General features: G+C 62.3%; 39 protein-coding genes and 1 pseudogene (1 of these 40 only partly in view). 7 read left to right on the plus strand and 33 right to left on the minus strand.

Annotation, left to right across the window (positions count from 1 at the left end):
- From der to trmJ, 19 genes are all read right to left on the minus strand, one after another.
- Positions 1 to 1,170: the 5' portion of a ribosome biogenesis GTPase Der gene (der, locus tag BN1119_RS04235; protein ID WP_041994399.1), read on the minus strand. 327 nt of this gene lie to the left of the window's left edge; the window shows 1,170 of its 1,497 coding nt (coding positions 1-1,170); it begins with the start codon at positions 1,168 to 1,170; its stop codon lies beyond the left edge, outside the window.
- Between the two features lie 74 nt (positions 1,171 to 1,244).
- Complete coding sequence (gene bamB, locus BN1119_RS04240) at positions 1,245 to 2,444, minus strand: outer membrane protein assembly factor BamB (RefSeq protein ID WP_041994402.1); 1,200 nt, start codon at positions 2,442 to 2,444, stop codon at positions 1,245 to 1,247.
- Positions 2,437 to 3,087 (minus strand): YfgM family protein, encoded by a 651-nt coding sequence (locus BN1119_RS04245; RefSeq protein ID WP_041994405.1) that lies wholly within the window; start codon positions 3,085 to 3,087, stop codon positions 2,437 to 2,439. The genes bamB and BN1119_RS04245 overlap by 8 nt, the downstream gene beginning before the upstream one ends.
- A 3-nt stretch (positions 3,088 to 3,090) precedes the next feature.
- A complete protein-coding gene (gene hisS, locus BN1119_RS04250; RefSeq protein ID WP_041994408.1) occupies positions 3,091 to 4,368 on the minus strand; it encodes a histidine--tRNA ligase in 1,278 nt (425 codons plus the stop codon).
- A gap of 153 nt (positions 4,369 to 4,521) precedes the next feature.
- Positions 4,522 to 5,637: a flavodoxin-dependent (E)-4-hydroxy-3-methylbut-2-enyl-diphosphate synthase gene (gene ispG, locus BN1119_RS04255; RefSeq protein ID WP_041994411.1), complete on the minus strand. Its 1,116-nt coding sequence runs from the start codon at positions 5,635 to 5,637 to the stop codon at positions 4,522 to 4,524.
- A 9-nt stretch (positions 5,638 to 5,646) separates the two neighbouring features.
- Positions 5,647 to 6,558 (minus strand): RodZ domain-containing protein, encoded by a 912-nt coding sequence (locus tag BN1119_RS04260; RefSeq protein WP_041994414.1) that lies wholly within the window; start codon positions 6,556 to 6,558, stop codon positions 5,647 to 5,649.
- Complete coding sequence (gene pilW, locus BN1119_RS04265; RefSeq protein ID WP_041994417.1) at positions 6,548 to 7,324, minus strand: type IV pilus biogenesis/stability protein PilW; 777 nt, start codon at positions 7,322 to 7,324, stop codon at positions 6,548 to 6,550. Before pilW ends, BN1119_RS04260 begins: the two co-directional genes overlap by 11 nt.
- A 27-nt stretch (positions 7,325 to 7,351) precedes the next feature.
- Positions 7,352 to 8,455 (minus strand): dual-specificity RNA methyltransferase RlmN, encoded by a 1,104-nt coding sequence (locus tag BN1119_RS04270; protein WP_041994420.1) that lies wholly within the window; start codon positions 8,453 to 8,455, stop codon positions 7,352 to 7,354.
- A 171-nt stretch (positions 8,456 to 8,626) separates the two neighbouring features.
- Entirely contained in the window at positions 8,627 to 9,055 is a 429-nt protein-coding gene (gene ndk / locus BN1119_RS04275) for a nucleoside-diphosphate kinase (RefSeq protein WP_041994423.1), read from the minus strand.
- Positions 9,056 to 9,379: 324 nt separating this feature from the next.
- Entirely contained in the window at positions 9,380 to 10,663 is a 1,284-nt protein-coding gene (pepB, locus tag BN1119_RS04280) for an aminopeptidase PepB (protein ID WP_041994426.1), read from the minus strand.
- A gap of 91 nt (positions 10,664 to 10,754) precedes the next feature.
- Positions 10,755 to 12,044 (minus strand): aminopeptidase PepB, encoded by a 1,290-nt coding sequence (gene pepB / locus BN1119_RS04285; RefSeq protein ID WP_041994429.1) that lies wholly within the window; start codon positions 12,042 to 12,044, stop codon positions 10,755 to 10,757.
- 144 nt (positions 12,045 to 12,188) lie between these two features.
- Entirely contained in the window at positions 12,189 to 12,527 is a 339-nt protein-coding gene (gene fdx / locus BN1119_RS04290) for an ISC system 2Fe-2S type ferredoxin (protein ID WP_005907038.1), read from the minus strand.
- Position 12,528: 1 nt separating this feature from the next.
- On the minus strand, positions 12,529 to 14,376 hold the full coding sequence (hscA, locus tag BN1119_RS04295; RefSeq protein ID WP_041994436.1) for a Fe-S protein assembly chaperone HscA: 1,848 nt from the start codon (positions 14,374 to 14,376) through the stop codon (positions 12,529 to 12,531).
- A gap of 27 nt (positions 14,377 to 14,403) precedes the next feature.
- The gene (gene hscB, locus BN1119_RS04300) at positions 14,404 to 14,922 is read right to left on the minus strand and encodes a co-chaperone HscB (protein ID WP_041994440.1); all 519 of its coding nucleotides are present in this window, start codon (positions 14,920 to 14,922) and stop codon (positions 14,404 to 14,406) included.
- Positions 14,923 to 14,931: 9 nt separating this feature from the next.
- A complete protein-coding gene (gene iscA / locus BN1119_RS04305) occupies positions 14,932 to 15,255 on the minus strand; it encodes an iron-sulfur cluster assembly protein IscA (protein ID WP_041994443.1) in 324 nt (107 codons plus the stop codon).
- Positions 15,256 to 15,270: 15 nt separating this feature from the next.
- Positions 15,271 to 15,657: a Fe-S cluster assembly scaffold IscU gene (iscU, locus tag BN1119_RS04310; protein WP_005907033.1), complete on the minus strand. Its 387-nt coding sequence runs from the start codon at positions 15,655 to 15,657 to the stop codon at positions 15,271 to 15,273.
- A gap of 44 nt (positions 15,658 to 15,701) precedes the next feature.
- Complete coding sequence (locus BN1119_RS04315; protein WP_041994450.1) at positions 15,702 to 16,916, minus strand: IscS subfamily cysteine desulfurase; 1,215 nt, start codon at positions 16,914 to 16,916, stop codon at positions 15,702 to 15,704.
- A 52-nt stretch (positions 16,917 to 16,968) separates the two neighbouring features.
- Positions 16,969 to 17,472 (minus strand): Fe-S cluster assembly transcriptional regulator IscR, encoded by a 504-nt coding sequence (iscR, locus tag BN1119_RS04320; RefSeq protein WP_041994452.1) that lies wholly within the window; start codon positions 17,470 to 17,472, stop codon positions 16,969 to 16,971.
- 89 nt (positions 17,473 to 17,561) lie between these two features.
- The gene (trmJ, locus tag BN1119_RS04325) at positions 17,562 to 18,290 is read right to left on the minus strand and encodes a tRNA (cytosine(32)/uridine(32)-2'-O)-methyltransferase TrmJ (RefSeq protein ID WP_041994455.1); all 729 of its coding nucleotides are present in this window, start codon (positions 18,288 to 18,290) and stop codon (positions 17,562 to 17,564) included.
- Between the two features lie 154 nt (positions 18,291 to 18,444).
- On the opposite strand from trmJ, the gene BN1119_RS04330 reads away from it, so the two are divergent.
- Positions 18,445 to 18,852: a hypothetical protein gene (locus BN1119_RS04330; protein ID WP_041994459.1), complete on the plus strand. Its 408-nt coding sequence runs from the start codon at positions 18,445 to 18,447 to the stop codon at positions 18,850 to 18,852.
- On the opposite strand, the gene ubiT is transcribed toward BN1119_RS04330, so the two are convergent.
- A complete protein-coding gene (ubiT, locus tag BN1119_RS04335; protein ID WP_041994462.1) occupies positions 18,811 to 19,335 on the minus strand; it encodes a ubiquinone anaerobic biosynthesis accessory factor UbiT in 525 nt (174 codons plus the stop codon). The genes BN1119_RS04330 and ubiT overlap by 42 nt on opposite strands.
- A gap of 185 nt (positions 19,336 to 19,520) precedes the next feature.
- On the opposite strand from ubiT, the gene ubiU reads away from it, so the two are divergent.
- Entirely contained in the window at positions 19,521 to 20,516 is a 996-nt protein-coding gene (ubiU, locus tag BN1119_RS04340) for a ubiquinone anaerobic biosynthesis protein UbiU (RefSeq protein WP_041994465.1), read from the plus strand.
- Between the two features lie 11 nt (positions 20,517 to 20,527).
- Entirely contained in the window at positions 20,528 to 21,400 is an 873-nt protein-coding gene (locus tag BN1119_RS04345; protein ID WP_041994468.1) for a U32 family peptidase, read from the plus strand.
- A 69-nt stretch (positions 21,401 to 21,469) separates the two neighbouring features.
- Here BN1119_RS04345 and nlpI read toward each other — a convergent pair whose 3' ends face one another.
- The 7 genes from nlpI to queA form a co-directional block, all read right to left on the minus strand.
- A complete protein-coding gene (gene nlpI, locus BN1119_RS04350) occupies positions 21,470 to 22,417 on the minus strand; it encodes a lipoprotein NlpI (protein WP_280136465.1) in 948 nt (315 codons plus the stop codon).
- An 89-nt stretch (positions 22,418 to 22,506) separates the two neighbouring features.
- Positions 22,507 to 22,875: a rhodanese-like domain-containing protein gene (locus BN1119_RS04355; RefSeq protein WP_041994470.1), complete on the minus strand. Its 369-nt coding sequence runs from the start codon at positions 22,873 to 22,875 to the stop codon at positions 22,507 to 22,509.
- Between the two features lie 161 nt (positions 22,876 to 23,036).
- Positions 23,037 to 23,981, minus strand: coding sequence for a protein translocase subunit SecF (gene secF / locus BN1119_RS04360; RefSeq protein WP_041994473.1), 945 nt, complete (start codon positions 23,979 to 23,981; stop codon positions 23,037 to 23,039).
- A 10-nt stretch (positions 23,982 to 23,991) separates the two neighbouring features.
- Positions 23,992 to 25,845 (minus strand): protein translocase subunit SecD, encoded by a 1,854-nt coding sequence (secD, locus tag BN1119_RS04365; protein ID WP_041994476.1) that lies wholly within the window; start codon positions 25,843 to 25,845, stop codon positions 23,992 to 23,994.
- 18 nt (positions 25,846 to 25,863) lie between these two features.
- Positions 25,864 to 26,196, minus strand: a complete 333-nt coding sequence (yajC, locus tag BN1119_RS04370) for a preprotein translocase subunit YajC (protein ID WP_041994478.1) — start codon at positions 26,194 to 26,196, stop codon at positions 25,864 to 25,866.
- Between the two features lie 57 nt (positions 26,197 to 26,253).
- Positions 26,254 to 27,387, minus strand: a complete 1,134-nt coding sequence (tgt, locus tag BN1119_RS04375; RefSeq protein ID WP_041994480.1) for a tRNA guanosine(34) transglycosylase Tgt — start codon at positions 27,385 to 27,387, stop codon at positions 26,254 to 26,256.
- A 119-nt stretch (positions 27,388 to 27,506) separates the two neighbouring features.
- Complete coding sequence (queA, locus tag BN1119_RS04380) at positions 27,507 to 28,574, minus strand: tRNA preQ1(34) S-adenosylmethionine ribosyltransferase-isomerase QueA (protein ID WP_041994481.1); 1,068 nt, start codon at positions 28,572 to 28,574, stop codon at positions 27,507 to 27,509.
- Positions 28,575 to 28,803: 229 nt separating this feature from the next.
- Here queA and BN1119_RS04385 point away from each other — a divergent pair, with 229 nt between their 5' ends.
- The 3 genes from BN1119_RS04385 (at position 28,804) to ahpF (ending at position 32,158) form a co-directional block, all read left to right on the plus strand.
- Positions 28,804 to 29,280 (plus strand): CBS domain-containing protein, encoded by a 477-nt coding sequence (locus BN1119_RS04385; RefSeq protein ID WP_041994483.1) that lies wholly within the window; start codon positions 28,804 to 28,806, stop codon positions 29,278 to 29,280.
- A 617-nt stretch (positions 29,281 to 29,897) separates the two neighbouring features.
- Positions 29,898 to 30,464, plus strand: coding sequence for an alkyl hydroperoxide reductase subunit C (gene ahpC, locus BN1119_RS04390; RefSeq protein WP_041994485.1), 567 nt, complete (start codon positions 29,898 to 29,900; stop codon positions 30,462 to 30,464).
- Positions 30,465 to 30,574: 110 nt separating this feature from the next.
- A complete protein-coding gene (gene ahpF / locus BN1119_RS04395; RefSeq protein WP_041994487.1) occupies positions 30,575 to 32,158 on the plus strand; it encodes an alkyl hydroperoxide reductase subunit F in 1,584 nt (527 codons plus the stop codon).
- Between the two features lie 219 nt (positions 32,159 to 32,377).
- Here the strand turns inward: ahpF and BN1119_RS04400 are convergent, their stop codons facing one another.
- The 5 genes from BN1119_RS04400 to ydiJ all read right to left on the minus strand — a co-directional run bounded on the left by BN1119_RS04400 (position 32,378) and on the right by ydiJ (position 40,027).
- Positions 32,378 to 33,640, minus strand: a complete 1,263-nt coding sequence (locus BN1119_RS04400) for an MFS transporter (protein WP_041994490.1) — start codon at positions 33,638 to 33,640, stop codon at positions 32,378 to 32,380.
- A 174-nt stretch (positions 33,641 to 33,814) separates the two neighbouring features.
- Positions 33,815 to 35,695: a DEAD/DEAH box helicase gene (locus tag BN1119_RS04405; RefSeq protein WP_041994492.1), complete on the minus strand. Its 1,881-nt coding sequence runs from the start codon at positions 35,693 to 35,695 to the stop codon at positions 33,815 to 33,817.
- A gap of 192 nt (positions 35,696 to 35,887) precedes the next feature.
- Positions 35,888 to 36,337, minus strand: coding sequence for a hotdog fold thioesterase (locus BN1119_RS04410; RefSeq protein ID WP_041994494.1), 450 nt, complete (start codon positions 36,335 to 36,337; stop codon positions 35,888 to 35,890).
- A gap of 130 nt (positions 36,338 to 36,467) precedes the next feature.
- The gene (locus BN1119_RS04415; RefSeq protein ID WP_041994496.1) at positions 36,468 to 36,956 is read right to left on the minus strand and encodes a hypothetical protein; all 489 of its coding nucleotides are present in this window, start codon (positions 36,954 to 36,956) and stop codon (positions 36,468 to 36,470) included.
- Positions 36,956 to 40,027 (minus strand): D-2-hydroxyglutarate dehydrogenase YdiJ, encoded by a 3,072-nt coding sequence (gene ydiJ / locus BN1119_RS04420; RefSeq protein WP_041994498.1) that lies wholly within the window; start codon positions 40,025 to 40,027, stop codon positions 36,956 to 36,958. Before ydiJ ends, BN1119_RS04415 begins: the two co-directional genes overlap by 1 nt.
- Positions 40,028 to 40,196: 169 nt before the next feature.
- Here ydiJ and BN1119_RS04425 point away from each other — a divergent pair.
- Positions 40,197 to 40,616: pseudogene (locus BN1119_RS04425) on the plus strand (cation transporter); the annotation flags it as partial.
- Between the two features lie 35 nt (positions 40,617 to 40,651).
- On the opposite strand, the gene BN1119_RS19770 reads toward BN1119_RS04425, so the two are convergent.
- The coding region (locus BN1119_RS19770; RefSeq protein ID WP_157438616.1) for an IS3 family transposase at positions 40,652 to 41,319 on the minus strand (668 nt) is incomplete at its 5' end.

Genomic DNA, 41,319 nt, shown 5'->3' on the forward strand with positions numbered 1-41,319 from the left:
GCTGGTGCGACGGGTCGCGGACTGGTACGCCTCCTGGATGGATTCGAACAGGTGGCCGACACCGCTGCCGTGCAGGGCGGAGATGAAATGGACCCGGGCGAAATCGATGAAGCCCAGACGACGGTCCAGCTCGTTCTTGACGTCTTCCTTCACCTTCTGATCCAGACCGTCCCACTTGTTCACCACCAGTACCACGGAGCGGCCAGTGTTGAGCACGAAGCCGAGGATGCTGAGATCCTGATCCGTGATGGTCTCGCGGGCGTCGATCACCAGCAGGCAGACGTTGGCATCTTCAATCGCCTTGAGGGTCTTGATGACGGAGAACTTCTCCACCGTCTCGTGCACCTTGCCGCGACGACGCACGCCGGCGGTGTCTATGATGACGTACTTCTGCTCGTCACGCTCCATGGGGATGTAGATGGAGTCCCGGGTGGTGCCCGGCATGTCGTAGACGATGACCCTATCTTCCCCCAGCATGCGGTTGGTCAGGGTGGACTTGCCGACGTTGGGGCGACCAACGATGGCAAACTTGATGGGCAGGTCGGCGAACGGGGTCTCCTTGGTGTCTTCCCGGGTGTCGAGATCACCGGAGGCCACCATGCGCAGCAGGGCCTCTTCGTCGAAGTCCTCCTCTTCCTCCACCTCTTCTTCGGCTTCGGAGGCAGCCTCGACCAGCTCCTCCAGATGGGGGGCCAGGGCCAGCTCCAGCAGGCTCAGTACGCCACGACCGTGGGCGGCGGCGATCTGGTAGACCTCCCCCAGCGCCAGGGAGTAGAACTCGGACACGGCGGAGTCACCGTCGATGCCGTCGGTCTTGTTGGCGACCAGGAACACCTTCTTCTGGGACTTGCGCAGGTGTTCGGCGATGGCCTGATCCGCGGCGGTCAAACCCGCGCGCGCATCCACCATGAAGAGCACCACATCGGCCTCATCGATGGCTTGCAGGGACTGCTCGGCCATCTTCAGCTCGATCCCCTCCTCGGTGCCATCGATACCGCCGGTATCGACCACGATAAATTCCAGCTCGCCCAGCTTCGCCTGGCCGTACTTGCGGTCCCGGGTCAGGCCGGGGAAGTCTGCCACCAGGGCATCCCGGGTACGGGTCAGGCGGTTGAACAGGGTGGATTTCCCCACGTTGGGGCGGCCCACCAGGGCTACTACAGGAGTCATAAAAGCCTCATTCTCAAGACGACAAAGGCTCCGGGTCCGAAGACCAGGAGCCGGATAATCATAATGTCGGACGATCAGGGACGCTTCAGGGCGTACAACTTGCCGTCACGGCTCTGCACATACAGGGTATCACCGTCCACCAGGGGGGCGGCGTAGAGACCACTGCTGTCGAGCTGTTGCATCGCCTGTATGGTGCCGTCGCTACGATCCAGCCAATACAGGTAACCTTCCACATCGCCGACCACCACATAGTCACCGAAGATGACGGGGGCCGTGACGCTGCGATTTTCGAGCAGGGTGTTGGACCACAGCTCCAGACCGTTGCGACGGTCGATGGCAAACAGGTGGCTGCGGCTGTCGGTCAGCACGATGGCATTGCCGGTCACCGCCATGTCGCGATAGCCGGAATACTTGCGCTTCCACACCTCGTCACCCGTCATCAGCTTGCGGGCCATCAGCTGGCCATTGTAAGCGATGGCGTAGAGTTCATCGCCGGCGATGAGGGGAGCGGCATCCACGTCCACCATGCGATCCAGCTCGGTGGCGCCGCGCGGGTCGGCCACCTTGGACTGGCGCACCGGCTGGCCGTTGCTCAGCAGGGCGATGCCCACCTTGCCATCGGCGCGGCCGTACAGCACGGCGCCATTGGTGATCACCGGCGCCCCCGTGCTGCGCAGGGTCAGCGGCGGCTGCTCCTCCGCCAGGGTCCATTGCAGCTTGCCCTCGTCGGTATCGAGCGCCACCAGGCGGCCCGAGGTGGTCAGCACCACGACGCGGCCATCCTCGACGGCGGGACTCGCCACCACTTCACCGGGCACATTGGTCTGCCACAGCACCTCGCCATTCTCCTCGGAGAGGGCGTAGACCTGACCGTTCTCGGAACCGAGGAACAGCTTGCCGTAACGGGAGACCAGGCCGCCGGAGAGGCGGGCGCTGCGCTTGTCGGCGTTGACCGGCAGGTCCGCCAGATCCACGCTCCACAGCTCCTTGCCACTGCTGCGCTCGAAGGCGGTGACATCCCCGTCGCGGGCGGCGGCATAGATGACATCATCCTCGACCGCGGGACGCAGCTGGGAGTAGAAGTTGCCTATGCCATCCCCGACCGAGCTCCGCCACAGGGTATCGGCCTGGAAGCTGGACTCCACCTTGGGCAGGGGCGCCATGGGGTTGAGATCCTCATCCTTGCTGAACAGAGAGCAGCCCTGCAGCACCACGGCGATAGCGGTGGCGAGCGCGACGCGCCTGAGGCCGCGCTGCAAAGTCAGATCACGCATCAGGAGCTCCTGCAGTGGCGGCGGCCGGCAGCGCCAGGTCGTCCATCTTCAGCTTGAGTTCCGGGCTTGCCTGCAGGCCGCCGGCATCGGCCGCCGCCTGATAGGCATCCCGCGCCTCTTCCGGCTTGCCCTGTTTGAGCAGCAGGTCGCCACGCACTTCCGCCACCTGGGCCTTGAAGGCGTCGTTGCTGATCTTGCCAAGCTGGGCCAGGGCCTCGTCAAACTTGCCCTTATCCCCCAGGATCCGGGCCAGACGCAGGGCGGCGATGGGCTGCACGCTCTCGTCCCCCTCGGCCACGACCTGACCCAGCTGGGCGACCGCCAGATCCAGCTTGCCCGCCTTGACGGCGGCGGCAGCCAGTTGCAGGGCGGCCAGCTCGCTGTAGGACTCGCCCTTGTGGTCGGCGATGAAGGTCTGGGCCTGGGCAAAGGCAGCATCGTCACCCTTGGCCAGGGTCTGGGTCAGCTGGTTGTAAGCCTGGGAGGCTGCCTCCTGGCTCGACTGCTGGTGTTCGTTGTAATAGCGCCAGCCAAACAGGGCCACCAGACCGATGACGGTCCCGGCGATGACCGAGGTGCCGTTCTCTTTCCACCAGTTCTTGATGACCTCAACCTGTTGTTCTTCGGTGGTATACACTTCCACGGCTTACTCTCCTTTGTCTGCCAGCAGGGCAATGACGGCATCGACCGGGGCGGTCTGTTGTTCCCCCTGGCCACGCAGATACTTGATGGTCACCTCGCCGTTCTGCGCCTCGGACTCGCCGAGGATCAGGGCGATGGCCGCGCCGCTCTTGTCGGCACGCTTGAGCTGTTTCTTGAAGTTGCCGCCGCCGCAATGGCTCATCAGGCGCAAGGAAGGCAGCGCATCGCGCAGCCGCTCCGCCAGGGCAAAACCGGCCGCTTCCACCCCCTCGCCCACCATGGCCAGGTAGACATCCACCGCAGGACGGATGTCCCCATTGAGCTCCAGGGTCTCGAGCATCAGCACCAGTCGCTCCATGCCCATGGCGAAACCCACCGCCGGGGTGGCTTGACCGCCCAGTTGCTCCACCAGGCCATCGTAGCGGCCACCGGCCAGGACTGTGCCCTGGGCCCCCAGGCTGCTCGTCACCCACTCGAATACGGTGAGGTTGTAATAATCGAGACCGCGCACCAGCCGCTCGTTCACCTCGAACCGGATGCCGGCCGCGGTGAGCAGGCGCTTGAGCCCCTCGAAGTGAGCCAGGCTCTCCTCTCCCAGGTGATCGAACAGGCGCGGCGCCCCCACCAGGATCTCCTGCACCCGATCGTTCTTGGAGTCGAGCACCCGCAGCGGGTTGCTGTACATGCGGCGCTGGCTGTCTTCGTCCAGCTCCTCCTTGTACTGCTCCAGGTAGGCGACCAGGGCATCGCGATAGGCGGCGCGCTCCTCGCTCTGACCCAGGGTATTGAGCTGCAGGGTGACGTGATCCTGGATGCCGAACAGGCGCCACAGGCGGTGGGTCAGCATGATGAGCTCGGCGTCTATGTCCGGCCCATGGATGCCGAACAGCTCGACCCCGAACTGATGGAACTGGCGATAGCGCCCCTTCTGGGGACGCTCGTGGCGGAACATGGGGCCCATGTACCACATGCGGCGCTCCTGGTTGTAGAGCAGACCATGCTCGATACCGGCGCGCACGCAGCTGGCGGTGCCTTCGGGGCGCAGGGTCAGGCTGTCGCCATTGCGATCCTCGAAGGTATACATCTCTTTTTCGACCACGTCGGTCACTTCACCGATGGCACGCTTGAACAGATGGGTCTGCTCGACGATGGGCATGCGCACCTCGCTGTAGCCATAACTGGCGACAACCTGACGCAGGATCTGTTCCACTTTCTGCCATACCGGGCTCTGCTCCGGCAGGCAGTCATTCATACCGCGAATCGCTTGAATCTGTTTTGCCACGTTGCTACTCGAGAAAAGACGTGAAATTTGGCCGCATTATAGGGATTTTCGACCCCGAGGTAAAATCAGGGTGCCCGGATGCGGGATGTAAAATCAATAACCTAAAGCCGGGGCCACCCCAGGTGGCCCCGCTCTGGTCGAACCTTTACCGGTTCAACCCTTGTCTATCTGGATCTGGTTGGCGGGATCCAGCATGGCGGCGCGGGCACGGATGCGTCGCTCCAGGGTCGGCACCAGATCCTTGTTGTCGAGCCGGTCGACCCGCAGCCCCCCCTCGTAGAAGGCGCTCTTGTTGGCGGCGCCGGCGAGGCCGAGATCGGAGACCAGGGCCTCGCCCGGGCCGTTGACCACACAGCCTATGATGGAGACATCCATGGGGGTGATGATGTCTTCGAGTCGCTCTTCCAGGGCGTTGACCGTCCCTATCACGTCGAACTCCTGACGGGAGCAGGAGGGACAGGCGATGAAGTTGATGCCACGGGAGCGAATGCGCAGGGACTTGAGGATATCGAAGCCCACCTTCACCTCCTCCACCGGATCGGCGGCCAGGGAGATGCGCAGCGTGTCCCCTATTCCCTCGGTGAGCAGCATGCCAAGGCCGATGGCGGATTTCACCGCGCCGGCTCGGAACCCGCCCGCCTCCGTGATGCCCAGGTGCAGGGGCTGGTCTATCTGCCTGGCCAGCAGGCGATAGGCACCGACCGCCAGGAAGACATCGGACGCCTTGACGCTCACCTTGAAGTTGTCGAAGTTGAGGCGATCCAGGTAATCCACGTGACGCATGGCCGATTCGAGCAGGGCTTCCGGGGTCGGCTCGCCATACTTTTCCTGGATGTCCCGCTCCAGGGAGCCGCCGTTGACGCCGATGCGGATCGGAATGTTGTAATGACGGGCACAGTCGACCACGGCGCGCACCCGCTCTTCGTTGCCTATGTTGCCCGGGTTGATGCGCAGGCAGTCGGCGCCATACTCGGCCACTTTCAGGGCGATGCGGTAATCGAAATGGATGTCGGCAACGATGGGGATCCGGGTCTGCTGCTTGATGAGGCGAAAGGCTTCCGCCGCCTCCATGGTGGGCACAGAGACCCGGACGATGTCGGCACCGACCCGCTCGATCCGCTGGATCTGCTCGACGGTGGCGGCCACATCCGTGGTCTTGGTATTGGTCATGGTCTGGACCGTGATGGGGGCATCGCCCCCCACCGGTACCTTACCCACCATGATCTGCTTGGACTTGCGACGAATGATCGGGGATACATGAGCGGACATGGGTACAACTTACTCCTGCGGCAACGCGAACTTGGCGGTCCGGCCGTTATTGTAACGGCTCATGTCGATGGACTTGCCTTCGAACTCAATCCGGACGGCCATGGGCGCGCCTACGATGAACTTCAGCGGTGCCGTTCCGTTCAGAACCAGCTCGTCATTGGCCTTCTTCAGGCCGCTGAACAGGGTCTTGCCGGTGGCGTCCTTCACGTCGAGCCAGCAGTCGGCGGTGAAGTTGAGCTTGAGCTGGGGCACGCTGGCCGGCTCGGCGGCGGGCTCTGGCTGCGTGGCCACGACCTCGCTGACCACGGGCTCCTCGGTCGGGGCCGTGGAGATGGCGGCGCTCGCGGCAGGCTCCTCGCTCACTGGCGCGGCGGCTTGTTCCGCCTCGGCCAGGGGCGCGGGTGCAACCAGGGAGAGCTCGCCTTCGGTGGTCTCACTCACCTCGGGGGAGGCAGAGGCGCCTATCTCGCTGGCGGCGAGGGCCTCCTCCCCGGCGGATCGCTTGGCCGTGCTCTGCCACCACCAGGCGACCGACAGGCCGATCAGGGCCAGGATCACCAGCCAGGTCACCAGCTTGAGGCGGCTGTCACTGGCCTGCTGACGGGAGCGACGGGAGAAGCTCTGCATATCGATGTTGTCCGGGGGGGTCAACCCCAGCTTGGTATAGGCGGCGAGCACTGTCTCCTCGGGCACCCCCACCAGCTTGGCGTAGGTGCGCAGGTAACCCCGGATGAAGGTATGAGAGGTGTGCTTGTCGTAAGTATCTGATTCGATAGCCGCAATCAGGGTAAGACGAAGATGAAGGCGTGACGCTACCTGCTCACGGGTCCAGCCAAGCTGTTCGCGAGCGGCGCGCAGCAGCTGGCCTGGGCCCGCTGCCTGAGATTCGTCTTGAGAGTCGTGTTGCTGTTCAATAGTCATTGGCTAAGTAACGCTTGGCTTGTGGCGAAGAGGGAAAGCGCTGTACCAGCTCAGTCCCGAATTGGTGAAGTAATGCCGGTTTGTCCATCGACTGGGCGAGACGCAGTCTCAGCCAGAGGCTCTGCTCGTTCTCCTCGGCCACGGCCGCATAACGAACGAGATAGTCCTGCGCATCGGTCAGCTTGTCATCTTTCATGGAAAGCTCGGCCAAGTCCAGCAATAACCCTGGATCGCGGGGATTATACCCCAAGGCCAGATGATAGTATTCGCTCGCCTTGTCTTTTCTGTTGTTTTGCAACGCACAGAGCGCCGCATTCTCGTAGGTGTCGGCGATCTTGACGTAGTCTGGCTGGGCGATGGCCTGGTTGAAGGCCTGGTCGGCTTCATCGAAACGGCCACGATTGCAGAGGAAGGCGCCGTAGTTGTTCATGGCGTCAGCATTGGTCGGATCCATGGCCAGGGCCTTGCGATAGCTCGCCTCGGCCGCCTTGAAATCCTGCACCTGCTGGAAAAAATAGGCAAAACCTATCTGGATCTGGGGGTTGCCCGGGTCATATTGCAGCGCCTTGTCCAGATTGAACTTGGCCTGCTCGGCATTGCCCTGGCGCAGATATTGGATGCCCAGATCCAGTCTGGTCTGGGCAGCGGCCTTCAGATCGGGACCGACTTCCCGCTGTGTCGAGTTCGGGCCAACGTAGCTAGTCTCGGTCACGCAGCCGGACAGCGCACAGAGCGCTGCCACCATAATCAATTTACGTGTATCCATTTCCCTGACTATACAATGGCTTAGCGGTTACACCATTTTGACGGAAATCCCATCCTGTTGCATCCGCTTTTTCATGGTGCGTTTAGTGCGATCGATCACATCTCCGACCAACTGACCGCAGGCGGCATCGATGTCGTCCCCGCGGGTCTTGCGCACTATCACGGTCAGGCCGTACTCCATCAACACCTTGGAGAAGCGATCGATGCGACTGTTGCTCGGTTTGCCAAACGGGTTGCCCGGGAAGGGGTTGAAGGGGATCAGGTTGATCTTGCTCGGGGTATCTTTCAGCACCTGAGCCAGCTCGTGGGCATGCTGCATGTCGTCATTGATATGATCGAGCAGCACATATTCCACCGTGACCCGGCCACCGTTGGCGTTGGACTTGGCCAGATAACGACGCACACCGGCGAGGAAATCCTCGATGTTGTACTTGTCGTTGATGGGCATGATCTCGGAGCGAAGCGCATCGTTGGGCGCATGCAGGGAGATGGCCAGGGCCACGTCTATCTGGTCCCCCAGCATGTCCAGGGCCGGCACCACACCGGAGGTGGAGATGGTCACCCGGCGCTTGGAGATGCCATAGCCGAAATCGTCCATCATCAGCCGCATGGCCGGGATCACGTTGGAGAGGTTGAGCAGGGGTTCGCCCATGCCCATCATCACCACGTTGGTGATGGGGCGCTTGCCACCGACCACCTTGGCTGCGCGCCACACCTGGCCGATGATCTCGGAGACCTTCAGGTTTCTGTTGAAGCCTTGCTGGGCGGTGGAGCAGAAGGTACAGGCCAGGGCGCAGCCAACCTGGGAGGAGACGCACAGGGTGGCACGGTCCGCTTCCGGGATGTAGACGGTCTCGACTTCCTGATCCCCGACCTGCAGGGCCCACTTGATGGTGCCATCGGAGGAGCGCTGTTCGCGGCTCACTTCCGGGGCGCGGATCTCGGCGACCGCCTTGAGCCGCTCGCGCAACACCTTGTTGACGTTGTTCATCTGATCGAAATCGTCACAACCGAAGTGATAGATCCACTTCATCACCTGATCCGCCCGGAATGGCTTCTCGCCCAGTTCGACGAAGAAGGCACGCATGGCATCCCGATCAAGATCCAGCAGGTTGGTTTTTGTTTCGCTCATCAAAGGCCTCAGTCCACACACTACGAAATGATTGCTGACAGTCGTCAGGGGGCGGCATTGTACAAATAATGTGTCTGCCTTGCTACCCGCAGCATACGGAGTTATCCGGCTTTTCGCCAAATAACGAAAGGGAGCCGAGGCTCCCTTTGCTGGTGTTCACTGCCGGCGTCATCAGGCGCGCGGGCAGATCTCGTCATCGCCGAAAAAGTAGGCGATTTCACGGGCGGCAGAGGCCGGGGCATCGGAGCCGTGTACCGCGTTGCGATCTATGCTGTCGGCGAAGCAGGCGCGCAGGGTACCGGCCAGGGCATCGGCAGGATTGGTGGCGCCCATGATTTCGCGGTTGCGACGGATGGCGTCTTCGCCCTCCAGCACCTGCACCATGACCGGACCCGAGGTCATGAAGGCGACCAGGGCATCATAGAAGGGGCGTCCTTCGTGCTCGGCGTAGAAGCCGGCAGCCTGCTCGCGGCTCATGTGGATCATCTTGGCTGCGACGATGCGCAGGCCCGCGCTCTCAAAGCGGTTGTAGATGGCACCGATCAAGTTCTTGCTGACAGCATCCGGCTTGACGATAGAGAAGGTACGTTCGATAGCCATTAGATCTTCCTTAAACTACTGAGAATTAGGGTAAGAATTCATGTTCGGCGGCGATTATACGTAAACAAAAAGCGAAACAACATACAAAAAGGCAACTTTTTGTTAAACAAAGTCATCGTTAAAACAACATGCCAGCTCACCTTGCCGTAGCCTAACCCAAAAAAACGTGCGCTTGCCCACGTTTCTCTTATCAAATGCATGAAAATCAAGCTCTCCTCCCTCGCTCGAGCGGTTGCCTTGCGGCGGGAGATCGCCCGCCAATGCGGAGCTTGGCCATGAAAAAGGCGCCATCAGGCGCCTTCCTTGTTGCAATGGGATGAGCGCTTATCGCGTCTCGTCCAGCAGGGTGCGGGCCAGGGTACGCATTCCCAGGGTATTGGCCCCAGGAGCCCACAGGCTGTCGCCGTTTTCGCTGAAACAGGAGGCAAGATCCACATGCAGCCAGCCCTGCCCTTCGTTGGCGACGAAGCGGGAGAGGAAGCCGGCCGCGTTGGAGGCGCCCCCCGGGCCGCCACCCGGCACGGGACGGCTGTTGGCGGTATCGGCATAGTGGGACGGGCACTGGGTACGGTGCCAGGGCTCGAGGGGCAGCGGCCAGGCCGGCTCCTGCTCTGCCTCGGCGTAGGTCATGGCCCGACTCACCAGTCCCTTGTCCAGGCCGAACAGGGCGTTGTAACGTCCCCCCAGCGCCATCACGGCCGCCCCGGTCAGGGTGGCGGCATCCAGGATGAGGGGCGCGCCGCTGGCACAGGCCAGTTGCAGGCCATCAGCCAGTACCAGACGCCCCTCGGCGTCGGTGTTGACTATCTCCACCGTGGTGCCGTTCTTGTACGTGAGGATGTCACCCAGCTTGTAGGCGTGACCCGAGACCAGGTTCTCGGCGCAGCAGAGGATGAGCTTGACCCGCTTGTCCAGGCCCCGCAGCATGGCCAGCGCCAGGGCGCCGGTGACGATGGCGGCGCCTCCCATGTCATGCTTCATGGTCAGCATGCCCTGGGAGGTCTTCATGGAGTAGCCGCCGGAGTCGAAGGTGATGCCCTTGCCCACCAGGGCCGCGGCGACGGGGGCCTTGGGATCCTTGCCCGGATTGAAGTCCAGCTCCAGCATGACCGGCTCGCGATCGCTGCCCCGACCCACCTGATAGAGCCCCACCCAGCCCGCCTGGGCCAGGGCCTCGCCCTTGAGGATGCGGTGGCTCACCTTGTCCGGCGCCAGCTCGGTGATGAAGGCCGCCGCCTCCACCGCCAGATCCAGCGGTCCCAGCTGCTCCGGCGTGGCATTGGTCATCTCGCGCACCCAGCGCCCGCACAGCCAGCGCCCTTCCAGCTCGGCCCTGTCCTCCTCGCTGCAGGTGGCCCATTGCAGCTCCACCTCCACCTTGGGGGTCTGCAGCCCCTGGGCGAAGGCCCACTGCTGCTCCCTGTCCCAGTGACCGGCCAGGCTCACCCTGTGGATCCCCTGGCTGCAGAGGCGACGTGCCGCCTGCTGGATATCCTGCAGGGGACTCGCACTCACCAGATGGATCAGGGCGCCGTCGGCGCGATGGGAGAGCAGGGCTCCCTCCCCCCACTCTGGGGCGGCAAATTCACGGCTCAGCCAGACATTCATACAGACACCTCCTCGAGACAGATCGCAATGGAGGACCACCCGGTTAACACCAGGTAACCGTGGTCATGATCCCCCAGTTTCAGGCAGGCGTTCATGCCGTCACCTCTTCGAGCCAGCGGGCGATGGTGCGCAGGCCATGGCCCTTGGCGCCGGTGGCCCACAGCTCGTTGCCCGCCTTCTGGTAGGCACCGGCCAAGTCCATGTGCAGCCAGCCCCGCCCCTCGTCACGGACGAAGCGCGACAGGAAGGCGGCCGCCGTGGTGGCGCCGGCCGTGCCTTCGGCCGTGGCCACGTTGCTCATGTCGGCAAACGAGGAGCCGAGCTGGCCCTGATGCCAGGTCTCCAGCGGCAGGACCCAGGCCTTCTCGTTTTCCGCCTTGGCGGCGGCCAGGCCACGGGCCTGCTCGGCCTCGTCCAGGGCGAACAGGGCATTGTAGTCACGGCCCAGGGCCATCTTGGCGGCACCGGTCAGGGTGGCGGCATCCAGTATGTAGGGAGCGCCGCTCTCGCTGGCCGTCAGCAGGCCGTCCGCCAGTACCAGGCGTCCCTCGGCGTCCGTGTTCTGGATCTCGACGCTGATGCCATTGCGATAGGTGAGGATGTCGCCGAGCTTGAAGGCATGGCCCGAGACCAGGTTTTCGGCGCAGCAGAGGATGAGCTTGACCCGCTTGTCCAGGCCGCGGGCGATGGCCAGGGCCAGGCCACCGGTCACCATGGCGGCGCCCCCCATGTCGGATTTCATCGGCAACATGCCATCGGACGATTTCATGCTGTAGCCGCCGGAATCGAAGGTGATCCCCTTGCCCACCAGGGCGGCGGACACAGGGGCATCCGGGTTGCCGCTCGGGTTGTAATCGAGCTCCAGCAGCACGGGCTCGCGCTCGCTGCCACGACCCACCGACCAGATGCCGATGTGGCCCGCTTCCTTCAAAGCTTCGCCACTGGTGATGCGGGCGCTGACCTTGTCACCGGCCAGGCCGCGGATAAGCAGCAGGGCAGACTCCGCCAGACTCATGGGGTAGATCTCCTCCGGGCAGGCGTTGGTCACGTCCCGTACCCAGGCACTGGCCTTGAGCAGGCCATCGAGGGCCTTGGCGTCCTGGGGCGACTGCCCGCCAAACGTCAGTGTCCGCTCTCCCTTGGCGGCATAGAAGCCCTGGGCAAAGGCGAAACGGCGCTCCAGATCCCAGCCCTCACCGGCCAGCCGCACCCGTTTGATGCCGGAGGACTCCAGGCGGCGGGCGGCCCGCTGGATGGCGCGCAGGGGCTCCTGATCAAGATGTACCCGGGCCTCGTCACCGTTGAAACTCAGCAGGGCATTTTCGCCCCAGTGGGGGGCGGCGCCCTGGGTGGACAACACTACATTCATCATCTCAGCCATCTCTTCTTGCTTCCTTTTCTTTTTGGCAATGGGTCGGTCGGGGAATGGCGGCCATAAAAAAGGCCGTCTCCCTCTCGGGTCACGGCCTTCACCATATCACTTTTGCATCTGCACTGACTGCATGCTCGTTTGAACCGGCGCGGATCAGTGGCGCTCGGAGGCGAGGTTGAGGGTGTACTTGGGCAGCTCCACCACCAGGTCCTCGTCCGCCAGGCGCGCCTGGCAGCTCAGCCGGGATTCCGGCTCCAGGCCCCAGGCCTTGTCCAGCATGTCGTCTTCCAGCTCGTCGCTCGGCTCGAGGGAATCAAAGCCTTCCCGTACCACGCAGTGGCAGGTGGTGCAGGCGCAGGATTTCTCGCAGGCATGCTCTATCTCGATGCCGTTGCGCAGGGCGATGTCCAGTATGGTCTCACCGCTCGCCCCTTCCAGGGCCGCGCCCTCCGGGCAGAGTTCGGGATGGGGCAAAATGATCAGTTTCGGCATATCACACCTTGTTAACGTCTTGGCCGGTCAGCACCTTGCGGATGGAGGCATCCATGCGACGGGCGGCAAACTCGCCACTGGCAGCATCCGCCGCCTCGATGGCATCTTTGATTTGATTGGTCGAACCGGCCAGGCGCATCTGGCTGAGATGGGCGATGGCGGTATCGAGTTCGGCCCGCTCGGCGGCGCTCAGCAAGGTCTCGCCATCGGCGGCCAGGGCGGCATTGAGGCTCTCGATGACCCGATCCGCCTCCACCTGCTGCTCCGCCAGCATGCGGGCGGCCATGTCCTGCTCCGCATGTTCGATGGAGGAGGTCAGCATGGAGAGGATCTCCTCCTCGGCCAGGCCATAGGAAGGCTTGACCTGGATCTCGGCCTGCACCCCGGAGGACTTCTCCATGGCGCTGACCGAGAGCAGGCCATCGGCATCCACCTGGAAGGTGACCCGGATGTGGGCAGCCCCCGCCGCCATGGGCGGAATGCCGGTCAGGGTGAAGCGGGCCAGGGAGCGGCAATCCGCCACCAGCTCGCGTTCTCCTTGCACCACATGGATTGCCATGGCGGTCTGGCCATCCTTGAAGGTGGTGAACTCCTGGGCACGGGCCACCGGAATGGTGGTGTTGCGCGGGATCACCTTCTCGGCGAGGCCACCCATGGTCTCAAGACCCAGGGAGAGCGGGATCACGTCCAGCAGCAGCATCTCGGCATCGGGCTTGTTGCCCACCAGGATGTCGGCCTGGATGGCAGCGCCTATGGCCACCACCTTGTCGGGATCTATGCTGGTGAGCGGGGTGCGGCCGAAGAAGTTGCCCACCTGATCCCGCACCAGAGGCACCCGGGTCGAACCGCCGACCATCACCACCTCCAGCACCTCGTCGGCACCGAGTCCGGCATCTTTCAGGGCGCGGCGGCAGGCCAGCAGGGTGCGTTTGATCAGAGGCAGGATGAGGGCATCAAACCGGGCACGACTCACCTCCCCCTGCCAGCCGGCAAAGGTGCAGGGCACAGTATCGGCCTCGGTCAGGCCATGCTTGACCGCGGCCGCCGTGTCCAGCAACTCCCGTTGCAGGCGGGCATCGAGGGCGCCGGCCAGACCGGCCTGCTCCTTGATCCAGTCCGCCAGCAGATGATCGAAGTCATCGCCGCCCAGGGCCGAGTCGCCGCCGGTAGCCATCACCTCGAACACGCCGCGATGCAGGCGCAGGATGGAGATATCGAAGGTGCCGCCGCCCAGATCGTACACGGCGATCACCCCTTCCTGGCCCGAATCCAGACCGTAGGCGATGGCGGCGGCCGTGGGTTCGTTGAGCAGACGCAGCACGTGCAGACCGGCCAGACGGGCCGCATCCTTGGTGCCCTGGCGCTGGGCGTCGTCAAAATAAGCGGGCACAGTGATGACGACACCATCGAGATCGCCCCCCAGGGTAGCGGCACCGCGCTCGGCCAGGCTCTTGAGGATCTCGGCCGACACCTGCACCGGATTGACCAGCCCCTGACGGGTCAGGATCTGGGGCGAGCCATTGTCACTGGCCACAAACTCGTAAGGCTGCTGGCGGGTGTCTATGTCCGCCAGGGCCTTGCCCATCATGCGTTTGACCGAAATGATGGTGTTGCGGGGATCGAGGGCGGCCTCGCGCTTGGCGTCAAACCCGACCCGGATGGCGTCGGTCTGGTAGTGCACGGCGGAAGGCAGCAGCACCCGCCCCTGACTGTCGCTGAGGGTATCGGCCTGGCCGCTGCGCACAGCGGCAACCAGCGAATTGGTGGTACCCAGATCGATGCCGACGGCACGTTTATGCTGATGAGGCGCGGCGCTCTGGCCGGGCTCGGCGATTTGCAGTAATGCCATGGGAGTGAAAATTCCAGCGTTAAGGGATCAAGACTCGAACAGCGAGTCTTCGAAACGTTCCAGCTCATCGAGCAGCTTGTCGACAAACTTGAGTTTGCGCACGCAATCGGCGGCCTTGAGATCGTCGCCAGCGGCGAGACTGTCGATCAGCAATTGCATCAGATGGCGGTGATCCTGCCCTATCTCCTGGCGAAAATCCGCGATGGCCGCCTCAGGTTGGGGATCGGACTTGAGATCCGCCAGCCGCTCGCGCCACTCCAGTTGCTGCATCAGGAAGGCGGTGTCTTGCAGGGTCTGCTGTTCGCCGCGGATCTCGGTGCCCCGCAGGGAGAGCAGGTATTCGGCACGGCGCAGGGGCGCCTTGAGGGTGGCGAACGCATCGTTGATGCGGGCCGCCTGCTGCACGGACGCCAGCCGCTCCCGTTCGGGAGCGGTGGCAAAACGGTCTGGATGGAACTGGGTTTGCAGCTGGCGGTAGGTCTCCCCCAGCTGGCGGGTATCGAGCTCGAACCCTGGTACCAGTCCAAACAGCTCGAAATGGTTCATGAGGTCCCCTTACACACTGAAGCTTTCGCCGCAACCACACTCGCCCTTGGCATTCGGGTTGTTGAACTGGAAGCCCTCGTTGAGGCCCTCCTTGACGAAATCCAGCTCGGTGCCATCCAGGTGGGCCAGGCTCTTGGCGTCGACGATGATCTTGACGCCCTGTTGCTCAAAAACCCGATCGCCGTCGCTGAGCTCGTCAACGAACTCCAGCACATAGGCGAGACCCGAGCAGCCGGTGGTCTTGACGCCGAGGCGCAGGCCCAGGCCCTTGCCGCGGTTGCTCAGGAAATTGGATACCCGCTCGGCCGCGGCTGCTGTCATGGTAATGGCCATACTGCTCTCCGAACCTTAAACGAGACCTTTCTTCTGCTTGTAGTCGGCGATGGCTGCCTTGATGGCATCCTCAGCCAGGATGGAGCAGTGGATCTTGACCGGCGGCAGCGCCAGCTCTTCGGCGATATCCGTGTTCTTGATACCGGCCGCTTCGTCCAGGGTCTTGCCCTTGACCCACTCGGTCACCAGGGAGCTGGAGGCAATGGCTGAGCCACAACCATAGGTCTTGAACTTGGCATCTTCGATGATGCCGGCGTCGCTGATCTTCAGCTGCAGCTTCATGACGTCGCCGCAGGCCGGCGCACCGACCATACCGGTGGCGATGCTGGGGTCGTTCTTGTCGAAACCGCCGACGTTACGGGGGTTTTCGTAGTGATCTATTACTTTTTCGCTGTAAGCCATGATTAACTCCTGCTAATTCCGTTGTCGCCGCTGATCCTCAGTGATCAGTGGTGTGCCCATTCGACCGTGTTCAGATCGACGCCGTCCTTGTACATCTCCCACAGGGGAGACATCTCGCGCAGACGACCGATGGAGTCACGGATAAGCTTGATTGCGTAATCGATCTCTTCTTCCGTGGTGAAGCGACCCATGCTGAAACGAATGGAGCTGTGTGCCAGCTCGTCGTTCAGGCCGAGGGCGCGCAGCACATAGGAAGGCTCCAGGCTGGCAGAGGTACAGGCCGAACCGGAGGAGACCGCCAGATCCTTGAGCGCCATGATGAGGGATTCCCCTTCCACATAGGCAAAGCTGACGTTGAGGTTGCCCGGCACGCGCTGATCCAGATCCCCGTTGACGTAGACGGCTTCGATGTCTTTCACTCCGTCCCACAGACGCTGGCGCAGGGCCATCATGCGCTGGCTCTCGCTCGCCATCTCTTCCTTGGCGATGCGGAACGCCTCCCCCATGCCGACGATCTGGTGGGTCGGCAGGGTGCCGGAGCGCATGCCACGCTCGTGGCCGCCGCCGTGCATCTGGGCTTCCAGACGAACCCGGGGCTTGCGACGCACGTAGAGGGCGCCGATCCCTTTGGGGCCATAGACCTTGTGGGCGGACACGGAGAGCAGGTCCACCTTGAGGGCTTCGACATCCACCGGGATCTTGCCGGCGCTCTGGACCGCATCGACGTGCAGGAAGATCTTGCGCGAACGGCACAGGTTGCCGATGGCGGCGATGTCTTGCACCACACCGATCTCGTTGTTGACGTGCATGATGCTCACCAGCACGGTGTCATCGCGCAGGGCGCCTTCGATCTGCTCCAGGGTGAACAGGCCGTTGGGCATGGGCTCGAGGTAGGTCACCTCATAGCCTTCGCGCTCCAGCTGGCGGCAGGTGTCGAGCACCGCCTTGTGTTCGGTCTTGGAGGTGACGATGTGCTTGCCCTTGCTGGCGTAGAAGTGGGCTATGCCCTTGATGGCCAGGTTGTTGGACTCGGTCGCACCGGAAGTGAACACGATCTCGCGGGGATCGGCACCGATGAGCTCTGCCACTTGATTTCGGGCCAGATCGACCGCCTCTTCGGCCTGCCAGCCGAAACGGTGGGAACGGGAGGCAGGGTTGCCAAACAGGCCATCCATGGTGAGGCACTGCATCATCTTCTCCGCGACCCTGGGGTCGACGGGGCAGGTTGCCGAATAATCAAGGTATATAGGCAGTTTCATCTTTTTCTCCGTTACAGACCGACCACACATCGGTTGGCTGTGGAAAGCACGTTTATAGTTGGACTTTCAGGCTCACATCGCCGCGTTCCGCCCGGTCAACCAGGGACAACACGGTTTTCATCTGTTCATCCTGCTTGTCGGCAATCCGGCGGACATCCGCCTGCCCGACCAGCTCGGCCAGGGTGATATCGCCAAGGAAGCTGGAGATACGTTCACTCAGATCGCGCCACAGGGAGTGGGTCAGACACTGGGTGCCGCCATGGCAGCCCCCTTTGCCGAGGCACTTGGTGGCATCGACCGACTCGTCGACGGCCGTGATCACCTGGCCGACCGAGATGGCAGCCGGATCCAGGCCGAGGCGATAGCCGCCGCCGGGACCGCGCACGCTGCTCACCAGGCCATGCTTGCGCAGGCGGGCAAACAGCTGCTCAAGGTAGGACAGAGAGATGCCCTGGCGTTCGGAAATATCAGCCAGGGGCACGGGCCCCTGCTCGGCATGTAACGCCACGTCGAGCATGGCGGTTACTGCATAACGTCCTTTCGAGGTCAGTCTCATATCCGTTACCGTCTTGCGAACCAATTGGCAATTATGGTCACATACCCGACTAAAACAGTCAAGTTTATGGTTGACTGTTTTAGTCGGGATTAATCCTGGGGTCTCGGCTTCTGTACCGAGGTCAGAATGCCGCGCAAGATGTTGAGTTCCACCGCTTCTGGCCGGGCCCGGTTGAACAGGCGGCGCAGCTTGTTCATCACCTGTCCCGGGTGCTCCTCGCTGATGAAACCTGTCTTGAGCAGGGTCTGCTCCAGGTGCTGATAGAAGCCATCGAGCTGAGCTGCGCTCGGGTAGACAGCCTCGTCTGCGGGTTCAGGGGACGGTTCCTGCTGCGCCAGCCAGTGCATGCGCACCTCGTAGCAGAGGGTCTGCACCGCCATGGCGAGGTTGAGGGAGCTGTATTCGGGATTGGCCGGGATGGCCACATGAAAATGGCACTTCTGCAGCTCTTCATTGGTCAGGCCGGTACGCTCGCGGCCAAATACCAGGGCGACCGGGTGCCGGGCCGTCTCCTCCACCAGCCTGGTTCCAGCTTCGCGCGAGTCCAGCATCGGCCAGCTCAGGGTGCGTGAGCGGGCACTGGTGCCGATCACCAGACCACAATCGGCGATCGCCTCATCCAGGGTAGAAACGATGCGGGCATTGGCCAGGATATCGCTGGCACCGGCGGCCAGGGCGATGGCGTTGCCATCGGGCAGCGCCTGGGGGTCAACCAGTACCATCTGGCTCAGGCCCATGGTTTTCATGGCCCGGGCGGCCGAGCCCATGTTGCCGGTGTGAGAGGTGTTTACCAAGACGATACGAATCTTATCCAACATGCCCGGTCAGTCTTTCGTGAAAAATGGCGCGCAATTGTAACATAGCCAATGCCCCTTTTGGCATCGTAAATGCCGATCCATTTCGAGGAAGCAGGGAACTTATTGACCCATGCCCCGGGACTAACAAGATAGGTACCCCACACAGGTTGATGGCATGTTGCCACTCTGGTTGTATGAAAGCCTGCCCGCCGCCTCTCTGGGCGGGGGCCTCCTGTTGCTGCACCTTGGTGCTCACCCGCTCCTGCTGGGGGGCGGCGCCCTGCTGTTTGGCTGTGGTGCCCTGCTCTGGATGATGCGCTCCAGCTATCGACGCACCGATCTGGTGGTCTATCCCAGCCACTGGTGGTTTCGCCCCAAATGGTTCTATGAGGCGCAGCCCTTCCTCTGGCTGGGATTGGCCGCCGCCCTCGGCCGACTCGAGCAGGGCACCTGGCCGGCCCTGCTTGCCAGCGGGTGGGCCCTGCGCTGCCTCTGGGCCAGACACAGGCATCGCCATCATGCCGACGGCCTGGCGTCTCAGTTAAAGCGCAGCACCCTGCGCCGTCGCCACCGGCTGCTCTGATACCTGCCCCTGCTCGATGAGGTGCGCCAGATCCAGCAACGGATATCTGAGCAGTGCCGGCAGGGCGGCCAGATCCAGGCTGTCTATCAGGTTCTTGAGCGCCAGCCCGAGTTCGGTGTCCCCTTCGATCTTGAGGCGACGCTGGAAGAAGAGGGTGTCGGGATCCTCCTTGCGCGCCGAGATGAGAATGAGATCGCTGCCGCTGCCGCTGAAGCTGACATCGACTCTGGGGGCGGCGTCGCTCACCAGCAGCGCCCCCTCCCGCTGACTCATGAACCAGCACAGTCCCAGATCCGTCACCTCCACCTTCAGCCACTTGTCCGCCAGAAAATCGAGATCCCCGTCCGCGATGGCCTCTCGGAACACCCGGGCCAGCAAGGGCTCCATCAGTCGACGTTGCAGGGCAAAGGGCACCATCCCCAGGGGACGGCGCAGCAGCTGGGGGGCCTGGGCGACCAGACGACGCTGTAGTGGTTGAAACACGGTACTCTCCTCCTCGGGTTTTGCGGCATTCAAGCACAGGCCGGCAAGACGGATCCTGTTGAAAATCAAACTTGTGCGCGGTTAACCCTTGCTGGGTAAAGCCACCGAAAACTGCCTCAGGTCAAAAAGCGCGGCCGCCGCCCTGCATACAATCGGGGCTCTTTTGCGTTATCGGAGCACAACCGATGGAATTACTCTGCCCGGCGGGGAGCCTGCCGGCTCTGAAAAGCGCCGTGGATAACGGCGCCGATGCCGTCTATATCGGCTTCAAGGACGACACCAATGCCCGTCACTTTGCCGGTCTCAACTTCGATGGCGGCAAGCTGGAGAAGGCGGTCGACTATGTGCACCAGCATGGTCGCAAGCTGCACATCGCCATCAACACCTTCGCTCACCCGGGCGGTGATGCCAGGTGGCAGCAAGCGGTGGACAAGGGGGTAGCCCTGGGCGCCGATGCCCTCATCGTCGCCGATCTCGCCGTGCTCGATTACGCCAGTCGCCGCCATCCCGAGATGGAGCTCCATGTGTCGGTGCAGGCCAGTGCCACCAATGCCGCCGCCATCCGCTTCTACCAGCAGCACTTCAACGTCGGCCGTGTGGTGCTGCCGCGGGTGCTCTCCATGCATCAGGTCAGACAGCTGGCGCGGGAGACGGACGTCGGCCTCGAAGTGTTCGCCTTTGGCAGCCTCTGCATCATGGCCGAGGGGCGTTGCTACCTCTCCTCCTACCTGACCGGGGAGAGCCCCAACACGGTCGGGGCCTGCTCCCCCGCCAGGTTCGTCCGCTGGGAGGAGACCCAGCACGGGCTCGAATCTCGCCTCAACGAGGTGCTGATCGATCGCTACGGCCCGGGGGAGAACGCCGGCTACCCGACCCTGTGCAAGGGGCGCTTCGAGGTGGATGGCCAGACCTATCACGCCCTCGAGGAGCCCACCAGTCTCAACACGCTCGGCTTGTTGCCCGAGCTGTTTCAAAGCGGGATCCAGTCGGTCAAGATAGAGGGCCGCCAGCGCAGCCCCGCCTACGTGGAGCAGGTGACCCGGGTGTGGCGCGCCGCCATCGACAGCTACCTCGCCTCCCCCGAACGCTATGACGTCAAACCCGAGTGGGATGCCCAGCTCGCCCGCGTCTCCGAGGGCAGCCAGACCACCCTCGGCGCCTATCACCGCAAGTGGCAATAAAAGGAACACATATGCAATTTTCTCTCGGGCCCCTGCTGTTCTACTGGCCCAAGGCCCAGACCCGTGCCTTCTACGAGGCGGCGGCCCAAAGCGAGGCCGATATCGTCTATCTGGGGGAAACCGTCTGTGCCAAGCGGCGCGAACTCAAGGCCGATGAGTGGATGGATCTCGCCAAGGCGCTCGCGGCGAGCGGCAGGCAGGCGGTGCTCTCCACCCTGGCCCTCATCTCGGCGCCGTCGGAGCTCAAAGAGCTCAAGCGCCTCGTCGACAATGGCGAGCTGATGATAGAGGCCAACGATCTGGGGGCGGTCCAGCTCGCCCGGGAGGCGGGGGTGCCCTTCGTCTGCGGCCCCGCCATCAATGTCTACAACGCCGAGGTGCTGCGCCTGCTGCTCAAGCAAGGGATGCAGCGCTGGGTGATGCCGGTGGAGCTGTCGCGCGACTGGCTGGTGCAGCTGGCACAGGATCTGGGCAAGGAGCGTCAGCAGTTCGAGGTGGAAGTCTTCGCCTACGGCTATCTGCCCCTGGCCTACTCGGCGCGCTGCTTCACCGCCCGCTCCCTGGACAAACCCAAGGATGGCTGCGAGCTGGCCTGCATCCACAACCCTACAGGGCGTCAGGCCCTGAGCCGGGAAGGGCAGCCACTGTTCAACCTCAATGGCATCCAGACCCAGTCCGGCTACTGCTACAACCTCGGTAACGAACTGGCGGGGATGCAGGATCTGGTGGATGTGGTGCGCCTCTCTCCCCAGGGGATGGAGACCCTGGAGATGCTGAGCCGATTTCGGGCCAATCAGGAGGGGCTGGCACCCCTGCCCCTCTCGGCGGAGCGCGAGTGCAACGGCTACTGGCGCCAGATCCCGGGCATCCGGCTGGCGCAGTAACGGGCGTCCCCGCCAGAGACAAGAAAGGCCTCGCGATGAGGCCTTTTTCATGGGAGAAAGGATCCCAGATCAGATGGCGGGCTGCTTGCCGTCCTGCTCGCGCCTGACCTCCCCCCCCGGCTGCGCCGCCTTTCTCGCCATCAGCTCCAGCTCCAGCAGGGCGTACCTGTGCTCGATGAAGTCATAGACATTGTTCGCCAGCGCCAGCTTGAAGTAGCTGATCGCCTCCTTGCGGTTGCCCTTGGCCAGCTCGAACTTGCCCAGGTAGAAGTAGGCTTCGCACAGGCGCTCGGCCAGCTCGCGGTTGTCCTTCACCCCGGTCACCACGCTGGCCATCAGCTGGGTCGGCGTGAGGGTGCCGCTGTAAAGACGCACCAGATCCCAGTTCCAGGCGCTGTCACCGTGCTGGCGCAGGTGTTCGCGCAGATGGCTCATGGCACTCGCCTCGTCGAGCTTGCGCTCGGCCAGGTAGAGCCAGAGCACCCGGTAGGGATCTTCGGGCTGGGCATCGTAGAAACGCTTCATGTCCGAGACCGACAGAGAGGCCCGGTTGCCGTAATAGAGGGCGATGCCGCGGTTGAGGTAGGCATAGTCGTAATCCGGGGCCAGCTCCAGCGCCGAGTCGAACGCCTCGTAGGCCTCGTCATAGTTCTGCTGCTGTACCAGATAGACGCCGATGAAGTTGTACGCCTCGGCAAAGTCCGGCTTCTCCCGCAAGGCACGGTTGAAATCGAGCCTGGCGAGGGAGCGCAGCCCGACCCGGTCAAACACCACGGCGCGCTCGTAAAACAGCTCGGCCCGCTGCTCCGGGGTCAACTCCATCTCCCCCAGCATCTGGCCGAGACGGGCCAACGCCAGCTCACTCTGGTAAGAAACCTGCAAGGGGGTCGCCAGCACCAGCGAGGTGGGCTGTGGCACTACTTTAGGGGGCTCTACCTGACTACGACTGCTGCATCCCGACAGGGGCAGCAATACCAGGACACCGAGCAGGTATCCCATCCCTTTACTGACGCTCAATGAACACTCCGACGCAGACCCTTGACTGGCATATGGTAAAGAGGAAGTCCGCCTTTGTCATGTGGCTGACCCCTTTCCCGACAAATAAATCAGGATTCGACAGGGTATCCAGCATCGAGCCAGCCCCTAAAGCCCCCATCGACGCTGATCACATGCCGGTATCCCATCTGGCGCAGGGCATCCGCCGCCAGAATGGAGCGAAAACCGCCGCCACAATAGAGATAGAGCGGGGTATCCAGATCCGGGTAGTTGACCTCTATGTCCCGCTCTATGATCCCCTTGCCGAGGTAGCGAGCCCCCGGCAGGTGGCCACGGGCCCATTCGCTCTCCTCGCGGATGTCGATGAGGTGAAAGTGACGCCCCTCATCCTGCCATCCCTTGATCTGATGAACATCCGTCTCTTCAACCCGGCCACGGGTTGCCTCGATCAGGGCCAGAAAGCGGGGACTGTGTTGCATGTGATGCTCCTTGTCTTGGGACGAATGGGCGAGGAAATGATTGCTGCGCAGTGACGATACGGGGTCTCGCTCCCTTTGTCACCCTGCCTGACGATGCCTGGCGATGCAAAACAAGAGAGCGCCCGCAGGCGCTCTCTTCATTTCAGGATCAGGGGTGCCGATCAGGGCAGTACATCGGGCTGATCCGCCCCTTCCTTCTCGACCTGGGTCGGCATCATGTGCTCGCGCTTGATGCCGATGAACATGGCGAAGGCGCTCGCCACATAGACCGAGGAGTAGGTACCAAAGCCGATGCCGATCAGCAGGGCCGTCGCGAAGCCGTGGATCAGGGTGCCCCCCTTGAGGAACAGGGCCACCACCACCACCAGGGTCGTGCCCGAGGTGATGAGGGTCCGGCTCAGGGTCTCGGTCATGGAGGCATCCAGGATCTCGGCGGTATCGCCACGGCGCAGCTTGCGGAAGTTCTCCCGCACCCGGTCAAACACCACTATGGTGTCGTTCAGGGAGTAGCCCACCACCGTCATCACGGCCGCCAGCACCGTCAGGTCAAACTCCCACTGGAAGAAGGAGAAGAAACCCAGGGTGACGATGACGTCGTGAGCCAGCGCCAGCACGGCACCGGCCGAGAGTCGCCACTCGAAGCGGAAGCTGATGTAGGCGAGGATGCAGAGCAGGGCTACCAGGATGGCAAGCCCCCCCTGCTCGGCCAGCTCCTGACCGACCGCGGGACCGACGAACTCGACCCGCTTGATCTGGGCGCTGCCCAGGGTCTTGACCGCGGCCAGTACCTTGTCGCCCTGCTGCTGGGCCTGCAGCCCCTCTTCCGGTGCCAGGCGGATCAGCACGTCGCGGCTGGAACCGAAGTTCTGCACGGTCGCGCCCTCTATCCCCTGGCTCTCCAGCACCTCGCGAACCTTGGGCAGCTCGACGGTCTGCTCGAAGCCCACTTCGATGATGGTGCCGCCGGTGAAGTCCAGGCCCCAGTTCAGTCCCTTGGTGAACAGGCTGGCAAAGGCCAGGATCACGAACAGGATGGAGAGGGCGGAGGCCGGTTTGGCAAAGCGCATGAAGGGAATGGCTTTGTCGGTTTTCAATAACTCATGCATGGCACTTCCCTCAGATCGGCAGCTTGTCGAGACGCTTGCCGCCCCAGGCCAGGTTCACGATGGCGCGTGTTCCCGTGATGGCGGTAAACATCGAGGCCAGGATACCGATGGCCAGGGTCAGGGCGAAGCCCTTGATGGCGCCGGTCCCGACCGCGAACAGTATGATACAGGTGATCAGGGTCGTGATGTTGGAGTCGGCAATGGTGCCAAACGCCTTCTCGTAACCCAGGTTGATGGCCTGCTGCACACCGCGTCCCGCCCGCAGCTCCTCACGAATACGCTCGAAGATCAAGACGTTCGCATCCACCGCCATGCCCATGGTCAACACGATGCCGGCGATGCCGGGCAGTGTCATGGTGGCACCCGGGATCATGGACATCAGCCCGATGATCAGCACCACGTTGACCACCAGCGCCAGATTGGCCACCAGGCCGAACTTGCGATAGTAGATGGCCATGAAGATGACGATGGCGAGCATGCCATAGCCCATGGCCTGCATGCCGGAATCTATGTTCTGCTGTCCCAGGCTCGGGCCTATGGTGCGCTCCTCCACGATCTGGATGGGCGCAATCAGGGCACCGGCACGCAGCAAGAGCGCCAGGTTGTGGGCCTCGTTGGCGTTGTCGATCCCCGTGATGCGGAACTGGCTGCCAAGGCGCGACTGTATGGTCGCAACGTTGATCACCTCTTCCTGCTTGCGGAACTTGCGCTTGCCATCGGGGCCGGGTTCACCGACCGGCTTGTACTCGATGAAGACGGTGGCCATGCCCTTGCCGACATTGTCCTTGGTAAAGTTGGCCATCTTGTTGCCACCCTGGCCATCGAGCTTGATGTTGACCTGGGGACGGCTGTACTCATCGAAACCGGACTGGGCACCCACTATGTGGTCACCGGTCAGTATGATGCGCTTTTGCAGCACCACGGGGCGGCCGTTGCGATCGGTGTAGACCTTGGAGCTCGGCGGCACCCGCCCATTGGCGGCGGCCTGGAGATCGGCGGTCTCATCGACCATGTGGAACTCCAGGGTCGCGGTGGCCCCCAGGATCTCCTTGGCACGGGCGGTGTCCTGGATACCGGGCAGCTCGACCACGATGCGCTCGGCACCCTGCTGCTGCACCAGCGGCTCGGCCACACCCAGCTCGTTGACCCGGTTGCGGATGATGGTGATGTTCTGCTCGAGGGCGTACTTCTTCACCTCCTTGACCTTGGCTTCGCTCAGGGAGGCCAGTACCAGGAAGTCATCCCCTTTCTGCTCGCTGTTGAACACCAGATCGGCATTCTGGCGGCGCAGATGGGCAAGCGCCTGCTCCTGATCCGCCTCGTCACGAAACAGGATCTCGACCCGATCGCCACTGCGGCGTACGCCGGAGTAACGGATCTTCTGGGTGCGCAGCTCGGTGCGGAAATCCTGCACCATCTGCTCCTGCTGCTTGGTCAGCGCCTCGGCCATGTCCACTTCCATCAGGAAGTGCACACCACCGCGCAGGTCGAGACCCAGCTTGAGGGGATTGGCACCGATGGCCTCGAGCCAGGCCGGGGTGGAGGGGGCCAGGTTCAGCGCGGTGACATAATCGTCACCCAGCTTGGTCGCGACCAGATCGCGGGCCTTGAGCTGATCTTCGGTATTGGTGAAACGCACCAGGATCTGGCCGTGTTCGAAGGCGGCATGTTTGACCGGAATGGCGGCCTCATCCAGGATCGCTTTGACCTGGTCCAGCGTCTTGAGCTGAACCTCGGCACCGCGACTGGCGGAGACTTGTAGAGCCGGATCCTCACCGTACAGGTTGGGGGCTGCATATAGAAAACCGATGGCGATCACCAGGATCACCATCAGGTATTTCCACAGCGGATAGCGGTTTAACACGCTGTGCTCCTTGGGAGATTAAAGGGACTGGATAGAACCCTTGGGCAGAACGGCGGTGACGAAATCACGCTTGATGGTGACCTGGGTCTGCTCGTTCAGGGCCAGCACCAGGTAGTCGTTCTCGGTGGAGACCTTGACTATCTTGCCAACCAGACCGCCGGAGGTGAGCACTTCGTCACCCTTGGCCAATGAGCTCATCAGATTCTTGTGTTCCTTCACGCGCTTGGCTTGCGGACGGTAGATCATGAAGTAGAAGATGAGGCCAAACACGGCCAGCATGATGATCATTTCCATGCCGCCACCCTGGGGGGCCGCTTCACCGGCAGCATACGCTTTAGAGATAATGCTCATTTAACAACCTCTTATTGATGTAGATACAAGACACAACGCGCTGATACGTTGTTGTTATTACACGTTTTCTTCAGCTAATGGAGGCACGGCCTTCCCTTGCCGACGATAAAACTCAGTCACAAAGTCGTCTAATTTACCCTGCTCGATCGCGTCCCGCAAACCCTGCATCACCCGCTGGTAATAACGCAGGTTGTGAATGGTGTTCAAACGGGCACCCAGGATCTCGTTGCACTTGTCCAGATGGTACAGATAGCTGCGGGTGTAATTCTTGCAGGTGTAGCAGTCGCAGTCCGCATCCAGGGTGCTGGTGTCCTCGCGATACTTGGCGTTGCGGATCTTGACCACGCCGTCCGTGGTGAACAGATGGCCGTTGCGGGCGTTGCGGGTCGGCATGACACAGTCGAACATGTCGATGCCACGGCGCACCCCTTCCACCAGATCTTCGGGCTTGCCCACCCCCATCAGGTAGCGGGGCTTGTCGGCCGGGATTTTCGGGCAGACGTGATCCAGGATGCGGTGCATGTCCTCCTTGGGTTCACCCACCGCCAGACCGCCGACCGCATAGCCGTCAAAGCCGATGTCCAGCAGGCCGTCCAGCGACACGTCACGCAGCGGCTCGTAGACCGAGCCCTGAATGATGCCAAACAGGGCATTCTTGTTGCCCAGGGCATCGAACTTGTCGCGGGAACGCTTGGCCCAGCGCAGGGACATCTCCATGGACTTGCGCGCTTCTTCGTAGGTAGCCGGGTACGGAGTGCACTCGTCGAAGATCATCACGATGTCGGAGCCGAGATCGTACTGGATCTCCATGGACTTCTCGGGGTCGAGGAAGATCTTCTCGCCGTTGATGGGATGGCGAAAATGCACCCCCTCCTCGGTGATCTTGCGGATGTGACCCAGGCTGAACACCTGGAAACCGCCGGAGTCGGTCAGGATGGGACCCTGCCAGTTCATGAAGTCATGGAGATCGCCGTGGGCGCGCATCACTTCCTGGCCTGGGCGCAGCCAGAGGTGGAAGGTGTTGCCGAGCAGGATCTGGGCGCCGGTCTCGCGCACCTCTTCCGGGGTCATCCCCTTGACGGTGCCATAGGTGCCGACCGGCATGAAGGCCGGGGTCTGTACCGTGCCGCGCTCGAACACCAGCTGGCCGCGACGGGCGCGCCCATCTGTGGTTTTCAGTTCAAATTTCATTGCTACCTCTAATCAGTCAGAGAAACAGTCTGACAACAAAGGGCCCCACGGGCCCGGTAATGAAGAAGCCGACCGGCATACTGACAAGCAGACCCTGAACGGCTTCTGAAGGGCCAGGCTCAAGCCTGTGCCCGGCGACGGGTGACGAACATGGCGTCCCCGTAGCTGAAGAAACGGTACTGTTCGGCCACCGCCACCCGGTAGGCCGCCATCACGTGATCGTACCCGGCGAAGGCACTGACCAGCATGATCAGGGTCGATTCGGGCAGGTGGAAGTTGGTGATCATGGCATCGACCAGCTGGAACTCGTAACCCGGGAAGATGAAGATGTCGGTGTCGCTGAAAAACGGTGCCAGCGGCTTGCCCTGGGCCAGGGTCACCCTGGCGGCGCTCTCGAGGGATCGTACCGAGGTGGTGCCCACGGCAATCACACGGCCGCCCCGGGCACGGGTCGCGGCAATGGCGTCCACCACTTCCTGGGGCACCTCGGCGTATTCCGAGTGCATGTGGTGATCTTCAATCTTGTCCACCCGCACCGGCTGGAAGGTGCCCGCCCCCACGTGCAGGGTGACAAACGCCAGCTCCACCCCCTTGGCCCGGATCTGCTCGAGCAGGGCTTCATCGAAGTGCAGGCCGGCGGTGGGCGCCGCCACCGCGCCTGGTTTGGCGTTGTAGACGGTCTGGTAACGCTCTTTGTCCGCGTCCTCGTCGGGCCTGTCGATATAGGGGGGCAACGGCATGTGGCCGATGGCCTCCAGGATCTCCAGCACCGGGCGGGGGTCTTGGAAGTGGATCTCGAACAGGGCATCGTGGCGGGCGCGCATCTCGGCTTCCACCTTCTCCCCGTCGGGGCCGCCCTCCAGGATGAGGCGGGTACCTGGCTTGGGGGACTTGGAGGAGCGCACGTGAGCCAGCACGCTGTGCTCGTCCAGGATGCGCTCCACCAGCACCTCCAGCTTGCCGCCGCTGGCCTTCTGGCCAAACATGCGAGCCGGAATGACCCGGGTGTTGTTGAACACCAGCAGATCCCCTGGGTGGAGTCTATCCAGGAGGTCGACAAATTGGCCGTGGCGCAGGGCGCCGCTGTCGCCATCGAGTTGCAGCAGACGGCTGGCACTGCGCTCGCTCATGGGATAGCGGGCAATCAGGGCGTCAGGCAGCTCAAAGGAAAAATCGGATACTTGCATCGTGACTACTTGGCTTGGCAATAGGATCGGCGGCTAGTCTAGTTATCCCCCACAGGCATGGCAACCGAAAAGGCCAAAAACACAAGGGATACAAGGGGTAGAGGCCTGCCTGGCGCGGCCGTCCCCCTCAGCCGGCTATCCCCTTTCCCCTTGACCCCGATCATGTTGCAACCCGGGCCCCTGGGCTAGGGTGAACTCAGGCACATGACATCAGCCATTGGAGGCGCCCATGATGACCCTGAGCGAGATAATGACAGAGCAGCCCTTCACCCTGGGGCCGGACAACAGCGTCAAGCAGGCGATGGATCTGATGCAGCAGGAGCGGATCCGCCACATCCCCATCGTCGATGAACAGCAACAGCTGCTGGGGTTGGTGACCCTCACCGATATCCTGGCGACCCGGGAGTCCAAGTTGCTGCTGATAGACCCGGAGCGGGAGGCCGAGTTCACCGACAGCGTCCGCCTCGAGGAGATCATGACCCGCAAGGTGGCCAGCGTCAGCCCCCATGCCGGCATCAAGGAGGCGGCCCTCTATCTGCAACGCCACAAATACGGCTGCCTGCCGGTACAGGACAAGGGGGTGCTGATAGGCATAGTGACAGAGTCGGATCTCATCGCCGTGGCCATCAATTTGCTGGAACTGATGGAAGAGCGCGAGCCACCGACCTCGGACAGCCTGGATGAGGGCGAGTGGAACCGGACCTGAGCAAAGTAATAAAATTACAGAAATGACTATAAAAAGGTCATTTAATCACCAGCACCCCCTATTTAGCGGCCCATTATGGTAACAAAACAACAAAACAGGGTTGCAATGTGACCTTGGTCACACTATCATCCCCCCTGCAAAATTGCCGAGGGGATGCTGTGGTGTGTGCAGCCAATCAGCCTCCTCTCATCATCCGCACGTTTGCACACCCCAAGTCTTTATTTTTATTGCCATTCCTTGTTTTGATAGCCCGGCCCCTGCGCCGGGATTTTTTTATCTGCCACCCCCTGCCCCCCTGATACGCTTCCCCCTTGCAACCGACCCCTTGCCACGAGCAGTATGTCTCTGGTTCCTCACCCGTCCCAGGCGAGCAAGGGTCTTCCTGCTTGCGGGGGAAAAGAGGGATGCAATATCTAGCTTATCTTTGTAAAACATATGTTTATTCATAATTGATCGGTATATTCATCCTGGGTACAGGCAGGATGGTTAATCTAAAAAACAGATTTGTCCGATTCATAATTGCCGCTTTAATCGATTGGGACATGCCCCTATCATGGCCCAAGTCAACTAACCCGGGGTCGCAAATCGTTGCACCAGGGATTCACAGGAGCAAATAGATGTCTACCTATATCAATACCGAGATCAAGCCGTTCACCGCTACCGCCTACCACAATGGCAAATTCGTTGAGGTTTCCGAACGTGACCTGAAAGACAAGTGGTCCGTGGTCTTCTTCTACCCGGCTGACTTCACCTTCGTTTGCCCGACCGAACTGGGTGACCTGGCCGACAACTACGCCGAATTCCAGAAGCTGGGCGTCGAGATCTACGCCGTATCCACCGACACCCACTTCACTCACAAGGCGTGGCACGATACCTCCGACACCATCAACAAGATCCAGTACCCGATGATCGGCGACCCGACCGGTGCCATCACCCGCAACTTCGGCGTCATGATCGAAGAAGCTGGCCTGGCTGACCGCGGAACCTTCGTCATCGACCCGAAAGGCGTCATCCAGATCGTCGAGATCAACGCTGGCGGCATCGGCCGTGACGCCCTGGAGCTGCTGCGCAAAGTCAAGGCTGCCCAGTACGTTGCCTCCCACCCGGGTGAAGTGTGCCCGGCCAAGTGGAAAGAAGGCGACGCCACCCTGGCCCCGTCCCTGGATCTGGTAGGCAAAATCTAAGCCTCCCGCTCCCAAGACCGGCCCGTTCAAGGGCCGGTCTGCTTTCTGGTCCTCTGTTTTCTGTATCCGTTCATAGTGCCGACCCGCATTCAGCAAGAAGGAATTCGACCATGTTAGATACCAACCTCAAACAACAACTCAACGGTTACTTGCAGTACATCGTCAATCCCATCGAGATCAGCGTGTCCGGCAATGACAGCGACAAATCCGCCGAGCTCCTGGCCTTGGCCAGCGAGATAGCCGAAATGTCCCCCAAGATTGCCATGACTGATGGCAGCAATGTCCGCAAGCCTTCCATGAGCATCGCGCCCCAGGGCCAGGCCCCGCGCGTGCACTTTGCCGGCATTCCCATGGGTCATGAATTTACCTCCCTGGTGCTCGCCCTGCTGCAAAGCGGCGGCCATCCCTCCAAGGCCGATCCGGCCGTGCTGGAGCAGGTGAAGAACCTCAAGGGCGAGTTCCACTTCGAGACCTATATCTCCCTCTCCTGCCACAACTGCCCGGACGTGGTACAGGCCCTGAACCTGATGGCCACCCTGAACCCCGGCATCAGTCACACCATGATCGACGGTGCCCTGTTCCAGGACGAGGTGAACGAGCGTCAAATCATGGCGGTCCCGAACGTCTACCTGAACGGTCAGCCGTTCAGCCAGGGCCGCACCTCCCTCGAAGAGATAGTGGCCAAGCTCGACACAGGCGCGGCCGAGCGCAAGGCGCAAGAGCTCAACGAAAAAGCCCCCTACGACGTGCTGGTGGTGGGCGGTGGCCCGGCCGGCGCCGCAGCGGCCATCTATGCCGCCCGCAAAGGCATTCGTACCGCCATCGTCGCCGAGCGCTTCGGCGGCCAGGTGATGGACACCGTCGGCATCGAGAACTTCATCTCCGTGCCCTACACCGAGGGCCCCAAGCTGGCCGCCAGCCTGGAGCAGCACGTCAAGCAGTACGGCGTGGAAGTGATCACCGAGCAGCGCGCCGCGGCCATCAGCAAGGATGGTTACGTCAACGTGGATCTCGCCTCCGGTGCCACCCTCAAGAGCCGCGCCGTGATCCTGGCGACCGGTGCCCGCTGGCGCGATCTCAACGTGCCGGGTGAACTCGAATACCGCACCAAGGGCGTAGCCTACTGCCCCCACTGTGACGGCCCCTTCTTCAAGGGCAAGCGGGTGGCGGTGATAGGTGGCGGTAACTCCGGCATAGAAGCGGCCATCGATCTGGCCGGCATCGTCGAGCACGTCACAGTAGTGGAGTTCGCCGATACCCTGCGCGCCGACGAGGTGCTGCAGAAGAAGGCTCGCTCCATGGCCAACATCGACATCATCATGAGCGCCCGTACCACGGAAGTCATCGGCGACGGCAGCAAGGTGGTGGGCATGGACTACGAGGATCGCACCACAGGCGAAATCAAGCACCTGGCGGTGGCCGGTATCTTCGTCCAGATAGGCCTGGTACCGAACACCGAGTTCCTCAAAGGCAGCGAAATCGCCCTGACCCGCTTTGGCGAGATCGAGATCGACACCAAGGGTGCCACTTCCCTGCCCGGCGTCTACGCCGCAGGGGACGCCACCACTGTGCCGTTCAAGCAGATCATCATCTCCATGGGGGCTGGTGCCACCGCCGCCCTGGGGGCGTTCGATTACCTCATTCGCACCCCTGAGCCCAGCCAGGTGGCGAGCGCGGAGCCGGCCCTGGCCTGATCCCTTCCCCTCGATCGCAAACCGGTGCCCAGGCACCGGTTTTTTTATTGTCTTGCTGGCAGGGCGACCCCCACTCGTCCCCTTGTCAGGGCCAGCTCCCCTGGCTCATGACCCGCCGCCCGGTCTGCATGACGACCTCTTTATCTGGATGCTTCACGCGCCCGTCCCCCACCCCATCTATGTTGCCTGGGCCATCCGAGGCCTGTCCCTGCTACAGGATCAGCTCGCTTCGCCCTGTGCCTGGGTCAGCTCAACATCGGGTCTGGGCTCCAGCTCGGCGGTCATGGGGGTGTTCGGGGGCACAGGGATGAACTGCTGATGCTCGGCCAGGGGCACCGGCGCCCGCACCCGCTGACGCCAGATCAGAAACAGGGTCAACAGCGCCCCGCACAGGCAGAAGTAGGCGAACAGGCCCTGAGGGCCGAACAGCTGGATGGCACTCGGCGCCAGCACAGGCCCTACCATGGCCCCCAGGCTGTAAGCGAGCAGCAGTCCCTGGTTTGCTCCCAGTACCTGATCCGGCTTGAGCTCGTCGCAGGCGTGGCTGAGGCTCAGGGGGTAGATGGAGAAGGCCAGGCCGCCAAACAGGAAGATGAGACCCGTCGCCAGCCAGTCGGGCTGGGGCGCCGGCAGGATCACCATCAGCAGGGAGACCAGGGCAAGCAGCGCGCTCAGCAGGCCGATGACCAGGCGCCTGTCGAGGCGATCCGACACTCGCCCTATGGGGTATTGCAGGCACATGCCCCCCAGGATCACCACGGCCATCATGTTGGCGACCCGCTCCAGACCATAGCCGTTGTCGGTGAAATAGAGGGGCAGCAGACCATAGATGGCCCCCAGGATGAGCCCTGAGCTCAGGCTGCTCCACATCCCGGCCGGAGTGAGGCGAAACAGCTCGAAGAAGCCCACCTGCTGGGGCTGGATCATGGTGGGCATGGCCACCCGGGAGAGGGCCAGGGGGATCACGGAGAGGGAGGCAGCCATGGCGCACAGGGCGAAGGGCGCCAGCACCATGGGATCGATCACCTTGAGCAGCAGCTGGCCGGCGGCCAGGGCCCCGTAGAGCAGTATCATGTAGAGAGACATCAGCTTGCCCCTGTCCCGCGGCGTGCTGGAGACCAGCATCCAGGATTCGAGCACCACGAACAGGCCCCCGGTGGCAAAGCCCCCCAGCAGGCGCAGCCCGGCCCAGACCCAGGGATCGACGACGAGGCCGTGGAGCAGGGTCAGGGTGCAGATGAGGGAGGCATAGGCCGCATAGGCGCGGATATGGCCCACCCGTACGATGAGGCGCGCATTGACGAAGGAGCCGAGCACCAGACCGGCGAAATAGGTGCCAGAGACCAGCCCGATGGCCTGGGCATCCACCTGCTCGGCCGAGAGCCGCACCGTCAGCAGGGTGCTCATCAGACCGTGACCCAGGATGAAGATCACCAGACTCATCAGCGGGGAGACCACCCCTTGCCATCTCGTCGCCACCATATCCCGCTCCCTTTCTGCCGTGCCAAAACCATACAGGCTACGGACAAATGGCGGTGGCTTCAACCCGAAGCGGCCGCCACCGGGATCCGAGTGTCTGGCCACATCCGGGGCTTGCGCGCGACATCAATAAAAAAGGCCGCTCGATGAGCGGCCTCTTGGCAAGGGTATCAAGGCTTAGCTGTCGCGGCGCTTGCCACCGAACTTGCGATCCTTGTTGAAACCGCCTTCACGGCGATCCTTGTTGAAGGGGCGATCGCCGCCGGGACGACGGTCCTTGTTGAAGGGACGGTCATTGCGGTACGGACGCGGAGCCCCAGTGCTGCCACCGGCAGGCACTTCGGTGTAGCGGGTGATCTGCAGCGGACGCTGGCAGACCCGGGCCTTCTTGATCACTTCCAGCACGTCGGCAGTCATGCCCTTGGGCAGGTCGACGGTGGAGAAGTCATCGGCGATGTCGATGTTGCCGATGAAGCGGCTCTCGATGTTCGCCTCGTTGGCGATGGCACCGACGATCTGGCCCGGCTTGACGCCGTGATGGGCACCCACGTCGACGCGGTAGCGCTCCATCTCCACGTCCGGGTTGTCCTTGAGCGGACGCGGCTCCAGGGACGGCATGCGACGGGCCGGACGATCGCCACGGTCACCGAAGTCACGACCGCCACGGTCGTTGAAGTCACGACGCTCGAAGCCACCGCGATCGTTGCCAGCGTTGAACACCGGATCCGGGATGGAGTCATCCAGCAGCAGCGGCTGATCGCCCTGTACCAGCTTGGCCAGTGCAGCAGCCAGCTCCAGCGGATCGGCAGAATCTTCTTCGATCAGCTCGTTCACCAGGTTGTGGTAGATCTCGAGCTCTTCACCCATCATGGTTTCGCGGATGCGCTCCTTGAACTTGGCCAGACGGTGCTGGTTGATGTCCTCGGTGCTCGGCATCTTCATCGGCTCGATGGCCTGACGGGTGGCGTGCTCGATGGCGCGCAGCATGCGGCGCTCGCGCGGTGCCACGAACAGGATGGCTTCGCCCTTGCGACCGGCACGGCCGGTACGGCCGATACGGTGAACGTAGGATTCGGTGTCGTAGGGAATGTCGTAGTTCACCACGTGGGTGATGCGCTCGACGTCCAGACCGCGGGCGACCACGTCGGTGGCGATCAGGATGTCCAGCTGGCCCTGACGCAGCTTGTCAACGGTACGCTCACGCAGCTTCTGAGGAATGTCACCGTGCAGCGCTTCACAGGCGTGACCACGGGCGGCCAGTTTGCCTGCCAGCTCTTCGGCCGCGTTCTTGGTACGTACGAACACCAGAAGGGCTTCGTAGGATTCCACTTCCAGCAGACGGGTCATGGCGTCCAGCTTGTGCAGACCGGTCACCTGCCAGTAACGCTGGCGGATGGTGGTCGCTGTCGCAGTCTTGGAGGCAATTTTGATCTCTTTGGGCTGCTTCAGGTGCTTCTGGGCCACGCGGCGGATCTGCTCCGGCATGGTGGCGGAGAAGAGGGCAACCTGACGACCGGCCGGGCACTGATCCATGATCCAGTCCACGTCGTCGATGAAGCCCATGCGCAGCATTTCGTCCGCTTCGTCCAGCACCAGGGCTTTCAGACCGGAGAGATCCAGGTTCTTGCGACGGATCAGGTCCATCACGCGGCCCGGGGTACCCACGACAACCTGGGCACCGCGACGCAGGGCGCGGGTCTGGGTTTCGTAGGAGGCGCCGCCGTAGATGGGCAGCACGTGGAAATCGGGCATGTGGTGGGCATAGCGTTGGCACGCCTCGGCCACCTGCAGGGCCAGTTCGCGGGTCGGCGCCAGCACCAGGATCTGGGTGTTGCGGTTACCGGCTTCCAGACGAGACAACAGAGGCAAGGCAAAAGCAGCGGTCTTCCCTGTACCGGTTTGCGCCTGCCCCAGCAGATCGTGTCCCGCCATCAGGTGGGGAATTGCTGCGGCCTGGATGGGGGACGGGCGCTCATAGCCCACGTCCTGCAGCGCTTTCAATACGGGCGCGGCCAGTCCAAGCTCACTAAAAAGGGGCAGTTGTTCGGTATCAGACATAGATTCTTCCAGATTAAGGCAGGCGGCTAAACACCGCGGAATAGCAAAAGGCGGCGATTATAGCGCCACTTTGTTCTGCTGTCTTGAAAAATGTGATAGGTGTCTCAAGACGTTGGCAATTATAGAGGGATCTCGCGACTATGGCTTGCTTATTTTTCACTCATGGTGCGTGATGGCGAGTCGGGCAGCGCCTTAACCCTTGTCCCGCTTGTGTTTGAGCACCGCCATGGTGAGTCGGCTGGTACAGAGCAAACGGCTTCGTTCGTCTCTTATTTCTATCTGCCACACCTGGGTGGTCGCCCCCAGATGGAGCGGCGTGCAGCGCCCCGTCACCACCCCTTCCCGCTTGGCCCTCAGGTGGTTGGCATTGACTTCCAGCCCCACACAATAGCTCTCCTCCCCCACCGCCATGTTGGCCGCCAGCGATCCCAGCGTCTCCGCCAGCACCACGGAGGCGCCGCCGTGCAACATACCCAGCGGCTGATGGGTGCGGTGATCCACTGGCATGGTGGCCTCCAGCCAGTCGGGGCCAAAGGCGGTGTAGACGATATCGAGGTGGGCCATCAGGGTATTGCGGGAGCTGGCGTTGAGCCCCTCCAGGCTCATGGGCTTGCGCCAGATGGGGGCGTTTTCTTGATTCATGACGGAAAGACTCCTTCTTTGAACAATGGGTTATCAGGGGCCATGTCGCCTAAACAGCCGTGTCGGCGAGAAAGGTCGGAAAAAAGATGCCCACACCGGGCATCCAGGGCATCTTGTCTTGGAGTGAGGCTCACCAGGGGTAGGTCACCCCGGGCCACTCCATCCAGGGGACATCACGCCCCGGCAGACGCGGCTCGGACCAGCGCCACACCTTGCCAAGCCAGGCGCGCAGCTCGACCTCCAGCTCGGCATCCGTGATGGGGGCCTCGGCCTGTTTCCAGAAGAAGAGCTCCACCTCCACCTCCGGCAGCACCGAAGGGTAGAGGTAGACGCCGCCCCAGAATTCGGGCTCCCTGTCCGGACTCCAGAGGCCATAGGCAAAGGAGCGCTTGGCCAGAAACTCGGAGCGCTGCCACGCCAGATCGTCCTCGTGCTGGCTCAGACTGAAACTATTGGAGGGCCAGAGGTCATCAGGGCGAAACAGCTGATGGAGCTGTTCGCGCTCGCGCAGCATGGCGACGAACTCCACCACCGCCTGACTCGGGCTGGCAGGCAGCAGCAGAAAGTGCGGGTGCCGATAGGCCTTTGGCACCCGAAATCCCTTGGGGAAACGCAGCATCAGAGCAGTTCCAGCAGGGCCTGCAGCGGGTGCTTGAGCTTCTCCCCCTCCATCCGCTTGACCTGGCTGCGACACGAATAGCCGGTGGCCAGGCAACGATCTTTGGGCAGGCGTGCAAGGGGCTCGGCCCAGCTTAAGGAGTAGATACCCCTGGAGTTCTCCACCTGCTTGGCATCGTGGCCATAGGTGCCCGCCATGCCGCAGCAGCCCACCGACACCGGCTGCAAACGCGCACCGAAGCGGCCGAACAGGGTGCTCCAGTCGCCGTGGGTAGTGGGTTTGGCGGTCTTCTCGGTGCAATGGGCAAACAGATACCAGGACTCTGCCTCGGCCTGCTCGACGGTGTCCCCCCTGGGGGCCGGCAGCGTTTCTGCTGGTACAGAGAGCAGCCACTCCTGGGGCAGCAGCACCTGGAAATCGCCGCGGGCGGGGCCGAGCGCCTTCACGTACTCGTCCCGGTAACAGAGCACCAGGGAGGGATCGACCCCCACCATGGGGATGCCGAGCGCCGCCACCTTGTTGAGGAACTGGGCGCTGCTGGCGGCGGTGCGGGCGAAGGCGCGCAGGAAGCCCTTCACGTGCTGGGGCTTGCCGTTGGGTTTGAACGGCAGCAGGTAGGGCTGATAGCCCAGCTTGCTGGCCAGTTTCACCAGATCCCGCACCACGGGGGCGTCGTAGTAGCTGGTGAAGGGATCCTGCACGATGAGCACCACTTTTTTACGCTGCTCTGGGCTCATGGCCTCCAGGCCCGGCAGATCGAAATAGCGGGCGCGGTGGTCCCGCAGCTCCTCGGCCAGGGTCGGCACTGAGAGCAGCGGCACATCCACCATGCCGATGCTCTTCTCGGTCGCCTTCTGAGCCCACTCTTTCTCCAGGAAGAAGTTGACCAGCTTGGGGGCCTTGGCCAGCAAGGGGGTATAGCTTTCCACCGTGCCGACGAAGTAATCCTTGGGACCGCGCAGATAGCGGCTGTGATAGAGCTGCATGAAACGGGCACGGAAGGTGGGTACATCCACCTTGATGGGGCACTGGCTGGTGCACGCCTTGCACGCGAGGCACCCTTCCATCGCCTCCATCACCTCGTGGGAGAAGTCATACTCGCCCCGGGCGCGGGCCAGGGTGTTGCGGAACTTGTCGACTATCTGCTTGAAGCGCAGACCGCCGCTTTGCAGCGCCACCTCTTCGGCAAGGGGATCGAAGCCCTGCTCCGACAACTGGCGCAGCCATTCGCGCATCAGGCCGGCCCGCCCCTTGGGGGAGTGGCGGCGATCGCGACTGATCTTGACCGAGGGACACATGGGGGAGTCGGTCTCGAAGGTGAAACACAGACCGTTACCGTTGCAATCCAGCGCCCGGGTGTAGCTCTCGCGCACCGCAATCGGGATCTGGCGGTCAAACTTGCCGCGCTTGGGCCCGTCCACCGACACCAGTTCGGCGCCGCTGCCGTAAGGCATGCAGATCTTGCCCGGGTTGATGCGATTGCCCGGATCGAACGCCCCCTTGACCCGCTGCAGCTCTTCCCACAATTCGCCAAAAAAAGCGGGGCTGTATTCGGAGCGAAAGCCCTTGCCGTGCTCCCCCCACATCAGGCCACCGTATTTGGCGGTCAGCGCCACCACCTGATCCGAGATGCGACGCAGCAGCACCTCCTGCTCGGGGTCGCACAGATCGAGTGCCGGGCGCACGTGCAGCACCCCGGCATCGACGTGGCCGAACATGCCGTAGTCGAGGCCGTGGCCGTCCAGCAGGGCGCGAAACTCCATGATAAAGTCCGCGAGTGACTCAGGCGGCACGGCGGTGTCTTCGGTAAAGGCCACCGGCTTCTTGCGCCCCTCGGCGTTGCCGAGCAGCCCCACCGACTTCTTGCGCATGCCATAGATGGTCTCGATGCTCGGCAGGTGGTCGCACACCTGGTAGCCGATGATCCCCGCCTCGCCCCTCGCCAGCAGGCCGTCGATGCGCCGGCACAGCTCGGTCACCTTGGCCTTGTGCTCAGCCTCGTCGGTGTCGGCAAACTCGACGATGTTGAGCCCCTGCAGATCCTTGCCCGGCACATCCTGGATGAGATCCTTCACCGAGTGCCAGATGATGTCGGCGCGGGCAAGCCCCAGCACCCGGGAGTCCACCGTCTCCACCGACAGGGCGTGGGCCTGTACCATAAAGGGGGCATTGCGCAAGGCGGAGGGGAAGCTGTCGTACTTGACGTTGACCAGGGTGCGGTAGCGCGGGATGGGGGTGATGTTGAGGCGAGCCTCGGTGATGAAGCCCAAAGAGCCTTCCGAGCCGCACAGCACCCGGCTCACGTCCAGGGTGTCGTTCTCTGGAATATAGAGGTGCTTGAGATCGTAACCGGTCAAAAAGCGGTTGAGCTTGGGGAAGGTGGCCTCTATGTCGGCGCGCCTCTCCTTGCCGATGCGATAGAGGGTGCGGTAGATCTCCCCTTCCCGACTATCGAGGGCCAGCTTGTCCGCCAGCCGCTGGCCGGTCACCGGCTCGGTCGCCATGATGTCGCCGTTCTCCAGCACAGCCTTGAGCCCCAGCACGTGATCCGAGGTCTTGCCGTACACCAGAGATCCCTGCCCGGAGGCGTCTGTGTTGACCATGCCGCCCAGGGTGGCGCGGTTGGAGGTGGAGAGATCCGGCGAGAAGAAGTAGCCGTGAGGTTTGAGGTAGGCGTTGAGCTGATCCTTCACCACCCCGGCCTGGGCCCGCACCCAACCCTCTTCCAGATTAATTTCCATGATCTGGTTCATATGGCGGGAGAGATCGACGATAATGCCGCCGCCCAAGGATTGACCATTGGTGCCGGTACCGCCGCCGCGAGGGAAGAAACTCAAGGTCGCGTACTCGGGCCCCTGGGCCAGCTTGAGCATCACCGCTATGTCATCCGCGCTGCGCGGATAGAGAACCGCCTGAGGTACGACCTGATAGACGCTGTTATCCGTCGCCATCGCCAACCGGCTTGCATAAGACTTTTCGATATCACCACGAAATGCTGATCGCGCCAGCAACTCAAGAAACTGCAGGGTTGTAGGTGACAAACTGTCCTGGTAATCGAGTCTCGGGATCATGAATCCTTGTTCCCATCCTTTGCTTGATGCCGGCATTCCGGCGACAACGACTGTTCGGGGCTGCCTCTTTGCGGGTGTCCGAACCAGTCCGCTCACATGTGAGCGGGCAGTATATCAGCTAGAAAACCGCTTGCGCGTTCAATCTTCACCATTTGAAAGGAGGACTTTTATGGCTCATTACAGCCATGTTATCAGTACGCTGGTTCGCACCGAGAAACAGGCGCTGACCCTGTCGCTGTTTGGTTGCATCACCTTTGCCATCTTCGGCATCGGCTATGGCCTCTTCGTCGGATCCAACGCCATCATGCTCGATGGCATCTTCACCCTGTTCAGCATGGGCATGACGGGCCTGGGGCTCATCACCGCCTACCTGGTCACCCGCCCTTCCGATACCCGTTTTCAATACGGCTACGCCCACTTCGAACCCATCGCCAACGTCATCAACGGCGCCATCATACTGCTGCTCTGCCTCGGCGCCCTCTATGGCGGCATCACCTCCCTGCTCGAAGGGGGACGGGAGATAGACCTCGGCCACGCCCTCATCTATGCCGCCGTCTGCACCTTCTTTTGCGGCCTCATCTATCTCATTGGATTTGACCCCATAGGTCCAGACACTTTTCCCGCTTAGGGTTGTGATACCCGACTGCGCAGAAATTCCCGTGGTGAACGGTATCCCAAGGCGCTGTGCGGGTGGTGCTCGTTATAATGCTCAAACGCGATAGCCAAATTGCCTACCGCTGTTCGGCTATCCGGTTTTGGCATCATCTCGATATAGTCTCGCTTCATCGTCTTCACGAAGCTCTCCGCTATACCGTTACTCTGTGGGCTTCTCACTGCTGTCGTTCTGGGCTCCAACCCGATTTCTCGTGCAAACGCGCGGGTCTCATGGGCTCGATACGCCGAGCCATTATCAGTCAGCCACTCCACCGGTGATGCCGGCAACGAATCCCCAAAGCGATGTTCGACAGACCTCAGCATGACATCTTGCACAGTGTCACTATCGTAACCCCCAGTACTGGCCGCCCAGTCCAACGCTTCCCTATCGCAGCAATCCATGGCGAACGTGACACGTAGTTTTTCACCGTTATCGCAGCGAAACTCGAAGCCATCTGAGCACCACCGTCGATTGCTCTCCTTGACGGCAACACGCCCCTTATGTGCCTGCTGGGCCAATGGTGCAGCTGGTTTTCTTTCCAGCAGCAAGCCATGTTCGCGCATGACGCGATATACCCGCTTAGCGTTTACCACAGGTTGTTCTGTTGCCTCAGACTGACGCCGTAACAGCGCCCAGA

The organism is Aeromonas bivalvium (assembly GCF_000819765.1).
Classification (GTDB): Bacteria; Pseudomonadota; Gammaproteobacteria; order Enterobacterales; family Aeromonadaceae; genus Aeromonas; species Aeromonas bivalvium.

What these genes read in the sequence shown, in the direction of transcription:
- bamB (WP_041994402.1), bottom strand. Translation starts at nt 2,444, where the DNA reads ATGCGTGATCTGACTTTGCAGCGCGGCCTCAGGCGCGTCGCGCTCGCC.
- ispG (WP_041994411.1), bottom strand. Translation starts at nt 5,637, where the DNA reads ATGTCCGCTCATGTATCCCCGATCATTCGTCGCAAGTCCAAGCAGATC.
- BN1119_RS04260 (WP_041994414.1), bottom strand. Translation starts at nt 6,558, where the DNA reads ATGACTATTGAACAGCAACACGACTCTCAAGACGAATCTCAGGCAGCG.
- pilW (WP_041994417.1), bottom strand. Translation starts at nt 7,324, where the DNA reads ATGGATACACGTAAATTGATTATGGTGGCAGCGCTCTGTGCGCTGTCC.
- BN1119_RS04270 (WP_041994420.1), bottom strand. Translation starts at nt 8,455, where the DNA reads ATGAGCGAAACAAAAACCAACCTGCTGGATCTTGATCGGGATGCCATG.
- ndk (WP_041994423.1), bottom strand. Translation starts at nt 9,055, where the DNA reads ATGGCTATCGAACGTACCTTCTCTATCGTCAAGCCGGATGCTGTCAGC.
- pepB (WP_041994426.1), bottom strand. Translation starts at nt 10,663, where the DNA reads ATGAATGTCTGGCTGAGCCGTGAATTTGCCGCCCCAGAGTGGGGGGAG.
- pepB (WP_041994429.1), bottom strand. Translation starts at nt 12,044, where the DNA reads ATGGCTGAGATGATGAATGTAGTGTTGTCCACCCAGGGCGCCGCCCCC.
- fdx (WP_005907038.1), bottom strand. Translation starts at nt 12,527, where the DNA reads ATGCCGAAACTGATCATTTTGCCCCATCCCGAACTCTGCCCGGAGGGC.
- hscA (WP_041994436.1), bottom strand. Translation starts at nt 14,376, where the DNA reads ATGGCATTACTGCAAATCGCCGAGCCCGGCCAGAGCGCCGCGCCTCAT.
- hscB (WP_041994440.1), bottom strand. Translation starts at nt 14,922, where the DNA reads ATGAACCATTTCGAGCTGTTTGGACTGGTACCAGGGTTCGAGCTCGAT.
- iscA (WP_041994443.1), bottom strand. Translation starts at nt 15,255, where the DNA reads ATGGCCATTACCATGACAGCAGCCGCGGCCGAGCGGGTATCCAATTTC.
- iscU (WP_005907033.1), bottom strand. Translation starts at nt 15,657, where the DNA reads ATGGCTTACAGCGAAAAAGTAATAGATCACTACGAAAACCCCCGTAAC.
- BN1119_RS04315 (WP_041994450.1), bottom strand. Translation starts at nt 16,916, where the DNA reads ATGAAACTGCCTATATACCTTGATTATTCGGCAACCTGCCCCGTCGAC.
- iscR (WP_041994452.1), bottom strand. Translation starts at nt 17,472, where the DNA reads ATGAGACTGACCTCGAAAGGACGTTATGCAGTAACCGCCATGCTCGAC.
- trmJ (WP_041994455.1), bottom strand. Translation starts at nt 18,290, where the DNA reads ATGTTGGATAAGATTCGTATCGTCTTGGTAAACACCTCTCACACCGGC.
- BN1119_RS04330 (WP_041994459.1), top strand. Translation starts at nt 18,445, where the DNA reads ATGTTGCCACTCTGGTTGTATGAAAGCCTGCCCGCCGCCTCTCTGGGC.
- ubiU (WP_041994465.1), top strand. Translation starts at nt 19,521, where the DNA reads ATGGAATTACTCTGCCCGGCGGGGAGCCTGCCGGCTCTGAAAAGCGCC.
- BN1119_RS04345 (WP_041994468.1), top strand. Translation starts at nt 20,528, where the DNA reads ATGCAATTTTCTCTCGGGCCCCTGCTGTTCTACTGGCCCAAGGCCCAG.
- BN1119_RS04355 (WP_041994470.1), bottom strand. Translation starts at nt 22,875, where the DNA reads ATGCAACACAGTCCCCGCTTTCTGGCCCTGATCGAGGCAACCCGTGGC.
- secF (WP_041994473.1), bottom strand. Translation starts at nt 23,981, where the DNA reads ATGCATGAGTTATTGAAAACCGACAAAGCCATTCCCTTCATGCGCTTT.
- yajC (WP_041994478.1), bottom strand. Translation starts at nt 26,196, where the DNA reads ATGAGCATTATCTCTAAAGCGTATGCTGCCGGTGAAGCGGCCCCCCAG.
- tgt (WP_041994480.1), bottom strand. Translation starts at nt 27,387, where the DNA reads ATGAAATTTGAACTGAAAACCACAGATGGGCGCGCCCGTCGCGGCCAG.
- queA (WP_041994481.1), bottom strand. Translation starts at nt 28,574, where the DNA reads ATGCAAGTATCCGATTTTTCCTTTGAGCTGCCTGACGCCCTGATTGCC.
- BN1119_RS04385 (WP_041994483.1), top strand. Translation starts at nt 28,804, where the DNA reads ATGATGACCCTGAGCGAGATAATGACAGAGCAGCCCTTCACCCTGGGG.
- ahpC (WP_041994485.1), top strand. Translation starts at nt 29,898, where the DNA reads ATGTCTACCTATATCAATACCGAGATCAAGCCGTTCACCGCTACCGCC.
- ahpF (WP_041994487.1), top strand. Translation starts at nt 30,575, where the DNA reads ATGTTAGATACCAACCTCAAACAACAACTCAACGGTTACTTGCAGTAC.
- BN1119_RS04400 (WP_041994490.1), bottom strand. Translation starts at nt 33,640, where the DNA reads ATGGTGGCGACGAGATGGCAAGGGGTGGTCTCCCCGCTGATGAGTCTG.
- BN1119_RS04405 (WP_041994492.1), bottom strand. Translation starts at nt 35,695, where the DNA reads ATGTCTGATACCGAACAACTGCCCCTTTTTAGTGAGCTTGGACTGGCC.
- BN1119_RS04410 (WP_041994494.1), bottom strand. Translation starts at nt 36,337, where the DNA reads ATGAATCAAGAAAACGCCCCCATCTGGCGCAAGCCCATGAGCCTGGAG.
- BN1119_RS04415 (WP_041994496.1), bottom strand. Translation starts at nt 36,956, where the DNA reads ATGCTGCGTTTCCCCAAGGGATTTCGGGTGCCAAAGGCCTATCGGCAC.
- ydiJ (WP_041994498.1), bottom strand. Translation starts at nt 40,027, where the DNA reads ATGATCCCGAGACTCGATTACCAGGACAGTTTGTCACCTACAACCCTG.